This is a genomic window from Chroococcidiopsis cubana SAG 39.79 (assembly GCF_003991895.1).
GTDB lineage: Bacteria > Cyanobacteriota > Cyanobacteriia > Cyanobacteriales > Chroococcidiopsidaceae > Chroococcidiopsis > Chroococcidiopsis thermalis.
Genome location: NZ_RSCK01000002.1, coordinates 205,227 through 253,169 on the forward strand (window position 1 = coordinate 205,227; position 47,943 = coordinate 253,169).

Here is a 47,943-nt window from a genome sequence, read left to right on the forward strand (position 1 = left end):
AATATATCTGACAATATATCAAAAATACCTATTTACCCGCGTTTATCTACAGAAGGCAATTCTAGACTAAAATTTCGACAATAAAACTTAAAAGTCAATTGAAAAAACTAGTGAAGTTGCTCAATCGCTACCTAGTCAAAACTAAATTTCTTCTCCTCTTACTCGTAGTAACCCTAACTTTGGTAGGATGTCAGGCTACACCTAGTAATTCTGGAGTTACCAAAATTACGCTGTGGCAAGGGGTAAATCCACCACCCAATCGAGATGTTTTGCAAACGCTGGTAGATCGCTTCAATCGAGAGCATTCTGACATTCAAGTAGAATCTTTATATGTCGGACAAGCAGAACAGCAATTACCGAAAATTTTGGCAGCGGTAGTAGGAAATGCACCACCAGATTTACTATGGTTTAATGCCACGCTAACTGGACAGTTAGTGGAACTCGATGCAATTCGTCCTTTGGACGATCTGCTACAAACTTCTCCCGTCAAAGATGAAATCGATCCTAGCCTGTTTGCAACGATGGAGTATCAAGGGCATACTTGGTCTGTGCCGTTTGGCGTAAATAACGTAGGCGTATTTTACCGTCCCAGCTTATTTCAAGCCGCAGGAATTACCCAGTTACCGCAAACTTGGGAAGAATTACGTCAAGTCGCACGTCAATTAACCATCGACAAAGACGGAGACAAGCGGATCGACCAACACGGAATGTTTTTGCCGTTAGGGAAAGGAGAATTTAGCGTCTTTCTGTGGCTACCCTTCCTGTGGAGTGGCGGTGGCGAGTTGGCAAGTAACAATCCCCAACAACCAGCAAATGTAAATGTAGCAGACGACAAGGGTGCGATCGCCTCGCTGAGATTGTGGCGCGATTTAGTCGATGATGGTTCTGTCGTTCTATCTTTACCAGAACGAGGATTTGAAATCGATGCTTTCTTAGCTGGGAAAGTGGCGATGCAATTGACTGGACCCTGGACGCTGGGACAGTTCCAAACCACAGGAATAGATTTTGGCGTGTTTCCGATTCCCAAAGGCGATCGCCAAGCAACTGCAATTGGTGGAGAAAACCTATTTGTATTCAAGTCTACGCCCGAACGCGAACGAGCCGCCCTCAAGTTTGCTGAGTATGTTGTCAGCGAAGGATTTCAAACTGATTGGGCAATTGGTACGGGATATTTACCCGTCAATATGAAGGCAAGGGAAAGCCAGAAATATCAAGATTTCATCAAAAAACAGCCTGCCGTAGAAGTGTTTTTAGCACAAGCAAAATACGGGCGATCGCGTCCCATTTTTCCTGGTTACAGTCGCTTGTCAGAAAATTTAGGTAGGGCGCTAGAAGCTGTTTTATTAGGGAAAAGCACCCCTACCGAGGCATTACAAGCAGCACAGCGAAGGTTGGATTTGATTTTTCAGAACAGTGACTAGTGACTAGTGACTGGTGATTAGAAATTAAGAATACAGCCACTAGCCACTAGCCACCAGTCACTCACTCATTACCATTTCCTACAAATTGTTAAATCCAAAACAGTAAGCGATCGCGAATAAATGTTATCTGGGAATAACATTCATGTACGTGACTTGACGATTCGGGCGCTCTGGAATTTATGACCTTCTCAATTGTGGCTTGGGATGCAGCAACGCAAATGACTGGGGTAGCAGTGGCAACTAAGCATCTGGCTGTAGGGGCGCTCGTACCTCATGCTAAGGCAACTGTAGGGGCGATCGCGACTCAAGGTCAAACTAACCCGTTATTGGGAATTTGCAGCCTGCAATTGTTAGAACATGGGGTTTCGGCTGAAGATACATTACAGCTTTTGCTACAAGACGATCTCAATTGCCACCAGCGTCAGCTACATCTGGTAGATCGTCGCGGTCATACGGCAGCTTGGACGGGTGAAGATTGCGTTGGTTGGGCGGGACACTTGACATATCCCTACTTTTCTGTAGCCGGAAATATGCTGGTAGGCGAACAAGTTTTGGTAGCGATGACAGATGCATATCAAGCCAAAGCGGAAATGGAGTTTTGCGATCGCCTATTACACGCTTTAGAAGCTGGCGAGGCGGCTGGGGGAGACAAACGGGGACGGCAATCGGCGGCGCTATATGTCGTGCATCAAGATGTTTATCCCTATCTGGATTTGCGCGTCGATCATCATGCGAATCCATTAGTGGAACTGCGCTATCTATTTGAAGAATCTCGTCAAGATTATTATCAGTCATTTCGGCAGACTATGCCTCCCCAGTGTCCTCGTACTATGGTAAGTGCGATCGCTAAGTATTTAGCTACTCCAATCAAGAATCAGTTAACAGTTATCAGTTAACAGTTATCAGTGTTAACAACTAGTGAAACACTTCTGATTTTTGACTTTTAACTTTTAACTTTTGACTTTTACACTCCTACAGTGCGTGACTGGCGCATGGATTCGACGAAATTGGCAAATAAGTAATCTGCGTCGTGGGGACCAGGGCTAGCTTCAGGGTGGTATTGGACTGAGAATAGGGGTAGGGATTTGTGGCGCAATCCTGCTACGGTGCGATCGTTTAAATTGAGATGAGTAATTTCGACATCTGCGGGAATGGAATCCGCATCAATCGCAAAGCCGTGATTTTGACTGGTAATTTCGACTTGCCTTTGTAAGCCAGCAGGTTGATTCAAACCGCGATGACCGAATTTTAGCTTGAAGGTTTCTGCCCCTAACGCCCGACCTAGTATTTGATGTCCCATGCAAATACCAAATATTGGTTTCTGGGCTGAAAGAAGGGCTTTTGTCGTTTCAAGTCCTTCGGCAACGGCGGCGGGGTCACCAGGTCCATTGGAAAGAAAGATGCCGTCGGGATTGTATTTCAGAATCTCTTCTGGTGGCGTATTAGCAGGAACGACAATGACGCGACAGCCATAACTCGCTAGTCGCCGCAGAATGTTGCGTTTGATGCCAAAGTCAATGGCAACAACGGTGAGAGTCTCGCCATCTGGGGATACTGGTTTAAATTCCCATACAGAATCAGTCGTTCCAGCCCACTCATAAGCAGTGGATGTGGTGACTTCACTGACCAAGTTTAATCCTGCCATACTGGGGGCAGCGAGGACGAGTTGCAATAACTCTGCTTCGTCAAGAATTTCTGTAGAAATAGCGCCATTCATCGATCCTACTTCGCGGATCTTGCGGACTAAGGCGCGGGTATCGATGCCGTAAATTCCAGGGATGTTGTGCTGTTTGAGGTAGTCAGGCAAACTGCCAGTAGAGCGCCAATTGCTAGGACGGTAACAGACATTTTTGGCGATCGCACCTTTCACTTGGGGGCGATCGGATTCTTCGTCTTCAGGATTTACGCCTGTATTTCCCAATTCTGGGTAGGTAAAGGTGACAATTTGACCGCGATAGCTGGGATCGGTTAAGACTTCTTGATACCCAGTCATACCAGTATTAAACACGACTTCGCCAACGGTAGTACCAGTAGCACCGAAAGATAAACCATGATAAGCAGTACCATCGGCAAGAACGAGAAGGGCGGGTTGAGGGGTCATAACTAGGGGTAGTTGGTAATTGGTAATTGGTGATTGGTAATTGGTAGTTGGTAGTTGGTAGTGGTGAGTGCTGCTACTTGCAACTTGTGACTTGGAATTGCTCCCTCTGCTTTCTTCTTCCCCGACTCCCGACTCCCGTACGGGCGGGTTTTCAAACCCGCCCCTACCGACTCCCGATTTATCCTCGGCGAGATTCAATCAAACGAATGGCACGACTGACGCTTTCGGGGAGGACGACTACTAAACTACCACGAGAAGCCATGTCGAGGGCGGTGTTAATGGCTCTTGTCTCTGCCAAAATGGATTCGTAGTGGCAGTCGGAATTGGCTTGACGGATGCCTTTTTCGATTAAGTCTGCGGCTTCGCCACGGGGACGACCGCGCGTATCGTCGTCTTCTTTGACGATAATAAAGTCAAACATTTCGGCGGCGAGTTTGCCCAAGGTAATGAAGTCTTCGTCGCGGCGATCGCCAGGTCCCCCGATTACGCCGATCCTTTCTCCTTGCCAGTTGCGGACAAAGCTACCCAATGCCTCGTAACTATGGGGGTTATGGGCGTAGTCAACTAGTGCGTGATAATCGCCTAACTCAAATAAATTCATCCTACCTGGGGTTTGGCTGGCAGATGGTTGAAATGTCTGCAATCCAGCTTTAATCTGTCCCAAGGGGATTCTTTGGGTAAATGCTGCCAAACTCGCAGCTAAGGCATTGGCGATCGCAAAGTTGGCGCGTCCGCCCATTGTTAGCGGTACGTTGACTGCTTGTTCGAGTCGTAGTTTGATTTCTCCTTGCAGTATTGACAAATAACCGTCTTCATGAACTGCCGCTAAGCCCCCATGTCGAGTATGTTCTCGCACGATGGGATTATTTGGGTTGAGTGAAAAGTAGGCTATTTGAGCTTTCACCCGTTTTGCCATTGCTGCAACTAAAGGATCGTCAGCGTTGAGAATAGCATAACCGTGGGGAAATACGGTTTCTGCAACGACACTCTTGAGGTGAGCTAGTTGCTCGACTGTATTAATGTCGCCAATTCCTAAATGATCGGCAGCTACATTCAAAATAATTCCGACATCACAGGCATTGAATCCCAACCCAGAGCGCAAAATTCCGCCTCGTGCTGCTTCTAATACAGCCACGTCTACCGTGGGGTCTTGTAGAATTAACCGAGCGCTTTGAGGACCTGTATTATCGCCTCGATCGACTAAACAATCGCCGATATACGTCCCATCGGTTGTGGTGTAGCCGACAGTCTTACCAGTTTGCTTGACGATATGGGCAAGTAAGCGCGTGGTTGTGGTTTTACCATTGGTTCCGGTGACAGCAAGGATGGGAACGCGGCTGGATTTACCGGGGGGAAACAGCATGTTGATGACTGCTCCCGCGACATCGCGAGGCTTACCCTGGCTGGGATGGGTATGCATCCGAAAACCAGGCGCGGCATTCACTTCTACCACTACGCCACCCACTTCTCGCAAAGGACGGCTGATATCTGGGGTAACAATATCGATTCCGGCAATATCTAGACCGATAATTTTTGCTACACGTTGCGCTAGCCAAATGTTTTCCGGGTGAATTTCATCAGTGCGATCGCAAGCAATACCACCAGTGCTGAGGTTTGCTGTAGCTCGTAGATAGCAAATTTCATCTCGGTCTAGAATACTATCTAAACTGTAGCCCTGTTGTGCTAAGAGGCGATCGCTATTGCGATCGAGCTGAATGCGGGTGAGGATATTATCGTGTCCGTCGCCGCGATCGGGGTCTTGATTGATAATTTCGATTAATTCCTCAATCGTACTCCTACCATCTCCCACAACATGAGCGGGAATGCGTTCGGCAACTGCGACAACTTTACCATCAACTACAACTACGCGATGGTCGCGCCCTTGATAGTAGCGTTCGACAATAATGGAGCGAGAAACTGCTTTGGCTGCATCATAGGCGGCTTCTGCGGCTTCCCAAGTTTGAATATCGAGTGTAATGCCTCTACCGTGGTTGCCGTCTAGCGGTTTGATAACGATGGGATAACCACCAACAGAGGCGATCGCATCTTCTAGTTCGTCAAAATAATTGATAACCGTACCTCTAGGAACGGGTACGCCAGCATTGCTGAGAATATATTTAGTAGCTTCTTTATCAGAGGCAAGTTCGACACCTAAAAGACCCGTGTTGCCGCTTAAAGTTGCCTGTATGCGCTTCTGCCCTTTGCCATAGCCGAGTTGAATTAAATAACGCGCCCCGAGTTGCATCCAAGGAATATCTCGCGCCTCTGCTGCTTGAATAATTGCTTCTGTACTAGGACCCAAAGCCGCATCTTGGTGAAGTGCTTTGAGATCTTGAAGATCTCGTTCTAGTTCCGATTGGGGATAGTATCCCAGATCCAAAATACTTTGACACAGCCTTACAGCGGCACGGGCTGCATAGCGTCCGGCTTTCTCGTTTTCGTACTCAAATACAACGTGATAAACCCCAGCAGTAGCCGTCTCGCGGGTACGTCCAAAGCCTGCTGGCATTCCTGCTAGTTCTTGTAGTTCTAAGGCTACGTGTTCGACTACATGACCCATCATCGTGCCTTCTCGTAGCCGCATTAGGAAGCCGCCGCGACACCCAGGAGAACAGAAATGTCCCTCTAAGCTGGGTAGTGCTTCAACTAAACCCTTGTAAAAACCTAGAATTTCATTAGATGGTTTTTCTGCCAATTCTTGCAAGTCTAGCTGCATAGCAACTAGTTGATGGCGGCGAATGCTCCAGTAGTTTGGACCCCGCAATGTTTGAACTTTAAGAATTCTCATCCTAATTCATTCCTCCTGGGCAATTTGTAGTTATTGAGAAGTGAGTAGTTATTAGTGACTAACGATCGGTGGTTAGTCATAACTTCTGTCTTTTGTCGCCTGTCTCCTCGATTTTGACTTGTGACTTTTAACTTTTGACTTTATTCTTCTTGCAGCCAACAATTTTCTAAAAATTCTATGCAATCTCGTTCCCAACAGCGTTCTACTTGATACATCCAATAAAAGTCCCAGTGGTTTTCAATTAAAAAGAAGTCCCAATTATCATATAAATAGTCTTCTAATTGCTGACTTATATCTTGTAGCCAACATTTTTCTAAAAGCTCGATCTGGTACGTATACCAAAAAGCAGTAGGGCTGAGAATAACTTTATCCAGAGAACCAAAAAATAGTTGTTTGAGATATAAACGAAGCGGAAATTTAGTTTTATGTTTCCAGTTTGAATCCATATGACTTGTTTTCCTTTGTATGCGATCGCGGAGTTTGAATATCCCTCATCAAACCTGCATTTTGTAGCTCTTGACTCCAATTAGCTTAGAGCTTAGGCAAAAGATGTGAAGGATTTGTGAACGATCGCATCGGAAATCAAGCTAAGGGAGTAGGGAGCAGGGAGAAGAGAGCTGAGGGAGCGATCGGGAGCGCAAGGTTGCTGAGGGAGAAAGAAATTTAAAATCTTTACACCCCACATCCTTTCTTCACGCTCTTACTGACAACTGACAATCAACTACCAACTACCCATTACCCATTACCATCTCTTCTTGTTGCTATTCGTAACTTAGCTGAGCGAGAGCGAGGATTTTGGGCTAGTTCAGCTGTTTGGGCAATGAGTGGTTTTTTAGTAATAATTTGTAATAGCTCGGACGCTCGGAAGGCATTTTTGACAATCCGATCTTCTAAACTGTGAAAACTAATAACGATAATACTTCCCCCTGGTTTGAGCCAAGTTGGTGCTAGTTGCAGGAAATTTTCTAGGGAGGTTAGTTCGTCATTTATGGCAATTCGCAATGCTTGAAACACGCGGGTAGCAGGGTGAATCCTTCCATGACGATATGCACCAGGAACAGCAGAGGCGATCGCAGCAGCTAGTTCTGTCGTCGTATGAAACGGGCGTTTTTCCACAATCCGCCGAGCAATCCGGCGTGAAAATCTTTCCTCGCCATAATGAAAGAAAATATCTGCTAGTTTTTTTTCATCCCAGGTGTTAATCGCTGCCGCCGCTGTCAGAGATTGGCGATCGTCCATACGCATATCCAGAGGCGCTTCATGGCGAAAACTAAAGCCTCTTGCCGCTGTATCAAATTGGTAAGAACTTACACCTAAATCGGCGATAATACCATCAAAAGTTGCGTTTTGAGGGGTGTAAGTCGCGAAATTACTCCGTAAAAATTGTACTCGATCGCCAAATTCTGCTAGTTGAGTTTGGGCTGCGGCGATCGCGGCTGCATCGCGATCGAGTGCTGTTAGCTTCACATCTGGCGCAGCTTGCAAAATTAGCCTACTATGACCCCCACCTCCGACGGTAGCATCTAGATAGTGTCCCCCCGCTCGCACCGCCAAACCAGCGATTAACTCTCGGCTCAATACAGGAACGTGGCTGAATGTAGCTGGTTCTAGGATTTCTGGTTCTAGCGGTGTGGGGGTAACATTCATTTGGAGGTTGTTTGTTTAGTATTTTTTAGTTTGGTGTAAATCGTTGCTCCCTCTATTTTGCCGATTTTTTTCTCTAGGTCGTGAGTACTATCGTTGAAAATAACGACGATCGCTTCCGCTGAAATTTCTCGTATGAGTACACAGACACAATGCCTACACCATATCCCCGCGATTTAATTGGTTACGGTCGTACCCCTCCCGATCCTAAATGGCAAGGACGAGCCCGCGTAGCGGTTCAATTTGTGATTAACTACGAAGAAGGTGGAGAGAACTGCATTCTACATGGAGATATGGCTTCTGAAGCCTTTCTGTCAGAAATTATCGGTGCAGAACCCCTAGCAGGGGCGCGGCACATGAATATTGAGTCCATGTATGAATATGGCAGTCGGGCGGGGTTTTGGCGGCTGTATCGGCTGTTTACGCAAAGAGGGATTCCCGTTACGGTATACGGGGTAGCGATGGCGTTAGAACGCAACCCCGAAGCAGTAGCCGCCATGCAAGAAGCAGATTGGGAAATTGCCAGCCACGGCTATCGCTGGATTGACTATAAATATTTTGGCGAGGATTTGGAACGAGAGCATTTACAAAAAGCGATCGCCATTCATACCCAAGCAACGGGAAGCCGTCCCCTCGGCTGGTATACGGGACGCAATAGCCCGCATACGCGCAAGTTGGTAGTAGAAGAAGGCGGGTTTCTCTACGACTCCGACAGCTACGCCGACGATCTGCCTTACTGGGTGCATGACTACGGTAAACCCCATCTCGTCATTCCTTATACCTTAGATAACAACGACATGCGTTTTGCGACGGCGCAAGGGTTTAATTCAGGCGATCAATTCTTTGCCTATCTGCGCGATGCTTTTGATGTTTTGTACGCCGAGGGAGAAACAGCCCCCAAAATGATGAGTATTGGGTTACATTGTCGCCTTGTCGGTAGACCTGGTAGGACTGCGGCTTTAGCACGTTTTCTCGATTATATTCAGCAGCGCGATCGCGTTTGGATCTGTCGCCGCATCGACATTGCCCGTCACTGGCACGAACACCATCAGCCCAAAGGGTAATAAGTAAGTCAAAAGTCAAAAGTCAAAAGTCAAAAGTCAAAAGTCAAAAGTCAAAAGTCAAAAGTCAAAAGTCAAAAGTCAAAAGTCAAAACGCTGGATTGTTACTAATTACCAACTATCAATTACCAATTACCCAATTTCAGGTATTATAGAAAGTTTGCAGACTTTAGATGCTTGCCCCCAAGGAGAGTTGTTGTTATGGCTCGGATGTACTATGACACAGATGCCAATTTAGATTTATTAGCGCAGAAAACAGTTGCAATTATCGGCTACGGCTCTCAAGGTCACGCCCACGCCCTCAATCTCAAAGATAGCGGTATAAATGTCATAGTCGGGCTGTATCCTGGCAGCAAGTCAGCAGAAAAAGCCAAAGCTGCGGGTTTAACAGTATATCCGGTAGCTGAGGCAGCACAAAAAGCAGACTTAATTATGATTCTGCTGCCGGATGAAGTGCAAAAAAGCGTTTACCAACAAGAAATTGCACCGCATTTGAAAGAAGGTAAAGTCTTAGCTTTTGCCCACGGATTTAACATTCATTTTGCTCAGGTCGTGCCTCCTGCGGATGTCGATGTCGTCATGGTTGCACCGAAGGGACCAGGGCATTTGGTGCGGCGGACATACGAACAAGGACAAGGCGTACCCTGTTTGTTTGCCGTATATCAGGATGCTAGCGGACAAGCCCGCGATCGCGCTATGGCTTACGCTAAAGGTATTGGTGGAACTCGCGCTGGTATTCTCGAAACCACATTTAGAGAAGAGACAGAAACCGATTTATTTGGCGAACAAGCAGTATTGTGTGGTGGTTTGAGCGCGCTAATTAAAGCAGGTTTTGAAACGTTAGTTGATGCTGGTTATCAACCGGAATTGGCATATTTTGAATGTCTGCATGAAGTCAAGTTAATTGTTGATTTAATTGTCGAAGGTGGTTTGGCAAAAATGCGCGATAGCATTTCCAATACTGCCGAATATGGCGATTATACTCGCGGTCCTCGGATTGTCACCGAGCAGACCAAAGCAGAGATGAAGAAAGTGCTGCAAGAAATTCAATCGGGTCAATTTGCGCGGGAATTCGTATTAGAAAACCAAGCTGGGAAACCTGGATTTACTGCCACACGCCGTCAAGAAGCCGAACACCCAATTGAGGAAGTTGGCAAAGATTTACGCGCCATGTTCAGCTGGATGAAGCAAGATTAATCGTAGGGGCGGGTTGAGCAAAAAACTTTGTTTTTAACAGAAAGTTTTAACAAACCCGCCCTGCTCATTTGAGCGTTCACGCAGACTTCTCACCTGTAGGCAAAACAAATTCAATTGAAACCAAATTTAGCTTATTTAGTTGTTTGAATTACCCTAAAGGTTAGATTTATCCTTGGCTCAACTGCTTTCGCTGTTTTTGGTATTTGATGCTGCCAATGGTGTTGGGTTGAACCTTTCATAATTAAAAGGCTACCATTAGTTAAATTGACTTCTAGTTTTTCTAAGCTTTTGTCAAGTTTATGTTTCATTTGAAAACGCCTTGCTTCACCAAAGCTAACTGAGGCTATAACTGGGTTTTTACCTAGTTCTTTTTCGTCATCGCTATGCCACGATATACCATCCTTACCACTACGATAAAGATTTAGTAAGACGCTATTAAATTCTACCTCTACAGTCTCTTCAGTTTTTTGTTTGATCGAAAGCAATGTCTGCGTCCAAGTATCAGGATTCATCGGAATACCTGAAAAGGTATACGATCTTCCCTCATCTCCATACCATGCTATCAATCTGGGTAAATCGTGTTCTTTCCCATAGAGTTTCATGCGATCTTGTCGCCATTTAATATTGTTTAATAACTCTTGAAATAGAGTATTACTCTCTAATTCGTTGAAGAAACTACGGTAGATAATAACTTCGGCATTTGGCATAGGTTTGCCGTCAGGGAGAGTTAAGACTTCAGCAGTATTTTTAGTATTATCTTCTAGTTGATGAAATAAATCGAGAGATAGTTGATTAATAAAATTATCCTTCATGAAATTTACCCATTGATGTATAGATAATAAATTAATTTGTATAAGCCATACATATTCTTTGATACCTATCTACTTGCCGCTCTACAAAACATCCCGTTCTCATCAGCCACACTCTACCCATAACACTCTGAGCTGTGTTAGATATATTCGATGTTAAAAATAATCTATTTATAATTTGATAAAATGTATCGATTCGCTGTTGAGCAGAGCTAAAGTTAGGGCTAACGCAGATGAAATAATTTGCTCCTATGTGAGACTCTTGAATTAGTCTAGCTAAACTACTAAGATCGACTTGCTCTACATCTAATATATTAGAGAAAAGGTGTAGTTTCACAACGCCAGATTGAGAATTAACATCATAAGCATTTAATTGCTCTAGGGTTTTATTAATAGTTCTGATTGTTACACCTGTATGAGGATTGAGAAGTGTAGATTTTACATATTGCTCTCCTCTCCCAAGTGAAATATGAGATGGTTCAATTAAAGTAATACGCTTGATAGACAAATTTATTTGTTTAGACATCAAGTAATCTATTAGAACACAAGTCTCAGTAGCAGGATCACAGCCATAACTAAAAATTTCTATATTCTTTCCTACAAAATTTGATAAATCTAATGCATCGAAAGCACTATTTAACTTATAAAAATGATGCGCTCCATAAAGAGCTACATAAACGTCTACTTCTTCGCTAGGTAAAATTTTTCTACCGTTACTAGTGTTCGTAAGAGCTAACCTATAATTACCTCTATATTTTGGATTTTCTAGATATCTGGTTAAGCAAGATTCATATACTTCACTAAGATAACTAAAATTTGGTCTAAACAATATGTTTACTTGCCTGGGTTCAGCTAGGGGTTGAGTTGCGCTGTTCTCAAGGTAAGTTACGAATGTTTAAGATATTGCCTGCGATCAATTAAAACTTCTATGAAAATAAAAAAAATTTAGATAAACAATATCCGTATACTTTTTAAAGTCAAGGTTGAGTTTTTAACGCACAGGATTTGCAAACGGTCTATGACAGAACTATGCTTAACTAACAAAATGCGATCGCACCTTAAAACCCATGCAAGTTAACTGGCAAATTGCCAAAACCTACGAAGATATCCTCTATCACAAAACAGACGGAATTGCCAAAATTACCATCAACCGTCCCCACAAGCGCAACGCCTTTCGTCCCAAAACCATCTTTGAAATGTACGATGCATTTTGCGATGCAAGGGAAGATAGGAACATCGGCGTTATTTTGCTCACGGGTGCTGGACCTCATACCGATGGTAAATATGCCTTCTGTGCGGGCGGCGACCAAAGCGTTAGGGGTAAAGCTGGCTATGTCGATGATGAAGGGACTCCCCGCTTAAATGTCCTAGATTTACAACGCCTAATTCGTTCCATGCCCAAAGTTGTCATTGCTTTGGTGGCTGGATATGCGATTGGAGGGGGACACGTCCTGCACGTCGTTTGCGACCTCACTATCGCCGCTGATAATGCCATATTCGGACAGACAGGTCCCAAAGTTGGGAGTTTTGATGGTGGGTTTGGGGCTAGCTATCTGGCGCGAATTGTCGGACAGAAAAAGGCGCGAGAAATTTGGTTTCTTTGCCGTCAATATAATGCTACCGAAGCCTTAGAAATGGGTTTAGTTAACTGCGTCGTTCCCGTCGAACAACTAGAATCAGAAGGAATTCAATGGGCGAGTGAAATTTTACAAAAAAGCCCCTTGGCAATTCGCTGTCTCAAAGCTGCTTTTAATGCCGATTGTGACGGACAAGCAGGCTTGCAAGAACTGGCTGGTAATGCCACTTTACTCTATTACATGACAGAAGAAGGAACCGAAGGCAAACAGGCATTTTTAGAAAAGCGCCAACCAGATTTTCGCCAATATCCTTGGTTGCCTTAATTTTGAGTTGATAGCGGTTTTCAATTGGATGCAATACACGTCTAGTAGGGGCGCTTTCTCTGTGCGCCCCTACAAATGTCATCCATACAATCGAGAATTGCTATGAAGAGACGCTATCGGGTATCTCTTCAATTTTTTATTCTTTTCAATAAAAAAATCGCACCACTGAAATTGGGATGCGATGTAAGTTTTAAAATGATTGCTTAGATTTTTTTAAATTAAATTAGGTTTAAATTACATCTTTGGTGTATTTAGCCGGAGCCAAACAACCGTTACATAAAGATACAACTATGCTAGTAACGCCTGCTGCTGTCTCTGAATCCGAACGTGGCTGAACTCTGTTTCTAGTAACTCAGGCTCAGGCAGTTTGAGAGTAGTTGCGCCAGGAGCAGCAAGCACTGAAGCAGAAGTCAAAGACATCATTTCTTCTACTAAACTTTCCCAATTGGAAGCAAAAGCAGTTACAGCTAAACTACAAGCTTTCCAATTGCCCTGAACTGGCACTTCGAGAATCTGACACTTACCTCCTCGCCGTCCTTCTGGCTGGTAGTGCTGACAATAACGACAGGCAGAAGTTGCAGGATTGCAGCTGGTCATATAAGTAGCTGTTGTGGATGGGTCTACAGCATTTATTTTGCCTCTAGGGTTTTAGGGACTCAGAGGCATCAACTGAAGAATCACTCTAGGTTCTAGCGCTCTCAAAGCTAAAAATAATTTTAGAATTTATTTAGACTTGTCCCAGAAGGCTCAAATAATAACTACTTAAATTCAAGCCAAAACGATTGGGGATCAATTGGAAGAAAATGTTAAACTCGTAAAACTTACATTGACTTTCACAAAGAAAAATGCTCTAAAAGCGCGAAACTGAAGAGGGAATTTTAGCCAACAGTAAATGTACTACAAATCATCTCGCCTCTATCGCTAGAGGTATTTTTGGACTTAAATAAATACTGAAAGAAGATCCTAATAAAAGTAGCTTTTGATGAAATGCCAGCAGCAATTCCTACCACTGCTTCGCAGCACAAATCGAACAAATTCCCCATCGCTCTAGTTCGCCTACAGGGGTATGACACTGACACTGAGGGCATAAGGGTAAGTGACGCGATCGCGTTTGTGTTACTTCAGTCCAGTGTCTAAACGCTGCTTGAGGATGGCGAAAGCGCAGCTGGCGATCGCTCTTAGCGGCTGAATCGTTACCAACCCAACTCGGATGAGCGCGCCCTGACCTGGAACTAGAAGAAATGCGATCGTCAATTAATGAATCCTGCTTTGCCAGCTGCTGCCACTGAGCGCTAGAAAAGCGAATATCTAGCAAAGGTTGCGGTAATTGAGCATTTAACTTCTCCAAAATCCGCTGTCGTCTGAAAGCGAGTTCTTGCGCCCAGACAGCACTAGAAGTCGCAACCCAGAGAACTTGTCTTTGAATGGAAACTGGGCGAGTATGAGTAGCCACCATTGCCCCAACAGCCTCAACCCAGCACTGTAATACCCTTTGAAGCGGCTGCTCTTGCCAGCGACTTTCTTGTTTGACAGTCTCTAATATGTTTCCTAAAGAATTTAAGGACATGGGGAGTCGGGGAGAAGAGAGAGTCGTAGAGCTGAGGGAGCTGAGGGATAAGAGAGACAAGGGGGAACTCGCTCTTCCCCGCGACCGAAGGGAGTGGGGATTAGGGGGCGAAGGGAGACAAAGGGGGACAAGGAAGCAATTCTGGTTCCACTAGTCACCAGCCACTAGCCACTCTTTACTGACAACTGAATAACTGAATCTCAGGTAAGATACCATGTGTTTAATACTCTAACTAAATTAGTTGTTGAGCAATTTAGCTTTTGCCAGTGACGGGTTGGAGGGATTTAGCTTTAAGCCAGAACAACACCAATTAAGTCGTTCATCAGAATGGAGAGCTGTCATGGGATTGATTGACCGCATCCTCAGAGTTATTCGCGCTAATTTTAATGCCTTGGTTGGGCAAGCGGAAGATCCAGAAAAAATTCTGGAGCAAACGGTCATGGATATGCAGGAAGATTTAGTTCAACTGCGACAGGCTGTAGCACAGGCGATCGCTACCCAAAAGCGCACCGAAAGACAGGCTCACCAAGCTCAGTCTAACTCTGAAGAATGGTATCGTCGCGCTCAACTTGCCCTACAGCAAGGGAACGACGTGTTAGCAAGGGAAGCACTGACGCGCCGCAAATCCTATCAAGACACGGCTACTGCCCTCACAGCCCAAATCGAACAGCAAAATAATATCGTCGTCAGGCTGAAGAAAGATTTGCAAACACTGGAGAGCAAAATTTCTGAAGCGCGGACTAAGAAAGATATGTATATCGCTAGGGCGCGATCGGCACAAGCTACTCAAAGACTGAATGAAATGATAGGGGGTGTCAATACAACGAGTTCTCTGGGTGCGTTTGAGCGGATGGAAGAAAAAGTTTTGCAGCTAGAAGCTCAATCAGAGGCGATCGCCGAATTAAGTAGCGACGACTTGCAAAAACAATTCGCCGCCCTAGAAGCCAGCAGCGACATTGATTCTGAACTTGCCAGCATGAAAGCACAACTTTCAGGACAAACACCCCCGCCGCAACTACCCAACAGTGACCAGTGACCAGTGACCAGTGACCACGTACCACACACACCCCACACCCTACACCCTACACCCTGATAACTAATAACCGATAACTGATAACTGTATATAGGGCATATGTTAAGAATAAAAGCAGAGATGAATTAACTTTGCTTTGAGCAAACATAAATCATTCGTGCTGCGCCAGCACTCGCTACCTACTACTCAAACCGTGAACCCCGAAGGAAAAGCACAATTATGGGATTATTTGACCGGATTAGCAGGGTTGTCAAATCTAACCTCAACGATTTAGTCAGCAAGGCAGAAGATCCAGAAAAAATTCTAGAGCAAGCGCTTCTAGAAATGCAGGAAGATTTAATCCAGTTGCGGCAAGGTGTTGCTCAAGCGATCGCTGCCCAAAAACGTACCGAACAGCAATACAAACAAAATCAAAATGAATCAGAAAGGTGGGATCGCAACGCCCGTCTAGCTTTGCAAAAAGGCGATGAAAACTTAGCTCGGCAAGCTCTAGAGCGTAAGAAAACTTATCTCGAAACGGCAAATACGCTCAAAGCTACTTTAGATGGGCAACTGACTCAAATTGATACCCTCAAGCGCAACCTGATTGCTTTGGAAAGTAAAATTTCTGAGGCAAAGACGAAAAAAGATATGCTCAAAGCACGTAGTTCTGCTGCTAAAGCGCAGGAACAACTACAAGGCACAGTCGGACGCTTAGGTACTAGCAGTGCTATGGCAGCCTTCGAGCGCATGGAAGAAAAAGTCATGATGCAAGAAGCCCGAGCGCAGGCGGTTGGAGAACTAGCTGGGAACGATCTAGAAAGCCAATTTGCTGCATTAGAAGCTGGTAGCGATGTCGATGACGAACTAGCAGCATTAAAAGCTCAAATGTCTCTAGGTCCAGCAACATCATCAAATCAACCTTCTCTACCACAAGCAAACGAGCAGTCAACTGCTGCCAAAAGTCCAGTTGTGGATGCAGAGTTAGAAGACCTGAAAAAACAGTTGGATCAATTGTAAATTTTGGCAACGAAGGACAAGGGAAACAAGGGGAGAATTCAAAATTCACGCATTCAAAATTTAAAATTTAAAATTACTCTTGGCTCCTGTACGGGCGGGTTTTGAGCCTAGATTTCCGGCTGAAGTTGTTCATCTATTTGCGCGCACCCGCCCCTACGATTCCTGTACGGGCGGGTTCACCCGAAATCTTCGTCGCAGTCAGAGAGCTTTGGTGAACCCGCCCCCACGACTCCTTCTGATAACTGATAACTGTTCACTGTTCACTGTTGGCTAGTAACGCTGACGCGGCGATCGCGAGCGTCTCCCGTTTTGTAGACGTAATCGAAAGCTTGCCGATCGCCCAATACCTCCGCCCGTAAAAACAGCGCACTCCAACGCGCTACAGTTTCTACTGCCTGCGATTGCTCGATTTGTGGTTTATTAGAGTCGGGGATTGGACCTGGTGGATTATTGGTATTCGTAATGCCGTAATGATTTGCGCCTGAAACGGTAATCAGAGCTTTGGGCGGAGATTGGATATTGGCATAAGTAGCTTGCGCTCTTTTGGGTAAAGCAATGCTATCGCGATCGCCTTGAATCAGAGCAATAGGAATACCAGCATTTTTGATGGGAATATACTCTTGAGTTGCTGGGTCGCGCAGACTTGTGCCAAAAAATGCCCCACCTACAAGCTCTTTAGGACGTTTGAAGGAACCCTCACACGTAACAGGAATAATACACAAGTTGCCGATCGCAGATAAACCGACAGCACCACCAGCAGAGTGACCGAGTAATGTGAGTTTTTGAAGATCGACAATCTTCGCAATTGGAGTAGAATTAGATTTTTCCGTTTTAATTTGGTTTAAAACTGCGTCGATTTGAGAAGTATCCGGCAGCAGCCCTGTAAATCCAAATTGAGGCAGCGATCGCTGTTGAATGGGAACGACTACAACAAACCCGTAACTAGCGACAATTCTGGCGAAATCGCTATAACTAGACTTATCAACATTTGCTCCTGGCAGCAGTAAGGCAACGGGAAATCGCTGTCGCCCCTGCTCTTTAGGAGGCTGTTGGGGATAATATATGTCTGCTGGATTTTGATTCGCCGCGATCGTCGTACTGTAACTGGCAACTCGCTCGAATAAAGGTGTTGGTGTTGCTGTTGCAGTTCGAGCGCTGCTAGTTCTGCCTAAACCTGTGAAAATAGCGATCGCTAACGCAGTCATAGCCCATTTTCGTTGCATAGCAGTAAAACTCATAGAAATCCTCTTGGAACGCTGTCGATCGCAAAGACAATTCAAAGGGCTAGATAGAATACTATGAGTACTACACCTGCAACTGATGAATTTTTGGAAAACCGGGCATTTATGTTTAAACCAGCTTGGTCATTAGTCATCGGTCAGTGGCGATCGGTCAGTGATAACTGATAACTGATAACTGATAATAGTTGAGTGGTACAAGAGGCTGTTAAGGAATAGTCACATGAGCAACGCAATTCAGATCGCAGACAAAGAGTTTGAAACAGAAGTTGTAAAAGCTGACCGACCCGTATTGATCTACTTCTGGGCTTCTTGGTGTGGTCCTTGCCGATTGATGTCACCTGCTATTGATTGGGTCGCTGAGAACTATAGCGATCGCCTCAAGGTCGTGAAAATGGAAGTCGATCCTAACCCTGCTACAGTCAAGCTGTACAAAGTAGAAGGAGTCCCTGCCCTGCGCTTAATTCGCGGTACGGAGGTCATTGCTGCTTCCGAAGGAGCGCTGAGCAAACAAAAAATTACCGATATGTTAGATACCTATTTGTAGCAATAAGAAACTTCTACGGGCGCACAGCCGTGCGCCTCTACCTAACTCCTCAAAAAATTATGCAGTTTGCCAATCGTTTAGAGTGCTTGAAAGCAAATGTTTTTGCCGATATGGATCGGGCAAAGGCAAGAGCAATATTAGCTGGGCGAGATGCGATCGACCTGTCCCTGGGTTCTGCCGATCTATCCGCAGAAGCGCACGTTACAGAAGCGATCGCCCAATCTCTCCACGACCCTAAAACCCACGGATACTTACTTTTTCACGGCACTCAAAACTTTCGCCAAGCCGCAGCCCAGTGGTACGAGCAAAAATTTGGTATTGCTGTCGATCCACAAACTGAAGTTCTGCCCTTAATTGGCTCTCAAGAAGGGACAGCTCATCTACCTCTAGCCATACTCAACCCAGGAGACTTTGCTTTACTCCTCGATCCTGGCTATCCTTCCCATGCTGGCGGAGTCTACCTTGCTAGCGGTCAAATTTATCCCATGCCCCTGCTGGCAGAAAATAATTTTTTACCTGTTTTAGCCGACATTCCTGCCCCGGTATTAGCACAGGCGCGGATGATGGTACTGAGTTATCCCCACAACCCCACCACCGCCGTCGCACCCCTTTCCTTCTTCCGCGAGGCAGTCGCTTTTTGCCAACAACACGATTTAGTTTTAGTCCACGATTTCCCCTATGTCGATTTGGTGTTTGAGGACTTAGGGAGCAGGAAGCAGGGAGCAGGGAGTAGAACAGAGCTGAGGGAGCTGAGGGAACTGAGGAGGCTGGGGGAGCAATTACAAGTCACAAGTCACAAGTCACAATTAATTCCGAATTCCGAATTCCGAATTCCGAATTCTCCCCTAGCTCCTTCTATCTTGCAAGCCGATCCAGAGAAAAGCGTTTCGATTGAGTTTTTTACCCTTTCTAAGTCATATAACATGGGAGGCTTCCGCGTCGGATATGCAATCGGTAATTCTCAACTGATTGCAGCTTTGCGCCAGGTGAAAGCCGCAGTCGATTTTAATCAATATCGAGGCATATTAAATGGGGCGATCGCTGCTTTGAGTGGCGACCAAACTGGAGTGCAAAGAATGGTAGAAACTTTTCGCCAACGCCGCGATCGCTTTGTGAATGCTTTGCATCGTATTGGCTGGCAAGTTTCCATCCCTGAAGCAACCATGTATATCTGGGCAAAACTACCTGTACCTTGGGATAGAGATTCCGTCAGCTTTTGCACTCAATTAGTAGAAGCGACTGGAGTTGCAGTTTCTCCCGGTGCTGGTTTTGGTAAATCTGGTGAAGGATACGTCCGTTTTGCTCTGGTTCAATCGCCTGATGTTTTAGAAACAGTTGTGGATCGGATCGCTCAATTCTTAAATGATTAGAGTAAAGATTAGAAAATTTTGGTAATTGCACCCTTGCTTGCTTCCGACACTCGCTAACTGCTCGCTCGGTGACAATTTGCCATTATACTTGTGCTTGATTAATATGAATGATAACTAGCTAAGTAACAACTAGTCGCAAATGTAAATTCAGTTTTGTTTTAAATTGGTCTTCAATATAAGACTTTGAAGTGTGATACAAGCAACAACAGTTATTTAATTACACAAGTGAGCAACGCTGGATCGGTTGCACCAGCCAACCCTATTCCACAACGAATTTTATTGGTTGAAGATAACTATCTCAATCGACAGATGTTGGAAGATTATCTAGTTTTTTGTGGATACCAGGTTTTGGGTTTAGCGGATGGCACTGGATTTTTTCAAGCTTTGGCTGACTTTCGACCCGAACTAATTTTATTAGACTTAAAGTTACCAGGTATTGACGGTTATACTTTACTCGAACAAAAGAGTTGCAGACAAGACTATCAAAGTATTCCAGTTATTGTGGTTTCTGCTTTTGCTTTCAAAGCCGACCAGCAGCGAGCTTTGAAATTGGGTGCAAAGCGTTATTTTGTCAAGCCAGTCAGTTTGAGAGATTTGAAACAGGCAATAGAAGAAGAACTACAGCGATCGTAGAACCTCTTCTGAAATCATTCATCGCGCTGTTGCGTCACAAACTCCTCTACTGTCTGGCTGAGATTTTGTAAGTCCTGACCGATAACTGTAATTCGATCTTCTAGTTGTGCTAATAACAACACCGCTGTCTGAAGTTGATTGAGCGTGTCATCAATACCGTTTCGATAGTTCAGTTCAAATTCTTCTATATTCATAACTCAGCCTATTGCAGCAAGCTCCTCAAATAACTTATCGTTTTTGACTTCTAGAACCAATTTAATCTCAGCTAATGTAGAATTTAGCCGATCTGTGAGAATTTCATCTTTGGCAACCCAAATTTAATTTATACTTTATAGTTGGTGTATAATTTATCACGCCTTTAGAAATAAAAAGAGTATATTTACTATTATAGAAATATAAATAACTCGGCTAAAGCAGACAATTTATTCGATCAGTATATTCTTTTTAGAATTAATTTGGTGCAAATCAATAGGTAAGAAGAGCGGTAAGGAATAAACAAAGCTTCTCTGACTATTAGTAGGTATTAGGAAGCAAGTCGAAGTCTGGGAATGAGAATTGAGATTTCACCCTCAGTATAGAGAGTTCAACTAAAGTCTGTAACCTCCAGCCGCCAATCCTCAACCCTTCTGCGTGCAGTTTGATAGGATGACAGAGGAAGAGACTTAAGGCAAGCGGGTTTAGAGGGTAGTGACAGCATCGAAGACATTACCACTGGTAAGAGATCCAGAGCGATTAGAAAGTCGGCTGAAAGAAATTCCTCCCGAACCAGGGGTTTATTTCATGCGCGACAGCAGCGATCGCATTATTTACATCGGCAAGTCGCGCAAACTGCGATCGCGGGTACGTTCGTATTTTCGCGACCCCAAGCAACTGAGCGATCGGATTGCTATGATGGTGCGACAGGTCGCCGATATTGAGTTTATCGTTACCGATACAGAAGCAGAAGCCCTTGCTTTAGAAGCTAATCTCATCAAGCAAAATCAGCCTTACTTCAACGTTCTACTCAAAGACGACAAGAAATATCCTTACGTCTGTATCACCTGGTCGGAGCAATATCCCCGCATCTTCATCACGCGCAATCGCCGCCAAGGTAAAAAAGAAGACAAGTTTTACGGACCATACACTGACGCTCACTTACTGCGAACGATTCTACGGCTATCAAAGCGAATCTTTGCTCTGCGGCAACGCCCGCAACCGTTATTTAAAGACCGTCCGTGTCTCAATTACGACTTAGGGCGCTGTCCAGGGGTATGTCAAAAACTAATTTCACCAGAAGAATATCGCAAAACCGTGCAAAAGGTAGCGATGGTCTTCCAAGGACGAACGCAGGAATTGATCGATGTCCTGACCGCACAAATGCAAGCTAGCGCCGAAGCATTAAATTTTGAATCAGCAGCACGAATTCGCGACCAAATTGCTGGTTTAAAGTCGCTGAATGCCGATCAAAAGGTATCGCTACCTGATGATACGATCTCGCGAGATGCGATCGCCCTGGCAGCAGATGAAAAGCACGCCTGCATTCAGTTATTTCAAATTCGCGCCGGACAACTCGTCGGTCGCCTCGGTTTTGTCGCCGAAGTCGGGGCGCATAGCTATGCGCCCCTACCCACACCCAATTTAGAAATTTCTGCCCCCACACCCCACACCTCACACCCCACACCCCAATTAGAACCAGGAGCAATCTTACAGCGTGTCTTAGAACAACATTATGAAACTGCTGACGATGTAGAGATTCCTACAGAAATTTTAGTGCAGCACGAATTACCGGAAGCGGAGATGCTAGCGACAGCGTTAAGCCAACGTAAGGGGCGGAAAGTCACGATTGTGAATCCCCAGAGGGCGTTGAAAGCAGAATTGATCGAGATGGTAGAACGAAATGCCGAGTACGAACTGGCACGAACGCAAAAATTGAGCGATCGCAACTCCCAAGCTATGGAAGATCTAGCCGCCATTCTCGACTTACCCGACTTACCGCATCGAATTGAAGGCTACGATATTTCTCACATTCAGGGTTCCAATGCGGTTGCATCCCAAGTGGTGTTTATTGAAGGTTTACCTGCCAAACAATACTATCGTCACTACAAGATTAAAAATCCTACGGTTACGGCTGGTCATTCCGATGACTTTGCCAGTTTAGCGGAAGTGATTCAACGCCGCTTTCGTAAATACGTGGAAGATCCGCAAATGCAACGAGTGGGAAACCCCGACTGGCCCGATTTAGTGATGATTGATGGCGGTAAGGGGCAATTATCGGCAGTTGTAGCTGTCTTGCAAGAAATGAACTTGATGGAAGACTTGCGAGTGGTTAGCTTAGCCAAGCAGCGGGAAGAAATTTTTTTACCAGGCGAATCTCAACCTTTGGCGACAGATGCGGAACAATCGGGAGTACAATTACTTAGGCGACTGAGAGATGAAGCACATCGCTTTGCTGTCAGTTTCCACCGCCAGCAGCGTAGCGACAAGATGAGGCGATCGCGTCTAGAAGAAATTCCTGGTTTGGGCTACCATCGCCAGAAACAACTCCTAGCGCATTTTCACTCGATCGACTACATTCGCCAAGCCAGTATCGAGCAACTGGCAACAGTAGATGGTATCGGTTCTCGCTTGGCAGGGGAAATTTATAACTATTTTCACCCACCTCAAAGCATAAATTGACCAATTTTTCTATTTAATTTGACATAAGTTGACAATTTGTAGATAGAAAAGCGCTCGGCGTTTTTCTATCTGTTTCGCTTGGGGATCGTATCCAAGCAATCTAACTCTCGATGGAAACCAAACCTTAATAAATGGTTAAAAATTGATAGGAGAAAACCCGATCGTGAGTCAAATTATTGATTGGACTCGGGGATCGGTTTACCGATTATCTTAGTAGTGAGTCAACGCTCACTGCCATTAGAAAGTCTGTTAACACTGTTATCTAAGCTACAAAATCAAAGGATTCATCATGGGGATCGCAGTAAATCGAAGTAGTGTCCACGCAAACTTTTTATATTTTCTACCAAAAGTGGCATGGATACTGAGCTGAAATCTTGCGAGAATATATACTGGAACGAAAAAAAATGACTGTCTCGGACAAAACCTAGCTGGATCGACTAGCTAGATTTCAACAATCGCGTTCCCAACTATATATTCGATTGACCTTCCAGTTTTTATTTCTTCTTTCTTAAAAATTCTTAGGCTCAAAAGGTTTGTCAAATGCAAATAAAACAACAGATTAGATGCTCCAACTGTGGCAGCGAAGCAGAAAGATTTTATGTATTAAGTAGCGAACTAACACGCACGCAATGCAATAGCTGTGACTATCTCATGGTGACGTGCGCTCGTACAGGAAAAGTTATAGAAGCATATGCGCCGGGTATTAACCCAATGAAGGCTGTAGCTGCTGCGCCCGTAGTTGACCGCAAGCCGCCTCTGCTTCCAATCCACGGGAATAGCGGACGCTCACAGCGATCTGTTGCTGCTTCAGGACGTTAACAAAAGCCTGAATTTGACTTGAACTCGGTCGCTGATAATCTGCTTCTCGAATCGGATTGTAAGGAATTAGATTGACGTGACTTTGAAAACCTCGTAGCAGCTGAGCTAGCTCAGCTGCTTGTTTTATGCCGTCATTTACCCCAGCAAGTAAGATATATTCAAACGTGACGCGGCGACCAGTAAGACGCACGTACTCGCGACATTCTGAAAGTAAGTCATGGAGAGAGTACTTTTGGGCGCTGGGAATCAGTTTTTCTCTGGTAGCTTGGTTAGAGGCGTGAAGGCTAACCGCCAAGGTAACTTGTAGTTGGTATTTAGCAAGTTTAAGAATTCGCCCTGGAATTCCCACAGTAGAAAGAGTCATGCAACGCTGTCCGATACCCACATCTTGGTTCAGAGATTGAATCGCCGCCACGACATTTTCTGTATTTAGCAAGGGTTCGCCCATACCCATAAAAACAATGTGGCTGACGCGCCGTTGAAAGTTAGATTGGACTGTCAGAACTTGATCGATAATTTCATGCGGGGCAAGGTTGCGACGAAAGCCCCCTTTACCCGTGGCGCAGAAATCGCAAGCCATCGGACACCCTACTTGAGTCGAGACGCATACGGTAAGGCGCTTGTCAGTTGGGATACCTACAGTTTCAACAATTTGATTATCTGCAAGTTGAAGTAAGTATTTGACAGTCTCATCAGGAGCTACAGTGCGATGATGAATTTGCGATCGCCCGATCGAAACATTTTCTACACTACTACGCCATTGTTTCGGAAACACTGAGATTTCAGATAGCGATCGCGCTCCTTTGTGATAGATCCAATCGTATAATTGCTTACCGCGATAAGCTGGCTGTCCTTGTGCTTGTACCCAGGCGGTGAGTTGTGCTTGATTTAAACCTAGTAATGGGGTGTGGGGTGTGGGGTGTGGGGTGTGGGGTGAGTGACTGGTGACTAGTGGCTGGTGGCTGGGATTGCTTCCTTGTCCCCTTGTTCGCTTATCCCCTTGTCCTCTTCCCTCCTGACTCCTGGCTCCTGACTCCTGGCTCCTATTTGTATTAACCATAATTTCAAGTAAAAAATTTCAGCTCACTATACGACGGTAGCTTATTGCTGAAACAATATGAGGCAATTTATGGGAATGCATTCGAGTTCCTTAGTAGGGTGCGTTAAATAACCCACCCCAGGGGAATTTATGCTCTCTCTTCTGATTTACTAGTTTCGTTATGTTTTAGAAATTTCGAGTGGGCAATGCCCACCGATGACAATTAAGATTGGATGCTCCAATAGCAAAGTAAGAAAATATGCCTGAAATAGTCGATTGGAAATTGCTGGCTCAACAAGTGGGTGCGCTTGTAGAAAATTCCGCCAGTGTAACTGGATATAGTGAAATCGGTAGCAGCGATTTAGCTTTGCAAGCAATTGAAGTTTTAATTGGAGAAGAAAATTTACGTAACGCTGTAGATTACTACATTTCAGGTAAGCCTGGTAGCGAACTAACTCGACATATTTTGTGGCGGCTGCATCCGCGAACGGCGATGCAATATTGCTATGAACTTTACAAGTCAAATACAGTAAGTATTGAAACTAAAATTTCTGCTATCGAACTCTTGAGAGTTGTTGGCGATCGCCACGTTCTCAAATGGATTCCTGAATTTCTTAGCGATCGCGACCCTAGTATTCAATTTTGGGGAATTGGTATACTTGACCAGTTACTTTTTTCACGTTTGATTTATTCAGAAGATGTCAAGGATTTATTACTCAAAGCTACGGAGCATACGAACTCTTACGTGCGAGAAAAAGCTTTTGGTTTGCTTAATTGCCTAGAAGAGTAAAAGATGCGATCGCTATTTTGTTGGAAATTTATGCTCTCTCACCTCAGATGCATAATCTTGCACTGCCCGAGCGATCGCTTCACTTAAGTTTACATACACCTTGGCAAAGGGCGGTTGCCGTTCAGACAAACCCAACACATCGGCAGTGACTAATACTTGCCCGTCACACTTAGAACCAGCACCAATACCTATAGTAGGAATCGTCAATTTTTGGCTAATCTGAGCCGCTAAGTCTGATGGAATGTGTTCTAAGACAATACTAAAGGCTCCTGCTGCTTCGAGAGCGATCGCCTCAGCAATCAGTTTCTCTCCCGCCGTAGTTGTTTTACCTTGTTGCTTTAATCCCAACTGATGGATCGATTGGGGTGTCAAACCGATATGTCCCATGACTGGAATCCCCGCCTGTACCAACCGCGAAACAGTTTCTATAATTGCCGGATGTCCGCCTTCGATTTTTACCGCCTGCGCCCCTGCTTCTTTCAACGCCCTTCCCGCCGAATGCATAGCCTGCTGAAAGCTTTCCTGATAAGTCAGAAACGGCAAATCGAATACTAACAACGCTCTTTTCACGCCTCGGCGGACTGCCTTAGCGTGATGTAACATTTCTTCTAATGTCAGAGGTATAGTAGTCTCGTAGCCCAGCATGACTGCTAAAGAGTCACCTACCAAAATTAAATCCACTCCCGCAGCATCTAACAATCGCCCCGTAGTGTAATCCCACGCAGTTAGAGCAACAATTGTCTGTCCTTGTTGCTTCCATTGAATTAATTGCTGGGTAGTGATTGGCATAAGAGAGTGGTAATGGGTAATGGGTAATGGGTAATTGGTTAGAGGCAAGAGGTAAGTTTTTCCCTGCTCCCTGCTCTCTACTCCCTGCGCCCTCTCATAACTGATAACTGATAACTGGTAACTGATTCAGATACATTCAGCAGTATTTGTAACAAAATTTAATAAAATACAAGTTTAATAATAAATTTTTATAAATGTGTACAGTACATTTAAATTTTAACTAATTCAATTCTTGATATATTGTTAAAAACCGCGTTGGTTGGCAAGGAATAGACTTACTAACTAGCGAGTGGAAGAGACTGACTCTTGGAAGAAAAATATGTCTTACGCGCAAACGAGAACCCAGACCAAATCGGGCTACCAGGCAGGGGTTAAAGATTACCGACTGACTTATTACACCCCCGATTACACTCCCAAAGATACAGACGTTCTGGCTTGTTTCCGTGTCTCGCCTCAGCCTGGAGTCCCTCCAGAAGAGGCTGGCGCGGCTGTAGCTGCTGAATCCTCCACTGGTACGTGGACGACTGTATGGACGGATTTGTTAACCGACCTAGACCGCTACAAAGGTCGTTGTTATTACATCGAGCCAGTACCAGGTGAAGATAACCAGTTCTTCTGCTTTGTGGCTTATCCTCTCGACTTGTTTGAGGAAGGCTCCGTCACTAATATGTTGACCTCGATTGTAGGTAACGTATTTGGTTTCAAAGCCCTCAAAGCGCTGCGTCTGGAAGACATGAGAATTCCTGTCGCCTACCTGAAGACATTCCAAGGACCTCCCCACGGGATTCAAGTTGAGCGCGACAAACTAAACAAGTACGGTCGTCCATTGTTGGGTTGTACGATTAAGCCCAAACTCGGTCTATCGGCGAAAAACTACGGTCGGGCTGTATACGAGTGCTTGCGCGGTGGTCTAGACTTCACCAAAGACGACGAGAATATTAACTCTCAGCCTTTCATGCGTTGGCGCGATCGCTTCCTATTCGTTCAAGAAGCAATTGGCAAGGCACAAGCAGAGACAGGCGAAGTTAAGGGTCATTACCTTAACGTTACTGCTCCTACCTGCGAAGAAATGATGAAGCGGGCTGAGTTTGCTAAAGAACTCGGTACGCCAATCATCATGCACGACTACCTAACTGGTGGTTTCACTGCTAACACCACTTTGGCGAAGTATTGCCGCGATAATGGTTTGTTACTCCACATCCACCGCGCTATGCACGCCGTAATCGACCGTCAGAGAAATCACGGTATTCACTTCCGCGTATTAGCTAAGTGCTTGCGGATGTCTGGTGGCGACCACCTGCACTCTGGAACAGTAGTCGGTAAGCTAGAAGGCGAACGCGGGATCACGATGGGCTTCGTTGACCTGATGCGCGAAAACTACATTGAAGAAGACCGTTCTCGCGGTATTTTCTTCACTCAAGATTGGGCTTCCATGCCTGGTGTAATGCCTGTAGCCTCTGGTGGTATCCACATTTGGCACATGCCAGCGCTAGTAGAAATCTTTGGTGATGACTCCTGCTTGCAGTTCGGTGGTGGGACGCTCGGTCACCCTTGGGGTAACGCTCCTGGCGCAACTGCTAACCGCGTAGCTCTAGAAGCTTGCGTTCAAGCTCGTAACGAAGGACGTGACTTGGCACGCGAAGGTAACGATGTAATTCGCGAAGCTGCTAAGTGGTCGCCTGAGTTGGCTGTTGCTTGCGAACTGTGGAAGGAAATCAAGTTCGAGTTCAAGGCAGTTGATACCCTCTAATCAGTGGCGAGTAGTGAGTGGTGAAGCAGCGGGCGGCGAGGTGTCCTCGCGCCCCATTAGCTTCGTAGTGGTGAGTGAGCTAGAATACTCAAAACTCACGACTCATACCTCATAACTCTACAAAGGCTGGGGTCAAGCATGGATATAAAGCGAATTGCGAAGGACACAGCCAAGACGCTGCAAAGCTACCTAACTTATCAGGCAGTAAGAACGGTGTTGGCGCAAATTGGTGAAACTAACCCTCCTCTGGCACTGTGGCTGCATCGCTTTTCTGCGACTGACAGAATACAAGACGGCGAAGCGTACATAGAAAATTTGTTTCGAGAAAAGCCTGATTTAGCATTGCGAATCATGACTGTCAGAGAACATTTAGCGGAGGAAGTGGCTGATTTCTTACCTGAGATGGTACGTGCTGGGATTCAGCAAGCCAACATGCAACACCGCAAGCAGCATCTAGAGCGGATTACGCAACTAGAAACAAATCCTAGCCTTGATTCTGAGCCGCAAACTACCTCAGAAACCAATCTGGATAGTCCTTAAATCGTCATTAGTTATTGGTTACTAGTTGTTTCTACAACAAACGACAAATGACAAATGACAATCATCAATTTTTCAGCAACCCACAGAGATAATCCATGCAAACGCTACCAAAAGATCGGCGCTACGAAACTCTATCTTATTTGCCTCCTCTAACTGACGCTCAAATTAGTCGTCAAGTTCAGTACATTCTGAGTCAAGGATACATTCCAGCAATTGAGTTCAACGAAAGCTCTGAACCAACAGAGTGTTATTGGACAATGTGGAAGCTGCCTTTGTTTGGAGCTGGAAGCACTCAAGAAGTATTGAATGAAGTTCAAGCTTGCCGTTCTCAGTATTCCAACTGCTACATTCGGATCGTTGGTTTCGATAACGTCAAGCAGTGTCAAATCCTCAGCTTCTTGGTTCACAAACCCAACAGCAGTGGTGGTAGATACTACTAAAAACTAGAAATAGTTAAAGTGTTTTGAAAGGAGGGGTAGATTCTACCTCTCCTTTTGTGGATTTTTTAGTGCGGTGGTTGCTTCGCAAACCGCTTTTGGCATCGCCCGTGCAAACAGATAGTCTATTCTACGAAATTTTCCAAACCGATCCAAGTATCGTTTTTGAACTTATAGGTAATTTATCCGCTAGAAATATTACCTACAGCTTTGCCTCCCAAGAAGTCAAACAAACTAGCTTTCGGATAGATGGTATTTTAGTACCGCCAATTTACGCTACTGACTTACCTATTGTCTTTGTCGAAGTTCAAGGTTATAAAGACAGCAAAAAAGTTCTTTATTCCAGTTTTTTTAGCCAAATTTTTTTGTATTTACACGACTACCAACCAGTTAATGATTGGCAAGCCATTTTAGTTTTTACCAGACGTAGTTTAGATCCAGGTTTACCTAGACAGTATCGGGTATTTGCATCTAGTTCCCAATTCCAGCGCATCTACTTAGATGAATTAGGCGAAACTGAAAATCTATCTTTGGGACTAAGTTTATTGCAACTCATTGGTTTAAGACAAGAGGTTGCTTCGGAACGGGGTAGGCGGTTGGTAGGAAGAATTAGACGTGAATTAACCGATGCCGGAAATCAGAGAAAATTTATAGAATTAGTAGAAACTGTATTCGTTTACAAATTTCCAGACTTGAGCAGAGAGGAGATAGAAGCGATGTTGGGATTAAACGAACTAAAACAAACCAAAGTCTACCAGGAAGCTTTAGCAGAAGGGCTGGAGCAAGGTAGAGAGCAAGGTAGAGAGCAAGGTAGAGAGCAAGGTAGAGAGGAAGGTAAACTAGCAGCAGTACCCTTGTTACTGAAAGCAGGATTAACAGTAGAACAGATTGCCGAACAACTGCAATTAGACATAGATGCTGTGAGAAAAGTAGCACAACAGCAATCTTAAGTAGATCGAGAAAAAGCGATCGCAACAACCAAAAAAAACTTAAGATAAGTTTAAGCGGCTCGACCTATCTGATAGATTCATGAATTACTACATTGCACCTCGTTTTCTCGAAAAAATCGCTGTATTTATCACCAAGAATTATTTAAATATTCCTGGTATTCGCGTACCGTTGATTTTAGGCGTTCACGGACGTAAAGGCGAGGGAAAATCTTTTCAGTGCGATTTAGTATTCGAGAAGATGGGGATAGAAATTACTCATATTTCTGGTGGTGAATTGGAAAGCCCCGATGCTGGAGATCCTTCGCGTTTGCTGCGTTTGCGCTATCGAGAGACAGCAGAATTGATCCGCGTGCGGGGTAAAATGTGCGCCATCATGATTAACGATCTCGATGCAGGCGCAGGACGATTTGATGAAGGCACTCAGTATACGGTGAATACTCAGTTGGTAAACGCCACGCTGATGAATATTGCGGATAATCCAACTAACGTACAATTACCTGGTAGTTACGACGAAACACCTTTACATCGCGTCCCAATTATTGTTACAGGTAATGATTTTTCCACTCTATACGCGCCATTAATTCGAGACGGTAGAATGGAAAAATTTTACTGGCAACCCGATCGCAGTGATAAAGTCGGTATCGTAGCTGGAATTTATTCAGACGACGGACTCTCATCACGGGAAATAGAGCAGTTAGTCGATACTTTCTCCAACCAGTCAGTCGATTTCTTTAGTGCCCTGCGTTCTAGAATTTACGACGAGCAAATTCGCGACTTTATCTTCAAAATTGGTATAGAGCAGGTATCGAGAAGAGTTGTAAATAGTGCCGATCGACCACCAGAATTTAGCAAGCCCAAATTCAATCTATCCCGTTTGATTGAAATGGGTAACTTGATGGTGAAAGAGCAGCAACAAGTACAGAGTTCTCAGCTAGTCAAAGAGTATAATCGAGCTTTAGATGGAAACAGGTATTTTAGAGAATATACTCCTCCAGCGCCACCAGAAAAACCGAAATCATCGCAGCCAGAAACTGTCACTTCGCCCTTTGGTAATGGTGCAGAATCCGCAAAGAATCCAGTAAAAAATTATTCACCTACACAAACGCCTCTTCCTGTTTGGCAATCTGGGAATCGATTTGTCAATGAAAGTATTCAATTGCCCCAAGCTAGTAGTGGAGTAGTAAACTCAGTTGAATCTTACGAGCTTCCAGTTCATAATAATCGTCACAATGAGGTAATATCAACTCAAATTGGCTTACAAACTTTGGAGCAAGTACGAAATTTAATAGCGCAAGGCTACCACATTGGTATCGAACATGTAGATAAACGCCGATTTCGGACTAATTCTTGGAAGAGTTGCGGTCAAAGTATTGTAGGTGAATCAGAAGCAATTACTGCGCTCGAAGTCAATTTGTCTGAATATCAAAATGAGTATTTGCGAATATTCGGAATTGAGCCAAGAACAAAGCGCCGGGTGATGGAAACAATTATCCACCGACCGGAGTAAGTAATTCTCGTTTGAGTGTAATAAATCTGTATGGGCGCGCAGTTAGCTGTAGCGCCTGATTTGTTTTATTGACGGAGGTTTGGCACGTGCGACTGATAGCAATTTTCAATTGGGTAAAACACGATCTGTAGGGGCGCACGGCTGTGCGCCCCTACAAGTATCACGCACTGATTTACATTTGACTACGGCAGAGAAGATCCCCCCAACCCCCCTTAAACAGGGGGACTACAGATGAATTTCTGTAGTCTAGTTTGAGTAACATGGTTTCAGTATGAGTTCAGACAGCAAATATTAAGTTTTATATACAAATAATTTATTGAAAGTAATTATCAATAAAATTTGAGTGTTCCAAAAAAATTTGCCTGTTCCAAAAGTGCGGTGAGCCAGATTCTCGGCTGACACGCAAAATTCGTTTGTCTTCGTCTCATTACATCTAGGTTTCACTGCCAAAATTATCTTGAAATGCAGCTCTCTCGTGACATGCAACCAACTATAGGAATCAAATGTTAATGACAATTTTTCTTGCTTGCTGTGCTTGGGCAATGACAATTGGCGCTTGCGTTAGCGCCATCCTTTCCATTGAAAAAGCCAGCGATCGCATCAAAACACTACATCAAATTCCCTGTTCTGGGTGTGCCTTTTTCACCAACGACTATCGGCTCAAATGCACGGTAAACCCAATAAATGCCTGTACGGAAGCAGCAATTGCCTGTCGCGACTTTGAACCCAGAACTCAGCCATGTCATGCTTGCCGTCAATGTCAGCATAAATTTGAATAGATTGAAACTTGCGATCGCCAAAACTCTAGCCAATTTTTCAGCATCTAAAAGACTATGAGTCAAGTAAAAGAATCGACTGCTAAACTCACGGGTGTGGCTGAAACGCTAACAATTACTCTATACGCTCGTTCTGTAGAAACTTTACGCCAAGATGCTATCCTCAAGGATGAAAAAGCAGTAGAAATTGCCGAAAAGTTAGACTATGACTTTGAGAAATATAGTCAAGGATGGGTATCTCAACTAGGTTGTGTTATTCGTGCCAGAGTTTACGATCGCGCTGTTTCAAATTTTCTGCAAACTCATCCTACAGCTATTGTTGTGAATTTAGGTGCGGGACTTTGCACGCGATTTTTTCGTCTCGATAACGGTGAGGTGCAGTGGTATGAGGTGGATTTCCCTGAAGTCATCGAACTAAAACGCAAGTTAGTAACTCCGAGCGATCGCTATCAGTTAATTTCGAGTTCGCTTTTAGATGCTGCATGGATTTCTAAAATTAATCGAGCAGAAGATCGACCTGTATTAATGATTATGGAAGGGGTTAGTATGTATCTGACAGCATCAGAAGTACGAACCTTATTTCAGCAGATTCACCAGCAGTTTTCTCCAGTCGAGATGCTTTTTGACGTGCTGAGTTCTAAACGAGCAAAGAATACTCAAGCTCACGATACAGTATCTAAAACCAACGCTCAATTTAGCTGGGGAATTGACAATTCTCAAGAACTAGAAACTTGGAATGTAGGAATTAGAGTTAAAGAGGAAATTTATTATTTAACCGAATTTGCCAAATATCCCCACCGTTTGCAACCGTGGTGGTTGAAATACCTAACTCCAATCTTAGTACCTTTATATAAAAAATCTGGTCGAATTTTACGAGTTGAGATCGGTAGATGAACGTAAATATTTATCGCCAGTCAAAGGCAGATGGCAGACGGCAGAAAGAAAAAAGCGTAAGGTGGGCAATGCCCACCCTACGAATGAAGGAAAATATATTTAATTATTCAGGATCGCCGCAAATATAATCAGCACGTACCCAACCACGATTACCATTATGGGAAATGTTCCACCAACGGAATCCATCGCTGCCATATTTGCTATCGTTGAGCGCGACAACATCCTTGTTGGGAATCTCTTCAATTTTACCAAAATTCTGTCCTGGTCCAGTTCTCAAAGACAAGCGACCGTTGCGATTGCGGGTACAAACTTCGGCATAGGCTTGACCTTCGCCATGATTGCTACCGATGTAGTCATTACCGTTCATACCTGGACCAACTTGTGCTGTCGCTGGTACGGCTGCGGTCAAAATTAAGGCGGAAGCCAAGAGCGTTTTTTTCAACATGGTACAATTTTCCTCAATGCAAATTAGTTAGCGAATTTGAACTTCAAGATACTTAGGCTGATACGTGCGAACGTAATTTAATAATTCAGTAAGCGTGTCTCTGTTAGTCACAGCAATACATCCTGATGTACCGTCTTCACCATTCTTTTTTTCAAAAGAAGGATCGTAGTGAATACCTAGCGCCGAACGTCCGGTTTGGAATAGAGGCTGTATGGGTAAAAAGCGATCGCCTGCTTCGGCGATTATGCCTGGAATGGGTACTTTGGCAACCTGGTATCTTCCATCTGGTAAAGGTGCTTCTGTACCCGAACGATGGCGATCGCGATCTTGGGTGTTGTACCGTCCGCTGACTGAGGTGTATGTTTTGAGTAGCTGTCCGTTGACGTAAAGATTAAGGTGATACAGCGGGTTTCCTCGCGCATTTGCTTTACTAGTTGGTGTCAGAGTCATGTAGTTACCCTGAGCAGCAGCAGTTAATTGAGCTTGCAAGTTCTTTGGCTCTGATTTATTCAAAGCGCGATCGCTACTAAATGTATTAGCTAATCTTGGTGGATAATCTTTTTCAGTTATTTCAAATGTTGTCTTTGCTTCTCCTTGTATGGAAAAGACAGCAACTAAAAAACAACTGAAAGAGATCGATGTTAAACTCTTCAGCGTCATAAATTATTAGTTTTAGAAGATCTCGTGCAACCCACACTGGGGTTTTATTCTTCTAAAATATGCTGTTAAATTGATAATTTCTTCGGTGAATTTACCAAAAAATTATGCTCTTAATACCGATCTTTTACGAGCATAGTCGCAATATTTATTGATAAAGCTTGGATAAACAAACAAATTTATTCAGAAATCTTACGGACAATCGAATTGTTATATAAAGAGAAAGTTACAATTAAGATAGCTGACTTTATGGTGTGGTTCCATGTCTTCCATCAGCCTAAATTGTGTTTTTAGACGTTCGCTGAAGCGTCAAGCAGTCAAATTATGTTTTGCGTCTTTAGCGATCGCTACAGTATATATCTCTATTCCATCTGCGATTTCCCAAGAACTCCCGATCGTGCGATCGGCAGCTTTAGATCCAGGGATTGACGTGCCGTGGTCGCAACCTGTAAGAATTATCGATCCATTTGAGGGAGAGTATGTGGGTATTTTCGATAAAAACTTCTTTTATCGACGTATTTTAAATACAAACGCCAGAATACAAGTCGTTAGCCTCTGGCGGAATGATTCGGTACGCTTCTTATTAGCTTATAGCGATCGCGATTGCAATTTTGGTCATGGCTGGTTTGACCATCGTATCAGTAGAGACTGTTTAACCGCAAACGCAGCTTTGGGAATTGCCAATCTATATATCAAAGTCGGCGATCGCGTTTTTCAACTAGAAGGAGATAATAGTAGGTTTCGCGTCAAACCAGATTTAGCCTCTGCCTTGAAAAACTCCCCAAGTGAAAATATTGGCATTCGATTGGTGACGGAAAGCGGAGAAATTGTAGATAGCGAAATCGGGAAGAGTACTGTAGCAGCTTGGAAAGAGATTTATTAACACGTATATTTAAGCCTTTGCTTCAGGTAAGCTTAGTACTTGACGCGCTCCATGCAATTTCACAAATCTTCGATACAACCACATCGTATCTCTTTCGGAGATGCCTTTGAGATTGACGAGATGATGTACTTTTTTCTGAGCGATTCTTTGCAAATAAGGTAAATCTTCAAACAAAGTCAAACAAGCGGCAAAATGCAACACGACTTGCAATAATGGTCGGGGCCAATTGAGATTGCTGTAGATATCGATAATGAGCTTATGCTCGTTAGCACCAACGGGAATAACATTGAACAAAACTGTAATGTATCGCTGGTTATAGACCGGAATACTCAACTCTACCGTATACGGAGTATGTAAGGTTAATCCTACTTCGACTATTGGTTGTCGCCAAATTCGTAACACGTTAGCAGGTGAATCTAACACAGTTTGAAATCTTACCATTCCCCCGCTTTGTGTCGGCTGAATTTGACTAACTCCAATCACTTTAAGGTTGTTAAGACTGAAATGGTGGATTGTCTCTAAGTGTTTGAGATTTAAAAGATGGTAAATTTGGCAAATGTAATGAAAGGGTAAGATATATTCTTGACGAATGACATGTTGCTCTTGCAGCTCTGACATTCTAGCTGTGGTTGCGTGTAAGCTATGCTCATCTATAGAGTTTCGTGCCTCAATTGCATAACTTCTGACTGCACCAATTCCACCAATATTTGAGCTTTCTTCAGGTTTGAGATAAATCCAGCCTAGTAAGAAAAAAGAAGCTGTAAATAAGTGTACCAGCTCTATAGAAGAGACATATCCATCAGTAAAAGCGGCAAAACTGCGATCGACAATACCAAATAACCAGGAAGGAATTCCAAACAGCCACAATCCATTTCTAAAGCTAGAAAAGACCAAGGGAAATTCGATCGCAGGTATATTGTTACTCTTGTAACTTTTATTTAGGGATTCTAGCTGCATAGGATTTTTGGAAAAAATTAGGTCTATTCTATCCGCATCGTCTGAAATTTTAATTCAGTACAAGCGCCATAATTTGGCTGAAAATAATTTGGTTTAGAAAGGGAAAGCTCCAACTATTTCCTTTCCTAGTTTTTAGGTTAGCTTTGTTACAGTTTACTCACCCTCTGCCGCAAGACAAAACACAGTTCTATCTAAATAATGAAAATTTAAAGTTAAATAAAATGTAAGTCTGTATTATCAGCTACACATATCTTAACAAATATTTTGAAGCGCGATCGCGCTCCACTTCAAACTCTGGCTCTAGACATATATCTGAAGAAGTACAGTTGATGGAGATAGGATTGAGATTTTTAATAAAATTGATAGAGATGCGATCGAACACTCAGTTAATTCATCAATTTTTGGGACTTGCCTGAAAAGAATCGTTCGCTCGTATATCTTGGGGAGGAAGGTAGAATAACTTATCTTCTACCCCGTGAATGATTTTCAAACTCTGTTTGCGCGTAAGACAATACGGGTGTTCGTCACTGTATTAAAAAAATCATGGCAAGCCCAATAGAATTTAGTTTATTTGCTCCATATAACAAAGGTGCGAAGCTAATTGGCTGCTTTTCCAATTGGGAAGAGATAGCGATGGAAAAAGGTAAAGACGGGTACTTTCGGACAAAAGTTGAATTAGAAGATGGCGTATATCAATATAAGTTTCGCGTCCAGTCTAAATCTTGGTTCTTTGAACCCGACCAATGGGTAGATGTTATCGATCCTTATGCTACAGATATCGATAACCCAACGCAGAATGCAGTAGTGCGGGTAAAAGATGGACAGCGGATTCTGGATACTTATGTATGGCAACACGACGACAAGCCATTACCGAGCGATCGCGAGTTGGTAATATATGAAATGCACGTTGGCGATTTTTCTGGTGGTGAAGACGACCCTCACGCACGCGGTAAATACAAACACGTTGTTGAAAAGTTAGATTATCTGTGCAAACTTGGTGTTAACGCAATCGAATTGATGCCAGTTAAAGAATACCCGGGAGATCATAGCTGGGGTTACAATCCCCGTCACTTTTTCGCCACAGAATCCAGCTACGGTTCTACAGAGGGATTGAAAAAACTGATCGATGAATGCCATGCAAAAGGCATTCGCGTTATCATGGACGGGATTTACAACCACTCAGAAGCAGAAAGTCCGCTAACTCAAATCGACCACGATTATTGGTATCATCACGAACCCCGCGACCCCGATAATAACTGGGGACCAGAGTTTAATTACGAATTTTACGATGAAAATTTAGAAACATATCCAGCACGGAAATTTATTGGCGACAACGTGCGATTTTGGGTGGAAGAATTTCATATTGATGGCATTCGCTTTGACGCTGCAAGACAAATTGCCAACTATGACTTCATGCATTGGATAGTGAATGAAGCCAAGCAAAAAGCCAGCATGAAGCCATTTTATACTGTTGCCGAACACATTCCCGAAACAACATCCATTACTAATGTAGATGGTCCGATGGATGGTTGCTGGCACGATAGTTTTTACCACGATGTTTTGGCGCACATTTGCGGTGACACCTTCGACTTAGAAAGACTTAAAGATGTCATTGACTGCAAGCGTCAAGGCTTCATGGGTGCAACTAATGTTGTCAATTACCTGACCAACCACGACCACAACCATTTGATGGTAGAGTTAGGCGATCGCCAAATCTTTGACGAAGAAGCCTTCAGGAGAATTAGATTGGGAGTTGCCTTATTAATGACAGCTGTTGGTGTTCCTTTAGTTTGGATGGGTGAAGAATTTGGTGAATATAAGCCAAAAACAACTGAATCTGCCAAAATCGAGTGGGGACTGCTGGGCAACGATCTCAATCGCAACTTATTTGAATACTACAAAGGATTAATTAACCTCCGCAAGCACAACCACGCGCTTTACACGGAAAATATCGATTTCTTCCACGAAAATCCAGAAGCTAAAGTCGTAGCTTACACTCGTTGGAACGATGAAGGTTCTCGCGTAGTTGTAATCGCTAATTTCTCAGAAAACTTCTTAGCTGGGTATCGCGTCGATAACTTCCCTGCTGCTGGAAAATGGCACGAATGGACGGGGAATTACGACCTCGAATCTGGGGAAGATATGCTGCTGGATATTGGTCCTTACGAAGCCAAAGTTTTTGTTTGGCAGTAGTAAGGTAGGGTGCGTTGTTAACGCACCCGATAACTTAACGATGCATGTGTTGTTCTAACAATTGTTGCGCCCTTGGACGATAAATTAAATAGAATAAAGCCTCAAGATAACGCAACAAGTCTTCGCGGTTTTCTTTGGAAATAAAATTCCAGAAACCGTAAATTCGTGCCAGAGATAGCAGGCGCGTAGTATGAATTTTCCAAGTATAAGTGCTGTAAACTCGGTCAATCCCCCGCGTGGAAATTTCATACCAATAATTAGGATTTTGTTCGCATTTCGTCACAAATTCCAAAATTTTATCGGCTGTTTCTTCTAGATGCGTTGGGTTGATGTAGAAACCATTTACCTTATCTTGAATGATTTCTAGCGGTCCCCCGAACTGAGTGGCAAAAGTCGGTAAACCAGAAATCATCGCCTCTAATACGGTTAAGCCGAAAGCTTCAAATAACGCTGGCTGCACGAAAATACCGTGACGGTCAGCAATGACGCGGTAAACTTCCCCAGAAGCAGATTTAGGCAAGCGTACCCCTAACCAGCGAATCTTGCCATGCAAATTGTACTGGTCGATGATGCTATAAAGCTTGACAATTTCATCCTTTTCTTCGTTGTCTTCCGATTCTTCAACGCGCAATTTCCCAGCAATTAAGATTAAATTGCAATGTTCTTGCAATGCTTCGCTTTTCCCAAAACACTCAGCTAAACCAGTTAAGTTTTTGATCCGGTCTAACCTGGCTACCGAGAAAATCGGACGCTTGCTGGGGTCGTCGAGTTTGCCATAAGCTTGAACGGGATCGTCCAAGGTAAATAATAGGTCTTCTACCCGTTCGCGATCGCTTGGCACGCGGTCTTCCATCCGCGAATATGGGAAGTAGTAACTTTCATTCACACCAGGCGGAACCACGTTAAATTTAGGACTGAATAGTTCGACTCCGCTGACAACGTGGTACAAGTCTGGCATTGTAAAGGACTTGTAGGATTCATACTGCCCGACACTATCGCGAGTCCCGACAATTTCTTGGTAGGTGCTGCTAATGACAAAATTAGCCGCATTCATGGCAATCAGATCGGCGGTGAATTGTAGCGAGAAGTGATATTTATCTTCTAAATCTTGCCAGTACAGGTTGCTAAACAAATACTTGGACTTTTCTAGCGCGTGGGCAATATTACACTGAGTAATCTTCATCCGTCGCGATAGTAAGAATGCGACTAAATTACCGTCAGAATAGTTACCGATAATTAGATCGGGTTTTCCATGCAATTCTGCTAGTAATTCCTTCTCAGCATCGATCGCGAAAGTTTCTAGGTAGGGCCATAACTCAAACCGCGAGATCCAGTTTTGTGTCAGTTTAGGATTGAATTCTCGCAACGGGACGCGCAAGATCCAAGCATTTTCCGTTCCATAAACTTTCTCTAATCTTTGATTGCAAAGAGTTCCATCGCTATTAGGAATTAAGCGGGTGAGAATGACAACTTTCGGCTTCACATTCATCCCGTCCAAACCCGCCAGGGTCGTATCTTCCTGCAACTGTTTTTCTAAACTTTTTACCTGGTCGAGGATGTATACCACCTGACCCCCTGTATCGGGTCGTCCCAAAACTCCCTCTTGTCCGAACCAGCCGTGGGATGAAACAAGGGCGATCTTAAAGATCATCGGAATCCGAGAAATAAAAGCTTCCAGGGTTTGCGGATCGGGAGAATCGATCAATTCATCGAGAATACTTAAAGTGTCTTGTACCCGCCCCGCCGTGTTTCCCCAGCCAGGTTCAAACCCCATCATTTGTAAGTCAAATTTGAAATTTTCGTAGGGTTCTTCACTGGCGCGATCGCCCACAAACGCGATCGCTCTTTTGATTTGATCGGATAATTGTTGATGGGACTTAATTCTGCCGTTAATTAGCAGTTGAATTCCATCATATTGATGTACCTGGAGAAAGTTAAACATACTTTCCAACCATTGTCTGGGGTCTTGAAACAATTTGCTGGAAAGATAGCGGTTGAGATACTGTACCCCCTTACCAATATTTTTCGGGTCGCGAATGGTGGGAGTGTAGTCGTAAAAAGGTCCAAAATCGAGTTCGAGAATATCCCCTTCATTTGGATGGTAGCGGTTGACAAAGCGATCGCGAACATCAAGCAATTCCTGTATCGTCAGCACTTCTACCATCAAATCTTCTGTGATTCGATAGAATTCTTGACTGGCAATTTTTTGGCGGATAATTAAACAAAGATTACCATTTTCTAGAATGATTTCTTGGGTATAGTAAATGAGCTTACCCAGATGAGAACCGCTATAAAATTCAGCCGACTTTTGGTACTTATTGCAGTACTCGACATACGACATCAGAATGTCGTTTCTCAACAAATACTTCTTATCTTGATGACGAATCTCGCTAAAAAACTGGCGCAGATCGCTTCTTTCTTCACTATCGAGAACAGTTTGCAGCAGTTCGGACATGATAAATTCCCCAAGAATGTTGTAGTTGGTAATTGGTAGTTGGTGAGTGGTAGTTGGTGAGTTGCTAGTGGCTAGTGGAACCAGAATCTTGAATCCAGTCACTAGTCACTAGTCACCAGACACTACTCCCTAAATTCCATACAATTCGCCAAATTTCTGTTTGATGTAGCTGATAAAGGGTTCGATTTGCAGGGGACTACCAGTCACCCGTTGGATTAATTCCGCCGCCGTATACTTGCGACCGTGTTGGTAGAGATTTTGTTTCAGCCAGTCGTGCAAGGTGGTAAAGTTACCAGAGGCGATTTGTTGAGGAATTTCTGGATGTGCTTGCGTTGCAGTAGCAAAGAATTGAGCGCTCATTAAGTTACCGAGGGTATATCCTTGGAACGCACCGCCAATCGCACCACCGTACCAGTGGACATCCTGTAAAACACCAATACTATCGTTGGGTGGGGTAATGCCAAGATCGGATTTGTAACGTTCGTTCCAAGCGTCAGGAAGGTCGCGAACTGCTAATTTACCTTCTAATAACTGCAATTCCAGGTCGAAACGAATCAAGACATGGAGATTATAGGTGACTTCATCGGCATCGGTGCGAATGAGCGATCGCTCGACTTTATTAATCGCTCGGTAAAATGTCTCTAAGTCAACTTTTCCTAACTGTTGGGGAAAGGTTTCCTGCAACTGGGGATAAAAGCATTTCCAAAAAGGACGACTTCTGCCCACCATATTTTCCCACAACCGCGATTGACTTTCATGCACTCCCGCTGAAGTTCCTCCCGCTAGTGGCGTAGCTTCGTATGCCCGACTCACTCCCTGTTCGTAGAGTGCGTGTCCGGTTTCGTGAATCGTACTAAATAGCCCTTCGTTCAAGTCATTTTCGCGCACGCGAGTGGTGATGCGGACATCCCCTGTAGAGAATTTAATCATGAAGGGGTGTAGGGTTTTGTCCTGTCGTCCCCGTTGAAAATCGTAACCGAGTTGTTCGATAACTTTGAAGCTGAAGTCTAGTTGTTCGGCTTCAGGGAAATGCTGGTGCAAGCAGGATGCGTCGGCTACGGGTTGAGCAGCAATTGCTTCGACAATGGGGACGAGTTCCTGACGCAGTTGAGTAAATAGCGATCGCACGCTCTTGACTGTCATGCCATAATCTGCATCTGCAATCAATGGATCGGCAATATGCTCGTACCCAGGAAAAAAGTTAGCGCGATCGCGACTCAGTTCTAATGTCTTTTCTAAATAAGGCGCAACTGTAGCAAAATCATTTGTAGCCCTTGCCTTTGCCCAAACTTCATAACACTCAGCCGTATGTTGTGAAAACTTAGCTGTAAAAGCAGGGGGAATATTGACCGCACGTTCGTAGTCGTGGCGCGTGATGCGGATCAGGCTTGCTTCATCTGAATCGTAGGCTAAGCTTTGTTCGTAAGGGCGTAAATCTTCTAATAGTTGTCCGATTTGCGGGTCGGTAAATTTCGTGTGGGCAATCTGCGCTAGCGTGGCTAATTGCCTTCCCCTTGCTGCTGCGCCTTCGGGAGGCATATACGTTGCTTGATCCCAATAGAGGAGGGATGCAGCCGATTCAATGTCGTTAATCTCTGTCAGGAGGGTTTTAAGTTGGGCGAGTTTGGGTTCTGTCTTTTCCAGAGTTTGCATGGGCTGAGCGTGTGGATTCTAGGTTCCTTTTGTCAATACTAAGTCCGACTTGCCCAGATGTGCATGGAAGTGCCAACTATTTTCAGGAAACAGGAAACTCTAGTCTGATAGCAATTCTCGATTGCGTGCGTGACATTTGTAGGGGCGCTTTCTCTGTGCGCCCCTACGGAGCGCGTGTTTTACCCAATCGAAAATCGCTATGAGAAAGGGCGAATGTAATCCGTAACTACATTAACAAAGTCTGTTAGCGCAGACTCATGGCAGATCGGTTAAGCCTTTATAGCGGCGATTTATAATTGCCAAGCTTCAGCTTCTTGCTTCCCACCTGAAAGCATCAGATCGCTTGTACAGCATAACTATTTCAAAAATCGCTCGATTTAGCACAAAAGTACTATGATTGACAGATTTCGGGAACTCAACTTATTTCTTCTGTATTGAAATTTAGCTGTGGGCGATCGCTGTCAACCGATCGCTGACAAAATAGAGTTTTCTAGGAGAAGCACAATGGACAACGATGCTATTCAACAAGAAATAATGGCACTTCTCAATCAGGAAGATATATTGTCCTCACTAAATAAGATATTTCAAAAATATGGCGTGTTAGACACTAAAAATATTTCCATAGAATTCAATTTTTTTGAGAAAACACCATCCGATCGCGATTGCCGTCCAAATACCAGCGTGTTGCCAGATCCCTCACCAGATAGTGTATTCCGAACCACTGCTTGGTTTTGCCCTTGCCCCCCAAACCAAGCTTGTGCGCCACCTCCTGGTAAGTGGATTGGGTGATACAGCCACAGGTATGTTTAGAATTATTCCTGCAACAAGAGGGTTTTTCTAAGTCATACTATTGCCTGTCTGACATACTCAGATATGCTCTTAAGTATGTCGATGTCTGAGTAAATTTAAAAATGGCTCAAAGTAGGAGTAGTTGGGGTTGGCGGCTACGGCTGGCGTGCTGTGTAGCCGTTAGTGGAGCGATCGCTACTGAAGATCGGATTTCAGCTCAGGTTGTTCCCGACAATACATTAGGTGCTGAAAGCTCATCAGTTAACCAAACTACTCCTCTAACTTCTCAAATTGAAGGTGGAGCAGCGCGGGGTAAAAATCTATTTCACAGCTTCGACCAGTTTTCTATCCCAGCAAATGGTGAAGTGCGCTTCAATAACGATGTAAATATTGAAAATATTATCACCCGCGTGACTGGCTCTAGTGCTTCTAATATAGATGGCGCGATCACCGCTAACGGTAGCGCCAACTTATTGTTAATCAATCCAAATGGAATTATTTTTGGCACTAATGCCTCGCTCAATATTGGTGGTTCATTTCTCGCTAGTACAGCGCGTAGCATTATTTTTGCCGATGGCACTCAGTTCGATGCAAATCATTCTCAAACTCCGCCCTTACTAACAGTTAATACGCCGATCGGCTTACAATTTGGCTCCAATTCTGGCGCGATCGTTAACCGCTCTCAAGCGTCTCTCAACGGAGCAGTAAATTACTTTGGCTTTCCTGCTGGTTTACAAGTAGTGACAGGTAAAACATTAGCACTTGTAGGAGGTAGTATTTTACAAGAGGGTGGAAATATGACAGCAGCAGAGGGACGAATTGAACTAGGCAGTGTTTTCGATAATAGTTTAGTGAATCTCAAGCCCACAGAAAAAGGCTGGAAGTTGGGATACGAGCAGGTACAAAATTTTCAAAACATTGAGTTAAATAGCTTTGCAAATATACCTTATTTAGATGTCAGTGGTGAAAGTAATGGCGATCTTCACCTTCAAGGTAAGGTAATTCAAATTAACAACTATGGATTGACTTCTATAAATAGACAAGAAATTCAACCGGGAAATTTGACTATAAACGCCTCAGATAATATAGAATTGGCGGGCGTGAATACCGTAATATCTACTTTAACTTTTGGAGCAGGAAATGGCGGAAGTATTACTTTCAATACTAAAAATTTAACCGTGAAAGAAGGGGCGCAAGTTTTTACTTCTACTTTTGCTACAGGTGCTGGAGGAAAATTAACTGTTAACGCATCAGAATCAGTACAAATAATTGGCAGTTTTCCTTTATCTATTGATAATTTTGAGGCATTTAGTAGTTTATCTAGTGCAACTGCTGCTGCTGGAAATGCAGGGGACTTAACAATTAATACTTCAAAACTCATTGTCAGAGATGGAGCAAAAATATCCACAGCCTCAGAGGGAATTGTTTTCGATCTAACTCTCAACCAGTTCGTACCAGCAACAGGCAAAGGAGGAAACCTCACTATCAACGCATCTGAATCTGTAGAGCTGACGGGGACTACAAAAAATGGTTCTCCGAGTACCTTAACTGCGATCGCTCAAGGTGGTGCAACTGCTGGAAATCTGAGAATTAATACAAAAAGTTTGACGATTGGGAATGAGGCGGAAATAAGTGTCAGCAGTTTCGGTACGGGTAATGCAGGCAACTTGGAAGTTACAGCTAATTCCATCCGTGTAGAAGATGGTGGCAAACTTACTGCTACCAGTAAATTCAGCAGTGACGGTGGAAATATAAACTTACAAAACCTGGACTTACTTACATTACGCAACAATGGTGAAATTTCTACTAGTGCGGAAGGTGCAGGCGATGGTGGCAATATAAATGTTGATACAGACAATCTAGTACTAGCAGAAAGAAGCAAAATTACAGCTAAAGCTGTCGATGGTCGCGGTGGTAATATCAGCATTACAACCCAAGGACTCTTTGTGTCTCCCGATAGTACGATCGATGCCAGCTCCGATCGCGGTCTTAATGGAATCGTAGAAATTAGAAGACCAGATGTAGACCCCAGCGCTGAGTTAGTTGTCTTACCAGCAGATGTCGTCGATGTCAGCGGTTTGGTGGCTCAAGGGTGTTCTGTAGGTAGCGTAGCATCAGGAGAAAGCAGCTTCGCGATCGCTGGACGAGGTGGCTTACCTCCAACTCCTGCCGAAACAACTAGAAGCGAGTCCATCTTGGCAGATTTGGGCATTGCAGAAAAGTCAAAAGTTAGAAGTCAAAAGTCAAAAGCAATTTCGACTCCCGTAGAAATTTCCAATAAAGTTAATCCCGCCCCACTTGTGGAAGCTACAGGGTGGGTGGTAGGTTCTAATGGTGAGGTCATACTGACTGCTTCTGTTATTACCGATACGCTTAATATTCCTTGGTTTAGACCGAATAGCTGTAATGGAACGTAAATTTTACAATAGTTTTGCATCCCTCCTCATACAAATAACGGGAGGGATTGGTTGTATAAGCATTAGTTTTTGTTTACTGACTCCTAGTCTTAATGCTAGCCCCGATCCGGCGGTCGTTGCACGGACAAACTTACAAGCACAACTCCCAATCGCTCAAACTCCCCGTCTCCCTGCACCGCCACCGCGTCCCCAAGATGTAATTCCGCGCTCCGAACCCGCGCCTCCAGAACTCCCGACACCCGCTCCCTTACCACCACCAGAAGATTTATTACAGCCACCTGATGCACCTCCCACACCCGCACCTATACCGGGAAAAATTCCAGAAAAACTAACAGTTAAAAGGTTTGAGGTGACTGGCAGTACGGTATTTAGCCCCCAAGATTTCGAGAAAGTTTTAGCTCCCTTCACAAATCGATCGCTGTCTTTTGCCGAACTGTTTCAAGCCCGTACTGCTGTTACGCAACTATATATAGATAAGGGATATATTACCTCTGGGGCTTTAATTCCACCCCAAGCCATCCAAGACGGCGTAGTGAAAATTCAAGTCGTCGAAGGGGGATTAGAAGCAGTTAACATACAGGGAACGCGGCGATTAAGACCTAGTTACATTCGCGATCGCATTCCGCAAGCCACACCCCTGAACCAACAACGCCTGTTAGAGGCTTTGCAACTGCTACAACTCAATCCCTTAATTCAAAACCTTTCAGCCGAACTTTCAGCAGGGACTCGTGCAGGTACGAGCGTGCTAGATGTCACTGTGAAAGAAGCAGATACCTTTGATACGCAAATTGTATTGGATAACGGGCGATCGCCCAGTGTTGGTAGCTTCCGGCGACGGGTGCAATTGAATCAAGCTAATTTACTCGGATTTGGCGATGGGTTGAGTTTTGCATATAGCAATACCGATGGTAGCAACGGCATAGATGGTAGTTATACAATCCCCGTAAATGCTAAAAATGGCGCGGTTAGCTTGAATGTTGGATTTACCGACAGCAACGTGATCGAACCTCCATTCGACGACCTCGAAATTGATGGTAATTCCCGCTATTTTGAACTCAGCTATCGTCAACCTATATTGCAATCTCCTAATCGTGAATTTGCCCTCGGTTTGACAGCGGCGCGGCGTGAAAGCGAAATTTCTTCCGATGTTTTAGAAGAGTTTGACTATCCTTCCTCTTTACTCTCACCAGGCGCAGATGAGGATGGAGATACTCGCATTTCAGCCGTCCAATTCTTTCAAGAATGGACGCAACGTAATACCAGAGAAGTATTTGCAGCGCGATCGCAATTTAATTTAGGTGTGGGAGCATTTGACGCTACGATTAACAGCGATGCTCCAGACAGTCGCTTCTTCTCCTGGCAAGGACAAGCGCAATGGGTACGGTTGCTGGCTCCCGATACTTTATTCCTACTCCGTACAAATATCCAAATTGCTGACGATCCGCTCGTACCTTTAGAACAATTTGGCGTAGGTGGACTCGAAAGCGTCAGAGGCTACCGTCAAGATGCACTGCTATCAGATGGTGGTTTATTTGCTTCGGCAGAACTGCGCATTCCAGTTTATCGCGTTCCCGAACGGCAATTGACACTACAAGTCACGCCCTTCGTCGATTTTGGAACGATTTGGAACGAAGCTGGGCGATCGGTAGATGATTTGACTCCGCCTGAAGACGAAGATACCTTAGTATCGGTAGGCTTGGGATTGCGCTTTCAACTAGCAGACACCGTAACTGCTCGTCTAGATTGGGGTATTCCCTTAGTCGATATTGAAGACCGCGATCGCACCTGGCAAGAAAACGGCGTATATTTTTCGGTCAATTACAGTTTGTTTTAAGGCAAGAGGCAAGAGGTAAGAGGTGAGAGGTAATAACAATGTCAATCTCAAAAACTTACCTCGCAGTATTGTTAATTTTCCTCCCTGGAACGGCGATCGCAGCTCCATCCGCTCCAGAGATCGCTGTGCAACCAACACAGAGCAGCGGTGATGACGCACAATTATTGCGACAAGGCAGAGAACTCTATACAGCCGGACAATTTGCCCAAGCAGTAAAAATCTGGCAACAAGCAGCGCAAAACTATAGAGCCAAAGGAGATAAGCTCAATCTCGCGATCGCCTCCAGCAATTTATCTTTAGCCTATCAGCAACTCGGACAGTGGCAGCAGGCAGAACAGGCGATCGCTGTTAGTTTCGATCTGTTGGGATACCTTGCAAATGAGACAAGGAGACAAGGGGGACAAG

General features: G+C 44.3%; 44 protein-coding genes. 27 read left to right on the plus strand and 17 right to left on the minus strand.

Translation table 11 applies throughout. From position 1 onward, the window contains the following. Positions 1 to 110: 110 nt before the first annotated feature. Both DSM107010_RS02285 and DSM107010_RS02290 read left to right on the plus strand, forming a co-directional pair. Complete coding sequence (locus DSM107010_RS02285) at positions 111 to 1,421, plus strand: ABC transporter substrate-binding protein (RefSeq protein WP_106166851.1); 1,311 nt, start codon at positions 111 to 113, stop codon at positions 1,419 to 1,421. Between the two features lie 179 nt (positions 1,422 to 1,600). Then, a complete protein-coding gene (locus tag DSM107010_RS02290; protein WP_106166852.1) occupies positions 1,601 to 2,317 on the plus strand; it encodes a DUF1028 domain-containing protein in 717 nt (238 codons plus the stop codon). Positions 2,318 to 2,385: 68 nt separating this feature from the next. Here DSM107010_RS02290 and carA read toward each other — a convergent pair whose 3' ends face one another. The 4 genes from carA to rsmH all read right to left on the minus strand — a co-directional run bounded on the left by carA (position 2,386) and on the right by rsmH (position 7,957). Further along, complete coding sequence (gene carA, locus DSM107010_RS02295) at positions 2,386 to 3,522, minus strand: glutamine-hydrolyzing carbamoyl-phosphate synthase small subunit (protein ID WP_106166856.1); 1,137 nt, start codon at positions 3,520 to 3,522, stop codon at positions 2,386 to 2,388. A 178-nt stretch (positions 3,523 to 3,700) separates the two neighbouring features. Beyond that, entirely contained in the window at positions 3,701 to 6,310 is a 2,610-nt protein-coding gene (cphA, locus tag DSM107010_RS02300) for a cyanophycin synthetase (RefSeq protein ID WP_106166853.1), read from the minus strand. Between the two features lie 140 nt (positions 6,311 to 6,450). Beyond that, the gene (locus DSM107010_RS02305) at positions 6,451 to 6,756 is read right to left on the minus strand and encodes a hypothetical protein (RefSeq protein WP_015157196.1); all 306 of its coding nucleotides are present in this window, start codon (positions 6,754 to 6,756) and stop codon (positions 6,451 to 6,453) included. Positions 6,757 to 7,045: 289 nt separating this feature from the next. Next, positions 7,046 to 7,957, minus strand: coding sequence for a 16S rRNA (cytosine(1402)-N(4))-methyltransferase RsmH (gene rsmH / locus DSM107010_RS02310; protein ID WP_127022240.1), 912 nt, complete (start codon positions 7,955 to 7,957; stop codon positions 7,046 to 7,048). 149 nt (positions 7,958 to 8,106) lie between these two features. Between rsmH and puuE the strand changes: the two genes are divergently transcribed. After that, on the plus strand, positions 8,107 to 9,018 hold the full coding sequence (puuE, locus tag DSM107010_RS02315; RefSeq protein WP_127022243.1) for an allantoinase PuuE: 912 nt from the start codon (positions 8,107 to 8,109) through the stop codon (positions 9,016 to 9,018). Positions 9,019 to 9,216: 198 nt separating this feature from the next. Beyond that, entirely contained in the window at positions 9,217 to 10,212 is a 996-nt protein-coding gene (gene ilvC, locus DSM107010_RS02320; protein WP_015157199.1) for a ketol-acid reductoisomerase, read from the plus strand. Between the two features lie 131 nt (positions 10,213 to 10,343). Here ilvC and DSM107010_RS02325 read toward each other — a convergent pair whose 3' ends face one another. Both DSM107010_RS02325 and DSM107010_RS02330 read right to left on the minus strand, forming a co-directional pair. Beyond that, on the minus strand, positions 10,344 to 11,024 hold the full coding sequence (locus DSM107010_RS02325; protein ID WP_199755358.1) for an alpha-ketoglutarate-dependent dioxygenase AlkB family protein: 681 nt from the start codon (positions 11,022 to 11,024) through the stop codon (positions 10,344 to 10,346). A 31-nt stretch (positions 11,025 to 11,055) separates the two neighbouring features. Beyond that, positions 11,056 to 11,850 carry a hypothetical protein gene (locus DSM107010_RS02330; RefSeq protein ID WP_106169502.1) on the minus strand — a complete coding sequence of 265 codons (795 nt, stop codon included), beginning with the start codon at positions 11,848 to 11,850 and terminating at the stop codon, positions 11,056 to 11,058. A 238-nt stretch (positions 11,851 to 12,088) separates the two neighbouring features. Here DSM107010_RS02330 and menB point away from each other — a divergent pair, with 238 nt between their 5' ends. Further along, entirely contained in the window at positions 12,089 to 12,922 is an 834-nt protein-coding gene (gene menB / locus DSM107010_RS02335) for a 1,4-dihydroxy-2-naphthoyl-CoA synthase (protein WP_106169503.1), read from the plus strand. Positions 12,923 to 13,210: 288 nt separating this feature from the next. Here the strand turns inward: menB and DSM107010_RS02340 are convergent, their stop codons facing one another. Continuing rightward, on the minus strand, positions 13,211 to 13,519 hold the full coding sequence (locus DSM107010_RS02340; protein WP_106169504.1) for a hypothetical protein: 309 nt from the start codon (positions 13,517 to 13,519) through the stop codon (positions 13,211 to 13,213). Positions 13,520 to 13,925: 406 nt separating this feature from the next. Continuing rightward, positions 13,926 to 14,489, minus strand: coding sequence for a DciA family protein (locus DSM107010_RS02345; RefSeq protein ID WP_106169505.1), 564 nt, complete (start codon positions 14,487 to 14,489; stop codon positions 13,926 to 13,928). On the opposite strand from DSM107010_RS02345, the gene DSM107010_RS38125 reads away from it, so the two are divergent. From DSM107010_RS38125 to DSM107010_RS02355, 3 genes are all read left to right on the plus strand, one after another. Further along, the gene (locus DSM107010_RS38125; RefSeq protein ID WP_158631722.1) at positions 14,488 to 14,643 is read left to right on the plus strand and encodes a hypothetical protein; all 156 of its coding nucleotides are present in this window, start codon (positions 14,488 to 14,490) and stop codon (positions 14,641 to 14,643) included. The two genes, DSM107010_RS02345 and DSM107010_RS38125, sit on opposite strands and share 2 nt — an antisense overlap. Before the next feature lie 186 nt (positions 14,644 to 14,829). Beyond that, positions 14,830 to 15,525 (plus strand): PspA/IM30 family protein, encoded by a 696-nt coding sequence (locus DSM107010_RS02350; protein WP_106169022.1) that lies wholly within the window; start codon positions 14,830 to 14,832, stop codon positions 15,523 to 15,525. A 216-nt stretch (positions 15,526 to 15,741) separates the two neighbouring features. Then, a complete protein-coding gene (locus tag DSM107010_RS02355; protein WP_106169020.1) occupies positions 15,742 to 16,521 on the plus strand; it encodes a PspA/IM30 family protein in 780 nt (259 codons plus the stop codon). A gap of 260 nt (positions 16,522 to 16,781) precedes the next feature. Here DSM107010_RS02355 and DSM107010_RS02360 read toward each other — a convergent pair whose 3' ends face one another. Beyond that, positions 16,782 to 17,759 carry an alpha/beta hydrolase family protein gene (locus tag DSM107010_RS02360; protein WP_106169019.1) on the minus strand — a complete coding sequence of 326 codons (978 nt, stop codon included), beginning with the start codon at positions 17,757 to 17,759 and terminating at the stop codon, positions 16,782 to 16,784. A gap of 223 nt (positions 17,760 to 17,982) precedes the next feature. On the opposite strand from DSM107010_RS02360, the gene DSM107010_RS02365 reads away from it, so the two are divergent. The 3 genes from DSM107010_RS02365 to DSM107010_RS02375 all read left to right on the plus strand — a co-directional run bounded on the left by DSM107010_RS02365 (position 17,983) and on the right by DSM107010_RS02375 (position 20,309). Beyond that, positions 17,983 to 18,306: a thioredoxin family protein gene (locus tag DSM107010_RS02365; RefSeq protein WP_106169018.1), complete on the plus strand. Its 324-nt coding sequence runs from the start codon at positions 17,983 to 17,985 to the stop codon at positions 18,304 to 18,306. A gap of 59 nt (positions 18,307 to 18,365) precedes the next feature. Further along, positions 18,366 to 19,676, plus strand: coding sequence for an LL-diaminopimelate aminotransferase (locus DSM107010_RS02370; protein WP_106169017.1), 1,311 nt, complete (start codon positions 18,366 to 18,368; stop codon positions 19,674 to 19,676). Between the two features lie 225 nt (positions 19,677 to 19,901). After that, positions 19,902 to 20,309, plus strand: coding sequence for a response regulator (locus DSM107010_RS02375; RefSeq protein ID WP_015157211.1), 408 nt, complete (start codon positions 19,902 to 19,904; stop codon positions 20,307 to 20,309). 14 nt (positions 20,310 to 20,323) lie between these two features. Here the strand turns inward: DSM107010_RS02375 and DSM107010_RS02380 are convergent, their stop codons facing one another. Continuing rightward, complete coding sequence (locus tag DSM107010_RS02380) at positions 20,324 to 20,503, minus strand: hypothetical protein (protein WP_015157212.1); 180 nt, start codon at positions 20,501 to 20,503, stop codon at positions 20,324 to 20,326. Between the two features lie 493 nt (positions 20,504 to 20,996). Between DSM107010_RS02380 and uvrC the strand changes: the two genes are divergently transcribed. Further along, positions 20,997 to 22,964 (plus strand): excinuclease ABC subunit UvrC, encoded by a 1,968-nt coding sequence (gene uvrC / locus DSM107010_RS02385; protein WP_127022246.1) that lies wholly within the window; start codon positions 20,997 to 20,999, stop codon positions 22,962 to 22,964. 703 nt (positions 22,965 to 23,667) lie between these two features. On the opposite strand, the gene rlmN is transcribed toward uvrC, so the two are convergent. Then, entirely contained in the window at positions 23,668 to 24,843 is a 1,176-nt protein-coding gene (rlmN, locus tag DSM107010_RS02395; RefSeq protein ID WP_241994094.1) for a dual-specificity RNA methyltransferase RlmN, read from the minus strand. A gap of 238 nt (positions 24,844 to 25,081) precedes the next feature. On the opposite strand from rlmN, the gene DSM107010_RS02400 reads away from it, so the two are divergent. Then, positions 25,082 to 25,612 (plus strand): HEAT repeat domain-containing protein, encoded by a 531-nt coding sequence (locus DSM107010_RS02400; RefSeq protein WP_106168752.1) that lies wholly within the window; start codon positions 25,082 to 25,084, stop codon positions 25,610 to 25,612. 12 nt (positions 25,613 to 25,624) lie between these two features. On the opposite strand, the gene panB is transcribed toward DSM107010_RS02400, so the two are convergent. Next, complete coding sequence (panB, locus tag DSM107010_RS02405; protein WP_015157217.1) at positions 25,625 to 26,401, minus strand: 3-methyl-2-oxobutanoate hydroxymethyltransferase; 777 nt, start codon at positions 26,399 to 26,401, stop codon at positions 25,625 to 25,627. A 319-nt stretch (positions 26,402 to 26,720) separates the two neighbouring features. On the opposite strand from panB, the gene DSM107010_RS02410 reads away from it, so the two are divergent. From DSM107010_RS02410 to DSM107010_RS41950, 8 genes are all read left to right on the plus strand, one after another. Continuing rightward, the gene (locus DSM107010_RS02410) at positions 26,721 to 28,151 is read left to right on the plus strand and encodes a form I ribulose bisphosphate carboxylase large subunit (RefSeq protein ID WP_015157218.1); all 1,431 of its coding nucleotides are present in this window, start codon (positions 26,721 to 26,723) and stop codon (positions 28,149 to 28,151) included. A gap of 138 nt (positions 28,152 to 28,289) precedes the next feature. Further along, on the plus strand, positions 28,290 to 28,691 hold the full coding sequence (gene rcbX / locus DSM107010_RS02415; protein ID WP_015157219.1) for a RuBisCO chaperone RbcX: 402 nt from the start codon (positions 28,290 to 28,292) through the stop codon (positions 28,689 to 28,691). 95 nt (positions 28,692 to 28,786) lie between these two features. After that, positions 28,787 to 29,131, plus strand: a complete 345-nt coding sequence (locus DSM107010_RS02420) for a ribulose bisphosphate carboxylase small subunit (protein ID WP_015157220.1) — start codon at positions 28,787 to 28,789, stop codon at positions 29,129 to 29,131. 56 nt (positions 29,132 to 29,187) lie between these two features. After that, positions 29,188 to 30,078 carry an Rpn family recombination-promoting nuclease/putative transposase gene (locus DSM107010_RS02425; RefSeq protein WP_241994095.1) on the plus strand — a complete coding sequence of 297 codons (891 nt, stop codon included), beginning with the start codon at positions 29,188 to 29,190 and terminating at the stop codon, positions 30,076 to 30,078. A 79-nt stretch (positions 30,079 to 30,157) separates the two neighbouring features. After that, positions 30,158 to 31,585 carry a RuBisCO small subunit-like domain-containing protein gene (locus DSM107010_RS02430; protein ID WP_106168753.1) on the plus strand — a complete coding sequence of 476 codons (1,428 nt, stop codon included), beginning with the start codon at positions 30,158 to 30,160 and terminating at the stop codon, positions 31,583 to 31,585. A gap of 503 nt (positions 31,586 to 32,088) precedes the next feature. Next, positions 32,089 to 32,364, plus strand: a complete 276-nt coding sequence (locus DSM107010_RS02435) for a hypothetical protein (protein ID WP_015157223.1) — start codon at positions 32,089 to 32,091, stop codon at positions 32,362 to 32,364. Positions 32,365 to 32,418: 54 nt separating this feature from the next. Next, positions 32,419 to 33,255 carry a class I SAM-dependent methyltransferase gene (locus DSM107010_RS02440; RefSeq protein ID WP_106168754.1) on the plus strand — a complete coding sequence of 279 codons (837 nt, stop codon included), beginning with the start codon at positions 32,419 to 32,421 and terminating at the stop codon, positions 33,253 to 33,255. After that, positions 33,252 to 33,383, plus strand: a complete 132-nt coding sequence (locus tag DSM107010_RS41950; protein WP_258183955.1) for a hypothetical protein — start codon at positions 33,252 to 33,254, stop codon at positions 33,381 to 33,383. Before DSM107010_RS02440 ends, DSM107010_RS41950 begins: the two co-directional genes overlap by 4 nt. Here DSM107010_RS41950 and DSM107010_RS02445 read toward each other — a convergent pair. Further along, the gene (locus DSM107010_RS02445; protein WP_199755362.1) at positions 33,359 to 33,700 is read right to left on the minus strand and encodes an SH3 domain-containing protein; all 342 of its coding nucleotides are present in this window, start codon (positions 33,698 to 33,700) and stop codon (positions 33,359 to 33,361) included. The genes DSM107010_RS41950 and DSM107010_RS02445 overlap by 25 nt on opposite strands. A gap of 27 nt (positions 33,701 to 33,727) precedes the next feature. Next, positions 33,728 to 34,360 carry a L,D-transpeptidase gene (locus DSM107010_RS02450; RefSeq protein ID WP_181246527.1) on the minus strand — a complete coding sequence of 211 codons (633 nt, stop codon included), beginning with the start codon at positions 34,358 to 34,360 and terminating at the stop codon, positions 33,728 to 33,730. A 259-nt stretch (positions 34,361 to 34,619) separates the two neighbouring features. Between DSM107010_RS02450 and DSM107010_RS02455 the strand changes: the two genes are divergently transcribed. Beyond that, positions 34,620 to 35,240, plus strand: a complete 621-nt coding sequence (locus tag DSM107010_RS02455) for a hypothetical protein (protein WP_106170427.1) — start codon at positions 34,620 to 34,622, stop codon at positions 35,238 to 35,240. 9 nt (positions 35,241 to 35,249) lie between these two features. On the opposite strand, the gene DSM107010_RS02460 is transcribed toward DSM107010_RS02455, so the two are convergent. Beyond that, positions 35,250 to 36,197 (minus strand): hypothetical protein, encoded by a 948-nt coding sequence (locus DSM107010_RS02460; RefSeq protein WP_015157226.1) that lies wholly within the window; start codon positions 36,195 to 36,197, stop codon positions 35,250 to 35,252. Between the two features lie 543 nt (positions 36,198 to 36,740). Between DSM107010_RS02460 and DSM107010_RS02465 the strand changes: the two genes are divergently transcribed. Next, positions 36,741 to 38,390: an alpha-amylase family glycosyl hydrolase gene (locus DSM107010_RS02465; RefSeq protein WP_127022249.1), complete on the plus strand. Its 1,650-nt coding sequence runs from the start codon at positions 36,741 to 36,743 to the stop codon at positions 38,388 to 38,390. 34 nt (positions 38,391 to 38,424) lie between these two features. Here DSM107010_RS02465 and DSM107010_RS02470 read toward each other — a convergent pair whose 3' ends face one another. Together DSM107010_RS02470 and DSM107010_RS02475 are read right to left on the minus strand one after the other, a co-directional pair. Further along, entirely contained in the window at positions 38,425 to 40,845 is a 2,421-nt protein-coding gene (locus DSM107010_RS02470; protein WP_015157228.1) for a sucrose synthase, read from the minus strand. Positions 40,846 to 40,974: 129 nt separating this feature from the next. Continuing rightward, positions 40,975 to 42,498, minus strand: coding sequence for a carboxypeptidase M32 (locus tag DSM107010_RS02475; RefSeq protein WP_106168619.1), 1,524 nt, complete (start codon positions 42,496 to 42,498; stop codon positions 40,975 to 40,977). A gap of 504 nt (positions 42,499 to 43,002) precedes the next feature. Here DSM107010_RS02475 and DSM107010_RS02480 point away from each other — a divergent pair. From DSM107010_RS02480 to DSM107010_RS38130, 4 genes are all read left to right on the plus strand, one after another. Beyond that, entirely contained in the window at positions 43,003 to 43,287 is a 285-nt protein-coding gene (locus DSM107010_RS02480; RefSeq protein WP_015157230.1) for a hypothetical protein, read from the plus strand. A 122-nt stretch (positions 43,288 to 43,409) separates the two neighbouring features. Next, positions 43,410 to 45,704: a two-partner secretion domain-containing protein gene (locus DSM107010_RS02485; protein ID WP_106168617.1), complete on the plus strand. Its 2,295-nt coding sequence runs from the start codon at positions 43,410 to 43,412 to the stop codon at positions 45,702 to 45,704. After that, entirely contained in the window at positions 45,694 to 47,538 is a 1,845-nt protein-coding gene (locus DSM107010_RS02490; RefSeq protein ID WP_106168616.1) for a ShlB/FhaC/HecB family hemolysin secretion/activation protein, read from the plus strand. Before DSM107010_RS02485 ends, DSM107010_RS02490 begins: the two co-directional genes overlap by 11 nt. Before the next feature lie 38 nt (positions 47,539 to 47,576). Beyond that, the coding region (locus DSM107010_RS38130; protein WP_158631723.1) for a tetratricopeptide repeat protein at positions 47,577 to 47,943 on the plus strand (367 nt) is incomplete at its 3' end.

Excerpts from the sequence above, each read along its gene's own strand:
- DSM107010_RS02360 (WP_106169019.1), bottom strand. The coding sequence starts at position 17,759 with ATGAGTTTTACTGCTATGCAACGAAAATGGGCTATGACTGCGTTAGCG.
- DSM107010_RS02490 (WP_106168616.1), top strand. The coding sequence starts at position 45,694 with ATGGAACGTAAATTTTACAATAGTTTTGCATCCCTCCTCATACAAATA.
- DSM107010_RS02430 (WP_106168753.1), top strand. The coding sequence starts at position 30,158 with ATGAATTACTACATTGCACCTCGTTTTCTCGAAAAAATCGCTGTATTT.
- DSM107010_RS02480 (WP_015157230.1), top strand. The coding sequence starts at position 43,003 with ATGGACAACGATGCTATTCAACAAGAAATAATGGCACTTCTCAATCAG.
- rcbX (WP_015157219.1), top strand. The coding sequence starts at position 28,290 with ATGGATATAAAGCGAATTGCGAAGGACACAGCCAAGACGCTGCAAAGC.
- DSM107010_RS02465 (WP_127022249.1), top strand. The coding sequence starts at position 36,741 with ATGGCAAGCCCAATAGAATTTAGTTTATTTGCTCCATATAACAAAGGT.
- DSM107010_RS02450 (WP_181246527.1), bottom strand. The coding sequence starts at position 34,360 with ATGACGCTGAAGAGTTTAACATCGATCTCTTTCAGTTGTTTTTTAGTT.
- DSM107010_RS02355 (WP_106169020.1), top strand. The coding sequence starts at position 15,742 with ATGGGATTATTTGACCGGATTAGCAGGGTTGTCAAATCTAACCTCAAC.
- panB (WP_015157217.1), bottom strand. The coding sequence starts at position 26,401 with ATGCCAATCACTACCCAGCAATTAATTCAATGGAAGCAACAAGGACAG.
- ilvC (WP_015157199.1), top strand. The coding sequence starts at position 9,217 with ATGGCTCGGATGTACTATGACACAGATGCCAATTTAGATTTATTAGCG.
- DSM107010_RS02475 (WP_106168619.1), bottom strand. The coding sequence starts at position 42,498 with ATGCAAACTCTGGAAAAGACAGAACCCAAACTCGCCCAACTTAAAACC.
- puuE (WP_127022243.1), top strand. The coding sequence starts at position 8,107 with ATGCCTACACCATATCCCCGCGATTTAATTGGTTACGGTCGTACCCCT.
- DSM107010_RS02290 (WP_106166852.1), top strand. The coding sequence starts at position 1,601 with ATGACCTTCTCAATTGTGGCTTGGGATGCAGCAACGCAAATGACTGGG.
- DSM107010_RS02410 (WP_015157218.1), top strand. The coding sequence starts at position 26,721 with ATGTCTTACGCGCAAACGAGAACCCAGACCAAATCGGGCTACCAGGCA.
- DSM107010_RS02485 (WP_106168617.1), top strand. The coding sequence starts at position 43,410 with ATGGCTCAAAGTAGGAGTAGTTGGGGTTGGCGGCTACGGCTGGCGTGC.
- DSM107010_RS02350 (WP_106169022.1), top strand. The coding sequence starts at position 14,830 with ATGGGATTGATTGACCGCATCCTCAGAGTTATTCGCGCTAATTTTAAT.
- DSM107010_RS02340 (WP_106169504.1), bottom strand. The coding sequence starts at position 13,519 with ATGACCAGCTGCAATCCTGCAACTTCTGCCTGTCGTTATTGTCAGCAC.
- DSM107010_RS02305 (WP_015157196.1), bottom strand. The coding sequence starts at position 6,756 with ATGGATTCAAACTGGAAACATAAAACTAAATTTCCGCTTCGTTTATAT.
- DSM107010_RS02325 (WP_199755358.1), bottom strand. The coding sequence starts at position 11,024 with ATGAAGGATAATTTTATTAATCAACTATCTCTCGATTTATTTCATCAA.
- DSM107010_RS02365 (WP_106169018.1), top strand. The coding sequence starts at position 17,983 with ATGAGCAACGCAATTCAGATCGCAGACAAAGAGTTTGAAACAGAAGTT.
- DSM107010_RS02455 (WP_106170427.1), top strand. The coding sequence starts at position 34,620 with ATGTCTTCCATCAGCCTAAATTGTGTTTTTAGACGTTCGCTGAAGCGT.
- DSM107010_RS02460 (WP_015157226.1), bottom strand. The coding sequence starts at position 36,197 with ATGCAGCTAGAATCCCTAAATAAAAGTTACAAGAGTAACAATATACCT.
- DSM107010_RS02435 (WP_015157223.1), top strand. The coding sequence starts at position 32,089 with ATGTTAATGACAATTTTTCTTGCTTGCTGTGCTTGGGCAATGACAATT.
- DSM107010_RS41950 (WP_258183955.1), top strand. The coding sequence starts at position 33,252 with ATGAACGTAAATATTTATCGCCAGTCAAAGGCAGATGGCAGACGGCAG.
- rsmH (WP_127022240.1), bottom strand. The coding sequence starts at position 7,957 with ATGAATGTTACCCCCACACCGCTAGAACCAGAAATCCTAGAACCAGCT.
- DSM107010_RS02370 (WP_106169017.1), top strand. The coding sequence starts at position 18,366 with ATGCAGTTTGCCAATCGTTTAGAGTGCTTGAAAGCAAATGTTTTTGCC.
- rlmN (WP_241994094.1), bottom strand. The coding sequence starts at position 24,843 with ATGGTTAATACAAATAGGAGCCAGGAGTCAGGAGCCAGGAGTCAGGAG.
- DSM107010_RS02345 (WP_106169505.1), bottom strand. The coding sequence starts at position 14,489 with ATGTCCTTAAATTCTTTAGGAAACATATTAGAGACTGTCAAACAAGAA.
- DSM107010_RS02380 (WP_015157212.1), bottom strand. The coding sequence starts at position 20,503 with ATGAATATAGAAGAATTTGAACTGAACTATCGAAACGGTATTGATGAC.
- cphA (WP_106166853.1), bottom strand. The coding sequence starts at position 6,310 with ATGAGAATTCTTAAAGTTCAAACATTGCGGGGTCCAAACTACTGGAGC.
- DSM107010_RS02445 (WP_199755362.1), bottom strand. The coding sequence starts at position 33,700 with ATGTTGAAAAAAACGCTCTTGGCTTCCGCCTTAATTTTGACCGCAGCC.
- carA (WP_106166856.1), bottom strand. The coding sequence starts at position 3,522 with ATGACCCCTCAACCCGCCCTTCTCGTTCTTGCCGATGGTACTGCTTAT.
- DSM107010_RS38125 (WP_158631722.1), top strand. The coding sequence starts at position 14,488 with ATGGGGAGTCGGGGAGAAGAGAGAGTCGTAGAGCTGAGGGAGCTGAGG.
- DSM107010_RS02420 (WP_015157220.1), top strand. The coding sequence starts at position 28,787 with ATGCAAACGCTACCAAAAGATCGGCGCTACGAAACTCTATCTTATTTG.
- DSM107010_RS02470 (WP_015157228.1), bottom strand. The coding sequence starts at position 40,845 with ATGTCCGAACTGCTGCAAACTGTTCTCGATAGTGAAGAAAGAAGCGAT.
- DSM107010_RS02440 (WP_106168754.1), top strand. The coding sequence starts at position 32,419 with ATGAGTCAAGTAAAAGAATCGACTGCTAAACTCACGGGTGTGGCTGAA.
- menB (WP_106169503.1), top strand. The coding sequence starts at position 12,089 with ATGCAAGTTAACTGGCAAATTGCCAAAACCTACGAAGATATCCTCTAT.
- DSM107010_RS02400 (WP_106168752.1), top strand. The coding sequence starts at position 25,082 with ATGCCTGAAATAGTCGATTGGAAATTGCTGGCTCAACAAGTGGGTGCG.